The sequence below is a fragment of the Rhizobacter sp. P2_H3 genome (genome assembly GCF_056403355.1).
In genome coordinates, this window is record NZ_JBFUFQ010000023.1 from 1 (window position 1) to 48,814 (window position 48,814).

The 48,814-nt window shown below is 68.5% G+C and carries 49 protein-coding genes and 1 pseudogene; 24 read left to right on the top strand and 26 right to left on the bottom strand.

All coding sequences use genetic code 11. The annotated features are described in order from the left end of the window. Positions 1–252 precede the first annotated feature (252 nt). A complete protein-coding gene (locus AC1D1T_RS07060) occupies positions 253–951 on the bottom strand; it encodes a class I SAM-dependent methyltransferase (protein WP_477826275.1) in 699 nt (232 codons plus the stop codon). 35 nt (positions 952–986) lie between these two features. Continuing rightward, on the bottom strand, positions 987–2,495 hold the full coding sequence (gene lysS, locus AC1D1T_RS07065) for a lysine--tRNA ligase (protein WP_477826274.1): 1,509 nt from the start codon (positions 2,493–2,495) through the stop codon (positions 987–989). A 133-nt stretch (positions 2,496–2,628) separates the two neighbouring features. Here lysS and AC1D1T_RS07070 point away from each other — a divergent pair, with 133 nt between their 5' ends. The 12 genes and pseudogenes from AC1D1T_RS07070 to AC1D1T_RS07125 all read left to right on the top strand — a co-directional run bounded on the left by AC1D1T_RS07070 (position 2,629) and on the right by AC1D1T_RS07125 (position 14,091). After that, positions 2,629–3,687, top strand: a complete 1,059-nt coding sequence (locus AC1D1T_RS07070; protein WP_477826273.1) for a Gfo/Idh/MocA family protein — start codon at positions 2,629–2,631, stop codon at positions 3,685–3,687. 10 nt (positions 3,688–3,697) lie between these two features. Further along, positions 3,698–4,282 (top strand): acyltransferase, encoded by a 585-nt coding sequence (locus AC1D1T_RS07075; protein WP_047499801.1) that lies wholly within the window; start codon positions 3,698–3,700, stop codon positions 4,280–4,282. After that, on the top strand, positions 4,279–5,385 hold the full coding sequence (locus AC1D1T_RS07080; RefSeq protein ID WP_477826272.1) for a DegT/DnrJ/EryC1/StrS family aminotransferase: 1,107 nt from the start codon (positions 4,279–4,281) through the stop codon (positions 5,383–5,385). Before AC1D1T_RS07075 ends, AC1D1T_RS07080 begins: the two co-directional genes overlap by 4 nt. Further along, entirely contained in the window at positions 5,382–6,641 is a 1,260-nt protein-coding gene (locus tag AC1D1T_RS07085) for a lipopolysaccharide biosynthesis protein (protein WP_477991683.1), read from the top strand. Before AC1D1T_RS07080 ends, AC1D1T_RS07085 begins: the two co-directional genes overlap by 4 nt. Then, positions 6,638–7,387 (top strand): class I SAM-dependent methyltransferase, encoded by a 750-nt coding sequence (locus AC1D1T_RS07090; protein WP_047499804.1) that lies wholly within the window; start codon positions 6,638–6,640, stop codon positions 7,385–7,387. Before AC1D1T_RS07085 ends, AC1D1T_RS07090 begins: the two co-directional genes overlap by 4 nt. Then, on the top strand, positions 7,384–8,457 hold the full coding sequence (locus AC1D1T_RS07095; protein ID WP_477991684.1) for a glycosyltransferase: 1,074 nt from the start codon (positions 7,384–7,386) through the stop codon (positions 8,455–8,457). Before AC1D1T_RS07090 ends, AC1D1T_RS07095 begins: the two co-directional genes overlap by 4 nt. Next, positions 8,457–9,563 carry a glycosyltransferase family 4 protein gene (locus tag AC1D1T_RS07100; protein ID WP_477991685.1) on the top strand — a complete coding sequence of 369 codons (1,107 nt, stop codon included), beginning with the start codon at positions 8,457–8,459 and terminating at the stop codon, positions 9,561–9,563. Before AC1D1T_RS07095 ends, AC1D1T_RS07100 begins: the two co-directional genes overlap by 1 nt. Continuing rightward, positions 9,560–10,798 (top strand): glycosyltransferase family 4 protein, encoded by a 1,239-nt coding sequence (locus AC1D1T_RS07105; RefSeq protein WP_477991686.1) that lies wholly within the window; start codon positions 9,560–9,562, stop codon positions 10,796–10,798. The genes AC1D1T_RS07100 and AC1D1T_RS07105 overlap by 4 nt, the downstream gene beginning before the upstream one ends. Next, on the top strand, positions 10,795–11,481 hold the full coding sequence (locus tag AC1D1T_RS07110; RefSeq protein WP_477826531.1) for a class I SAM-dependent methyltransferase: 687 nt from the start codon (positions 10,795–10,797) through the stop codon (positions 11,479–11,481). The genes AC1D1T_RS07105 and AC1D1T_RS07110 overlap by 4 nt, the downstream gene beginning before the upstream one ends. A 2-nt stretch (positions 11,482–11,483) precedes the next feature. Next, complete coding sequence (locus tag AC1D1T_RS07115; protein ID WP_477826532.1) at positions 11,484–12,647, top strand: DegT/DnrJ/EryC1/StrS family aminotransferase; 1,164 nt, start codon at positions 11,484–11,486, stop codon at positions 12,645–12,647. A gap of 7 nt (positions 12,648–12,654) precedes the next feature. Continuing rightward, a pseudogene (locus tag AC1D1T_RS07120) lies at positions 12,655–13,242 on the top strand (sugar transferase); the annotation flags it as partial. A 78-nt stretch (positions 13,243–13,320) separates the two neighbouring features. Continuing rightward, positions 13,321–14,091: a nucleoside-diphosphate sugar epimerase/dehydratase gene (locus tag AC1D1T_RS07125; protein ID WP_477826535.1), complete on the top strand. Its 771-nt coding sequence runs from the start codon at positions 13,321–13,323 to the stop codon at positions 14,089–14,091. Here AC1D1T_RS07125 and AC1D1T_RS07130 read toward each other — a convergent pair whose 3' ends face one another. The 21 genes from AC1D1T_RS07130 to AC1D1T_RS07230 form a co-directional block, all read right to left on the bottom strand. Next, on the bottom strand, positions 14,092–16,002 hold the full coding sequence (locus AC1D1T_RS07130) for a polysaccharide biosynthesis protein (protein ID WP_477991687.1): 1,911 nt from the start codon (positions 16,000–16,002) through the stop codon (positions 14,092–14,094). Between the two features lie 5 nt (positions 16,003–16,007). After that, a complete protein-coding gene (locus AC1D1T_RS07135) occupies positions 16,008–16,577 on the bottom strand; it encodes a NeuD/PglB/VioB family sugar acetyltransferase (protein WP_477826534.1) in 570 nt (189 codons plus the stop codon). 2 nt (positions 16,578–16,579) lie between these two features. Continuing rightward, on the bottom strand, positions 16,580–17,599 hold the full coding sequence (locus tag AC1D1T_RS07140; protein ID WP_477991688.1) for an MraY family glycosyltransferase: 1,020 nt from the start codon (positions 17,597–17,599) through the stop codon (positions 16,580–16,582). A 39-nt stretch (positions 17,600–17,638) separates the two neighbouring features. Further along, the gene (locus AC1D1T_RS07145; RefSeq protein WP_477827863.1) at positions 17,639–18,727 is read right to left on the bottom strand and encodes a WaaS/CpsH family glycosyltransferase; all 1,089 of its coding nucleotides are present in this window, start codon (positions 18,725–18,727) and stop codon (positions 17,639–17,641) included. Then, positions 18,724–19,269 (bottom strand): serine O-acetyltransferase, encoded by a 546-nt coding sequence (locus AC1D1T_RS07150; protein WP_477827862.1) that lies wholly within the window; start codon positions 19,267–19,269, stop codon positions 18,724–18,726. Before AC1D1T_RS07150 ends, AC1D1T_RS07145 begins: the two co-directional genes overlap by 4 nt. Continuing rightward, positions 19,266–20,390 carry an NAD-dependent epimerase/dehydratase family protein gene (locus tag AC1D1T_RS07155; RefSeq protein WP_477991689.1) on the bottom strand — a complete coding sequence of 375 codons (1,125 nt, stop codon included), beginning with the start codon at positions 20,388–20,390 and terminating at the stop codon, positions 19,266–19,268. The genes AC1D1T_RS07150 and AC1D1T_RS07155 overlap by 4 nt, the downstream gene beginning before the upstream one ends. Positions 20,391–20,420: 30 nt before the next feature. Then, positions 20,421–21,176 (bottom strand): glycosyltransferase family 2 protein, encoded by a 756-nt coding sequence (locus AC1D1T_RS07160; protein ID WP_477825215.1) that lies wholly within the window; start codon positions 21,174–21,176, stop codon positions 20,421–20,423. After that, positions 21,169–22,335 (bottom strand): hypothetical protein, encoded by a 1,167-nt coding sequence (locus tag AC1D1T_RS07165; protein WP_477825216.1) that lies wholly within the window; start codon positions 22,333–22,335, stop codon positions 21,169–21,171. The genes AC1D1T_RS07160 and AC1D1T_RS07165 overlap by 8 nt, the downstream gene beginning before the upstream one ends. A gap of 87 nt (positions 22,336–22,422) precedes the next feature. Beyond that, positions 22,423–23,682: a glycosyl transferase gene (locus tag AC1D1T_RS07170; protein ID WP_477825217.1), complete on the bottom strand. Its 1,260-nt coding sequence runs from the start codon at positions 23,680–23,682 to the stop codon at positions 22,423–22,425. Beyond that, positions 23,679–24,794 carry a glycosyltransferase family 4 protein gene (locus AC1D1T_RS07175; protein WP_477825218.1) on the bottom strand — a complete coding sequence of 372 codons (1,116 nt, stop codon included), beginning with the start codon at positions 24,792–24,794 and terminating at the stop codon, positions 23,679–23,681. The genes AC1D1T_RS07170 and AC1D1T_RS07175 overlap by 4 nt, the downstream gene beginning before the upstream one ends. Before the next feature lie 62 nt (positions 24,795–24,856). Further along, positions 24,857–25,837: a GDP-mannose 4,6-dehydratase gene (locus tag AC1D1T_RS07180; protein WP_477825219.1), complete on the bottom strand. Its 981-nt coding sequence runs from the start codon at positions 25,835–25,837 to the stop codon at positions 24,857–24,859. A gap of 30 nt (positions 25,838–25,867) precedes the next feature. Beyond that, the gene (locus tag AC1D1T_RS07185) at positions 25,868–26,863 is read right to left on the bottom strand and encodes a glycosyltransferase family 2 protein (RefSeq protein WP_477825220.1); all 996 of its coding nucleotides are present in this window, start codon (positions 26,861–26,863) and stop codon (positions 25,868–25,870) included. Between the two features lie 20 nt (positions 26,864–26,883). Then, positions 26,884–28,239 (bottom strand): hypothetical protein, encoded by a 1,356-nt coding sequence (locus tag AC1D1T_RS07190; RefSeq protein ID WP_477825221.1) that lies wholly within the window; start codon positions 28,237–28,239, stop codon positions 26,884–26,886. After that, the gene (locus tag AC1D1T_RS07195; protein WP_477825222.1) at positions 28,164–29,069 is read right to left on the bottom strand and encodes an NAD-dependent epimerase/dehydratase family protein; all 906 of its coding nucleotides are present in this window, start codon (positions 29,067–29,069) and stop codon (positions 28,164–28,166) included. Before AC1D1T_RS07195 ends, AC1D1T_RS07190 begins: the two co-directional genes overlap by 76 nt. A 3-nt stretch (positions 29,070–29,072) precedes the next feature. Beyond that, entirely contained in the window at positions 29,073–30,431 is a 1,359-nt protein-coding gene (gene rfbH / locus AC1D1T_RS07200) for a lipopolysaccharide biosynthesis protein RfbH (RefSeq protein WP_477825223.1), read from the bottom strand. Beyond that, entirely contained in the window at positions 30,428–31,537 is a 1,110-nt protein-coding gene (gene rfbG, locus AC1D1T_RS07205) for a CDP-glucose 4,6-dehydratase (RefSeq protein ID WP_477839209.1), read from the bottom strand. Before rfbG ends, rfbH begins: the two co-directional genes overlap by 4 nt. Further along, positions 31,534–32,307, bottom strand: coding sequence for a glucose-1-phosphate cytidylyltransferase (gene rfbF / locus AC1D1T_RS07210; protein ID WP_477825224.1), 774 nt, complete (start codon positions 32,305–32,307; stop codon positions 31,534–31,536). The genes rfbG and rfbF overlap by 4 nt, the downstream gene beginning before the upstream one ends. A 13-nt stretch (positions 32,308–32,320) precedes the next feature. Continuing rightward, positions 32,321–33,361 carry an FAD-binding oxidoreductase gene (locus AC1D1T_RS07215; protein ID WP_477991690.1) on the bottom strand — a complete coding sequence of 347 codons (1,041 nt, stop codon included), beginning with the start codon at positions 33,359–33,361 and terminating at the stop codon, positions 32,321–32,323. Beyond that, positions 33,358–34,491 (bottom strand): GDP-mannose 4,6-dehydratase, encoded by a 1,134-nt coding sequence (gene gmd, locus AC1D1T_RS07220; RefSeq protein ID WP_477825226.1) that lies wholly within the window; start codon positions 34,489–34,491, stop codon positions 33,358–33,360. Before gmd ends, AC1D1T_RS07215 begins: the two co-directional genes overlap by 4 nt. 36 nt (positions 34,492–34,527) lie before the next feature. Next, the gene (locus AC1D1T_RS07225) at positions 34,528–35,457 is read right to left on the bottom strand and encodes a GDP-L-fucose synthase family protein (protein ID WP_477839201.1); all 930 of its coding nucleotides are present in this window, start codon (positions 35,455–35,457) and stop codon (positions 34,528–34,530) included. Then, positions 35,454–35,828 carry a MarR family EPS-associated transcriptional regulator gene (locus tag AC1D1T_RS07230; protein ID WP_477829333.1) on the bottom strand — a complete coding sequence of 125 codons (375 nt, stop codon included), beginning with the start codon at positions 35,826–35,828 and terminating at the stop codon, positions 35,454–35,456. The genes AC1D1T_RS07225 and AC1D1T_RS07230 overlap by 4 nt, the downstream gene beginning before the upstream one ends. A gap of 203 nt (positions 35,829–36,031) precedes the next feature. Here AC1D1T_RS07230 and AC1D1T_RS07235 point away from each other — a divergent pair, with 203 nt between their 5' ends. The 3 genes from AC1D1T_RS07235 to AC1D1T_RS07245 are packed head-to-tail and all read left to right on the top strand — an operon-like array spanning position 36,032 to position 38,903. Further along, positions 36,032–36,208: a hypothetical protein gene (locus AC1D1T_RS07235; protein ID WP_477991691.1), complete on the top strand. Its 177-nt coding sequence runs from the start codon at positions 36,032–36,034 to the stop codon at positions 36,206–36,208. Then, positions 36,205–37,536 (top strand): class I SAM-dependent methyltransferase, encoded by a 1,332-nt coding sequence (locus AC1D1T_RS07240; protein ID WP_477839197.1) that lies wholly within the window; start codon positions 36,205–36,207, stop codon positions 37,534–37,536. The genes AC1D1T_RS07235 and AC1D1T_RS07240 overlap by 4 nt, the downstream gene beginning before the upstream one ends. Beyond that, positions 37,536–38,903, top strand: a complete 1,368-nt coding sequence (locus AC1D1T_RS07245; RefSeq protein ID WP_477991692.1) for a hypothetical protein — start codon at positions 37,536–37,538, stop codon at positions 38,901–38,903. The genes AC1D1T_RS07240 and AC1D1T_RS07245 overlap by 1 nt, the downstream gene beginning before the upstream one ends. Here AC1D1T_RS07245 and AC1D1T_RS07250 read toward each other — a convergent pair. Beyond that, entirely contained in the window at positions 38,818–39,984 is a 1,167-nt protein-coding gene (locus AC1D1T_RS07250) for an FAD-binding oxidoreductase (protein ID WP_477828269.1), read from the bottom strand. The genes AC1D1T_RS07245 and AC1D1T_RS07250 overlap by 86 nt on opposite strands. Positions 39,985–40,127: 143 nt before the next feature. On the opposite strand from AC1D1T_RS07250, the gene AC1D1T_RS07255 reads away from it, so the two are divergent. Further along, positions 40,128–41,660 carry a DEAD/DEAH box helicase gene (locus AC1D1T_RS07255; protein WP_477991693.1) on the top strand — a complete coding sequence of 511 codons (1,533 nt, stop codon included), beginning with the start codon at positions 40,128–40,130 and terminating at the stop codon, positions 41,658–41,660. A gap of 26 nt (positions 41,661–41,686) precedes the next feature. Here the strand turns inward: AC1D1T_RS07255 and AC1D1T_RS07260 are convergent, their stop codons facing one another. Continuing rightward, a complete protein-coding gene (locus AC1D1T_RS07260; protein WP_477826031.1) occupies positions 41,687–42,448 on the bottom strand; it encodes an SAM-dependent methyltransferase in 762 nt (253 codons plus the stop codon). A gap of 3 nt (positions 42,449–42,451) precedes the next feature. Then, complete coding sequence (locus tag AC1D1T_RS07265; protein WP_477826032.1) at positions 42,452–43,045, bottom strand: Maf family nucleotide pyrophosphatase; 594 nt, start codon at positions 43,043–43,045, stop codon at positions 42,452–42,454. On the opposite strand from AC1D1T_RS07265, the gene AC1D1T_RS07270 reads away from it, so the two are divergent. From AC1D1T_RS07270 to AC1D1T_RS07305, 8 genes are all read left to right on the top strand, one after another. After that, on the top strand, positions 43,044–43,634 hold the full coding sequence (locus tag AC1D1T_RS07270) for a YceD family protein (RefSeq protein WP_477839189.1): 591 nt from the start codon (positions 43,044–43,046) through the stop codon (positions 43,632–43,634). The genes AC1D1T_RS07265 and AC1D1T_RS07270 overlap by 2 nt on opposite strands. A gap of 132 nt (positions 43,635–43,766) precedes the next feature. Next, positions 43,767–43,949 (top strand): 50S ribosomal protein L32, encoded by a 183-nt coding sequence (gene rpmF, locus AC1D1T_RS07275; RefSeq protein ID WP_047499872.1) that lies wholly within the window; start codon positions 43,767–43,769, stop codon positions 43,947–43,949. A 190-nt stretch (positions 43,950–44,139) separates the two neighbouring features. Next, the gene (gene plsX, locus AC1D1T_RS07280) at positions 44,140–45,243 is read left to right on the top strand and encodes a phosphate acyltransferase PlsX (protein WP_465114170.1); all 1,104 of its coding nucleotides are present in this window, start codon (positions 44,140–44,142) and stop codon (positions 45,241–45,243) included. Continuing rightward, positions 45,240–46,232 (top strand): beta-ketoacyl-ACP synthase III, encoded by a 993-nt coding sequence (locus AC1D1T_RS07285; protein ID WP_047499876.1) that lies wholly within the window; start codon positions 45,240–45,242, stop codon positions 46,230–46,232. The genes plsX and AC1D1T_RS07285 overlap by 4 nt, the downstream gene beginning before the upstream one ends. Before the next feature lie 68 nt (positions 46,233–46,300). After that, complete coding sequence (gene fabD, locus AC1D1T_RS07290) at positions 46,301–47,239, top strand: ACP S-malonyltransferase (RefSeq protein WP_465114066.1); 939 nt, start codon at positions 46,301–46,303, stop codon at positions 47,237–47,239. Next, positions 47,236–47,997 (top strand): 3-oxoacyl-ACP reductase FabG, encoded by a 762-nt coding sequence (fabG, locus tag AC1D1T_RS07295; RefSeq protein ID WP_477826034.1) that lies wholly within the window; start codon positions 47,236–47,238, stop codon positions 47,995–47,997. The genes fabD and fabG overlap by 4 nt, the downstream gene beginning before the upstream one ends. Positions 47,998–48,150: 153 nt before the next feature. Beyond that, positions 48,151–48,390, top strand: a complete 240-nt coding sequence (gene acpP / locus AC1D1T_RS07300; protein ID WP_009552529.1) for an acyl carrier protein — start codon at positions 48,151–48,153, stop codon at positions 48,388–48,390. Positions 48,391–48,418: 28 nt separating this feature from the next. Continuing rightward, the coding region (locus tag AC1D1T_RS07305; RefSeq protein ID WP_477991694.1) for a beta-ketoacyl synthase N-terminal-like domain-containing protein at positions 48,419–48,814 on the top strand (396 nt) is incomplete at its 3' end.

Here is a 48,814-nt window from a genome sequence, read left to right on the forward strand (position 1 = left end):
AGACTCCCCTGCGCTGACTGGTTTCATGGCCCGTCGCCCAAACTCCCGCCACTCACTTCGTTCGTTGTGGTCAAACAGTGGGCGACAGTCAGTTCACGATCGCGCTTCGCGCGGGGCCATGAAACCAGCCAGCTCCGGCGCCCCCTCCTTATTGGCGCACCACAGCCTCCCCGCACCCGCCTTCTGCCACCGCCCTGCCTTGTGTGGGATGACAAGCGAACAAGTGGGGGTTGGGTTCCGGGCTGCACCCGGTCAGTGGTTGCTGTAGACCAGCAGCCGGCCCTTGTACGCCGCGTGGGTGGCATCCGCCACCTGCTGCAGCCGTTCCTCCTGCAGCGAGAACCCCATCCCCGCCATCTGGCGCGTGAAGGCTGCGCGGTTGCCGCGGTTCGGGTCGACGATCCAGACCTCGGCGCGCGCGCCGACGTGGCGGCCGATGAAGCCGGCCAGCAGGCCGCCGTCGTCGCGCTCGTAGAGGATGTCGCTGCCGATCACCAGGTCGAAGCGGCCGCTGATCGTCTGCTCGTCCTGCGGCACCGGCGGCAGCAGGTCGTCGGCGGATTCGGACCACTGCCCGTGCCGGTAGGCCATCGGCAGCAGGCCATTGAGCCGCAGGTTCTCGGCGAGGAAGCCGGCGGTGAGCGGATGGCAGTCGCTCGCGGTCACGTCGCTGCCGCGGCGGTGGCTGACCAGGCTCGCGAGCGCGAGGCCGCAGCCGATCTCGAGGATGCGCTCCTGCGGCACCATCGCACGCACCGCCATGCGCGCGGCAAGCTGCAGGCCCGACGGCCACAGCAGCCCGAACAGCGGCCAGGCCGCCGACGAGATGCCCTGCTGGAGCGCGAGGTGGTGGGGGTCGGAGAACTGCTGGCGGTCCAGCAACGAGCGAATCTGCAGGTCGGCAACGCCGTCGATGGCGATGTGCTCGTGTTTGACCAGATATCCAGGCATCGCGCAGTGTAGGCGCGATGCCTGGGACGCGCTTGTCAGCCCTCTTTCCGCAGCGACGGGAACAGGATCACGTCGCGGATGCTCGGGCTGTCGGTGATCAGCATCATCAGCCGGTCGATGCCGATGCCGCAGCCGCCGGTCGGCGGCATGCCGTACTCGAGTGCGCGGATGAAGTCGGCGTCGTAGAACATCGCCTCCTCGTCGCCGGCATCCTTGTTGGCCGCCTGCGCATGGAAGCGCGCCGCCTGGTCCTCGGCGTCGTTCAGCTCCGAGAAGCCGTTCGCGTACTCGCGGCCGGTCATGAAGAGCTCGAAGCGCTCGGTGATGCCGGGGTTGGCATCCGACGCACGCGCCAGCGGCGACACCTCGACCGGGTAGTCGATGATGAAGGTCGGGTGCCACAGCTTCTCCTCGACCACGGCCTCGAACAGCCCGAACTGCAGCTCCGGCAGCTTCCAGTGCGCCGGCGCTTCCTCGCCCGCCGCCTTCAGCTTCGCGCGCAGCACCTCGGCGTCGCCGGCCTCGGCCTCGCTCAGCCCGGCGTGCACCACCAGCGAATCGCGCACCGACAGGCGCGTGAACGGCTTGTCCAGGTCGACCGGCTTGCCGGCGTAGGTGATGCTGGCCGAGCCGGTGGCCTGCCGCGCCGCATGGCGCAGCACCTGCTCGGTGAAGTCCATCACGTCGTGGTGGTTCCACCAGGCCGCGTAGAACTCCATCATCGTGAACTCGGGGTTGTGCCGCACCGAGATGCCTTCGTTGCGGAAGTTGCGGTTCACCTCGAACACCCGCTCGAAGCCGCCGACGATCAGCCGCTTCAGGTACAGCTCGGGCGCGATGCGCAGGAACATCTGCTGGTCGAGCGCGTTGTGGTGCGTGGTGAACGGCTTGGCGTTCGCACCGCCCGGGATCGGGTGCAGCATCGGCGTCTCGACCTCCATGAAGCCGTGCTCGATCATGTAGTGCCGGATCGAGCCCAGCGCCTTGCTGCGGGCGACGAAGCGCGCACGCGCCTCCTCGTCGGTGATCAGGTCGACATAGCGCTGGCGGTACTTCTGCTCCTGGTCGGCCATGCCGTGGAACTTGTCCGGCAGCGGCCGCAGGCTCTTGGTCAGCAGGCGCAGCGTGGTCACGCGCACCGACAGCTCGCCGGTCTTGGTGCGGAACAGCGTGCCCTCGGCACCGAGGATGTCGCCCAGGTCCCAGTGCTTGAACGCGGCGTACACCTCGTCGCCCAGCGCGTCCTTCGTGACGAACAGCTGCAGGCGGCCGGTCGAGTCCTGCAAGGTCGCGAAGCTCGCCTTGCCCATCATCCGCTTGAGCATCATCCGCCCGCCCAGGCTCACGACGATGCCCTGCGGCTCCAGCTCCTCGTTCGGGATCTCGCCGTACTTGCGGACCAGGTCGAGCGCATGGTGCTTCGGCTTGAAGTCGTTCGGGAATGCGACGCGGCCCTGCTGGCGGATCGCGGACAGCTTCTCGCGGCGTTCGGCGATCAGCTTGTTTTCGTCTTCGGGCGGCTGGGGAGGAGGGGTATGGGTCATGTGGGGCTCGGAAAATGCGCCGCAATTTTAGGCGGGCCGCCCGGGATTCCCCGGCCCGGGTCGTCCAGGCCGAATAAAATCGCCCGTTTGCCTCGCGGGTGCCCCGCGTAGCGCCTGCCTTTCGAGAGCCCCCATGCCGACTCCCTCCATCATCCGTGACCGCAAGCTGCGCCTGGCGCTGGTGGGCTGCGGCCGCATCGCGCAGAACCACATCGCGGCGCTGAAGCAGCATGCCGACCGGGCCGAATGGGTCGCGGTCTGCGACAACCAGCCCGAACTGCTGGCCAAGGCCGTCGAGCTGACCGGCGCCCCGGGTTTCGCATCGCTCGATGCCTTGCTGGCGGGCAGTGACGCCGATCTCGTCGTGCTGGCCACGCCGAGCGGGCTGCACCCGCGCCAGGCGATCAAGGTCGCGCAGGCCGGCCGCCATGTGCTCAGCGAGAAGCCGATGGCCACCAAGTGGGACGAGGGTGTCGCGATGGTGCGGGCCTGCCGCGATGCCGGCGTCAAGCTGTTCGTCGTCAAGCAGAACCGGCTGAACGCCACGCTGCAGCTCGTCAAGCGCGCGGTCGACCAGGGCCGCTTCGGCAAGCTGGCGATGGTGGCGGTCAACGTGTTCTGGACCCGCCCGCAGGCCTACTACGACGCGGCGCCGTGGCGTGGCCGCTGGGACATGGACGGCGGCGCCTTCATGAACCAGGCGAGCCACTATGTCGACATGGTCGACTGGCTGGTCGGCCCGGTCGACAACGTGCACGCCTACACCGCGACGCTGTCGCGCAACATCGAGGCCGAGGACACCGGGGTGATGAGCCTGCGGCTGCGCAACGGCGCGCTGGCCTCGATCAACGTGACGATGCTGACGCACAACAAGAACTTCGAGGGCAGCATCACGATCCTCGGCGAGCGCGGCACGGTGCGCGTCGGCGGCGTCGCGGTCAACAAGATCGAGCACTGGGAGTTCGACACGCCGCACGAGGACGATGCCAAGGTCGCCGACGCGAGCTATGGCGTCAGCTCGGTCTACGGCCCCGGCCACCCGCTCTACTACGACAACGTGATCAAGACGCTGCGCGGCGAGGCGCATGCCGAGGTCGATGGCTACGAAGGCCTGCGCTCGCTCGAGGTGCTGATCGCCGGCTACCGCTCGGCACGCGACGGCGTGCGCGTCGGCCTGCCCTTGGTTTTTTGAACGGGACATTCTGATGATCCACGCCTCCGCCATCGTCGACGAAGGCGCGCAGCTCGGCGCCGGCACCCGGGTCTGGCATTTCGCGCATGTGTGCGCCGGCGCCCGCATCGGCGACGGCTGCTCGCTCGGGCAGGGTGTCTACGTCGGCAACGACGTCAACATCGGCCACAACGTGAAGATCCAGAACAACGTGTCGGTCTACGACGCGGTGACGCTCGAGGACGACGTGTTCTGCGGCCCGAGCATGGTCTTCACGAACGTCTACAACCCGCGCTCGGCCGTCACCCGCAAGAACGAGTACCGCCGCACGCTGGTGCGCCGCGGCGCGACGCTGGGCGCCAACTGCACGATCGTCTGCGGGCACACGGTCGGCCGCTATGCCTTCGTCGGTGCCGGTGCCGTCATCAACCGCGACGTGCCGGATTTCGCGCTGATGGTCGGCGTGCCGGCCCGCCAGGCCGGGTGGATGAGCCGGCACGGCGAGCGGCTCGAGCTGCCGCTCACCGGCGACGGCGAGGCCGCCTGCCCGGCGACCGGCGAGCGCTACGTGCTGCGCAATTCGGTGTGCCAACCTGCAGAGGAAGTATCCGCATGAGCTCGAAGCTCGAATTCGTCGACCTGAAGACGCAGTACGCCGCGCTGAAGGGCAGCATTGCCGAGCGCATGCAGCGCGTGCTCGACCACGGCCAGTACATCATGGGCCCGGAGGTCAAGGAGCTCGAGGTGCAGCTCGCCGCGTACACCGGCGCGCGCCACTGCATCACGGTCGCGAGCGGCACCGAGGCGCTGCTGATCGCGCTGATGGCGCTCGACCTGAAGCCCGGCGACGAGGTCGTCACGACGCCGTTCACCTTCGCCGCCACCGCCGAGATGATCGTGCTGCTGGGCGGCGTGCCGGTGTTCGCCGACATCGAACCCGACACCTGCAACATCGACGCCGCGCTGATCGAGGCGCGGATCACGCCGCGCACGCGGGCCATCATGCCGGTGAGCCTGTACGGCCAGGCCGCCGACATGGACGCGATCAACGCGATCGCGCAGCGCCACGGGCTGCCGGTGATCGAGGATGCGGCGCAGAGCTTCGGGGCGGACTACGCAGGCCTGGATGACGTCAAGCGCAAGAGCTGCAACCTGAGCACCTTCGGCTGCACCAGCTTCTTCCCGAGCAAGCCGCTCGGCTGCTACGGCGACGGCGGCGCGATCTTCACCAGCGACGACCGCCTCGCGCAGGCCTGCCGCGAGATCCGCGTGCACGGCCAGAGCGCGCGCTACACGCACACCCGCGTCGGTGTCGGCGGGCGCATGGACACGCTGCAGTGCGCGATCGTGCTGGCCAAGCTCGAGCGCTTCGAATGGGAAGTGCAGCAGCGCCTGGCGATCGGCGCGCGCTACAACGAGATGCTGGCCGGCAAGCTGCCGGTGGTGGCACAGCGCGCCGGCCGCACCAGCGTGTTCGCGCAGTACACGGTGTTCGTCGAGGACCGCGCCGCGGTGCAGGCGAAGCTGACGGCGCAGGGCATCCCGACCGCCGTGCACTACCCGCTGCCGATCAACCAGCAACCGGCCTACCGCGCCTGGCAGGTGCCGGGCGGCACGCCGCACGCCGAACGCGCCGCCGCGCGCGTGATGAGCCTGCCGATGAGCGCCGACCTGACCCCCGCCGACCAGGAGCGGGTGGTGCACGCCTTGCTCGCATGACGACAGCGGGCGCGGCCGGCGCAGGCTCGGCGCGGCATGTGCTGACGCTGCTGACGGGCACCGGCCTGGCACAGCTGATCGCGCTCGCCGCGAGCCCGCTGCTGTCGCGCCTGTTCGCGCCGGAAGACTTCGGCGTGTTCGCGCTGTTCCAGAGCGTGGTCGCGCTGCTGGCGATCCTCGCGACCGGCCGCTACGAGCTGGCCATCGTGCTGCCGGAGTCGGACGACGACGGCTGGCAACTGCTGCTGCTCGCGCTGGCGATCACGCTCGCGGTGACCGGGCTGTCGTTGCTCGTTGTTGCGCTCGGTGGCGGATGGATCGCGCAAGCCTCCGGTCACGCCGCGCTCGCGCCGTGGCTCTACCTGCTGCCGCTGAGCGTCGCGCTGACCGCCGTCGTCAACACGCTGGGCTGCTGGTCGAACCGCCGCCGGCAGTACACGCAACTGGCCGGCAACCGCGTCGTGCAAAGCGCGGGCGGCGTCGCGGCCACGGTCGGCCTGGGAGCAGCCGGCTGGGCCGCGCCGGGGCTGCTGCTGGGCGGCGCGCTCGGCCAGGCGATCGCGGCGGCGCTGCTGGGCTGGCAGGCGCGCGGCGATGCCCGGCCGGCGGATCGCCCGCGCCTGAAGGAACTCGCGAACCGGTACCGGAACTTCCCGCGCATCAACCTGCCGCATGCGCTGCTCGATGCGGTGCAGGCGAGCGCGTTGCTCGCGGTGATGGGCGCGGCGTTCGGCAGCCAGGTGCTCGGCTGGTATGCCTTCGCGCTGCGCATCGCGCGCACGCCGCTGGCGATGCTCGGTGCCTCGGTCGGGCAGGTCTTCCAGCAGCGCGCGGCGCAGTTGTGGAACGAGGGCGGCGACCTGGCGGGCCTGGCGCGCCGCACGACGTCGAAGCTCGCGCTGTTCGCGCTGCCGTTCATCGCGCTGATGCTGTTCGCGCCCGACCTGTTCGCGTGGGCCTTCGGCGCCGAATGGCGCGAGGCCGGCGCGCAGGCCCGGCTGCTGACGCCGTGGATGGTGCTGAGCTTCCTGACCTCGCCGCTGTCGCAGCTGCCGCTGGTGGTCGGGCAGCAGGGGCGGGCGCTCGCGTTCGGCGTGGCCTACCAGGTGTCGATGCTGCTGCCCTACGTGCTGGCCTGGGCATGGAAGTGGGACATCACGACAGCGCTCGCGCTGCAGTCCGGCGCGTCATCGGTGGTGCTGCTGGCGTACGGCGTGTGGCTGCACCGGCTCGCGGCGATGAGGCAAACCCCATGAGCAGTGCAGCCTTCTGGAGCCAGCGCGTGCGGCGCTACGGGCACACCGGCTGGTCCGATGCCGCCACCTACGCCTACGACCAGCGGCTGCGGCTGAAGGCCGTGAGCTGGCTGCTGAAGCCGATGGCCGCTGCGCTCGACTACGGCTGCGGTGTCGGCGATTTCTGCGCGCTGCTCGCCACCCGCGCGCAACGCGTCGTCGGGCACGACCTGTCGCGCGACGCACTGCTGCGCGCGGCGCGGCAGCATCCGTCGACCGCCATCCGCTACGAGCCGATCGCGCAGGCGGTGTGGTCGCAGCGCTACGACCTGATCCTCAGCATCACGGTGCTGCAGCACGTGGTCGACGACGGCGAACTGCAGGCCCTGTTGGAGCGCTGTGCCGACGCGCTGCAGCCGGACGGCCGGATGATCGTGCTGGAGACGCTGGCCGACGAGACGCGCGATGGCGGCTACCTGAAGCGCCGCACGCGCGCGGCGCTGGTCGACGCGTTCGCGCGGGCCGGGCTGACGCTGCAGTCGCGCCGCGGCTTCTACCACCCGACCGAGTGCCCGACCCCGGCCTTCGCCGCGTACCGCAAGCGTTTCGTGGTGCGCCTGCTGTCGCGGCTGGCGGGGTGGAAGCTGCCCGGTGCGCAGGCGATGCTGACGCGCATCGCGAATGCCGCGGCCGATGCCGACACCGAGTTCCTCGCGCAGCCGGCGTCGCCGACGCAGCTGTTCGTCTTCGTGCGGAGCGGTGCATGACGGCGCCGGTGCTGCTGGTCGGCAGCGCATCGATCCACGTCGCGCGGATGGCGCGCGGGCTGCTCGCCGCCGGCCAGCCGGTGGTGCTCGCGACGCACGGCGAGTTGAAGATCGACCCGCATCCGCTGCTGCTGGCGCGTGAACAGATCGACCTGTCGATCAAGCGGCTGGACGCGCCGTACCGCCTGCGCCGGCTGATCAAGCGCTGGGCGCCGCGCGTGTTGCACGCGCACCAGGCCAACAGCGTCGGTTGGCACGCCGCCCGTGCGGCACGCGGCACCGGCGTGCCGCTGGTGCTGACGCTGTGGGGCTCCGACGTGCTGACGCTGCCGTCGCGCAGCGCCTTCCACCGCTGGCTGGTGCGCAGCGCGCTGCGCGGTGCGCAGGCCTGGACGGCCGATGCGCAGGTGCTGCTCGCGGCCGCAGCTGCGCTGGCGCCCGAGGCCGCGGCGACGCTGCGCGAATGGATCCCGCTCGGCATCGACGAGCCGCCGGCGCTGCCGGGCGTGCAGGCCGAGCGGCGCCTCCTGTCGTGCCGGCTGCACAAGCCGCTGTACCGCATCGACGCGATCCTGCAGGCCTTTGCGCGGCTGCCGCAGCGTTGTGCCGGCTGGCAGCTGGAGGTCGCGGCCGCCGGCCCGCAGACCGACGAATTGCGCCGCATGGCCGACACGCTGGGCATCGCGGCGCGCGTCGAATTCACCGGCATGCTCGATGCGCAGTCGCTCGCGCGCAGCTACCGCCGTGCAGCCGTCTTCGTCAGCGTGCCGGAATCCGATGGCACCTCGGTGAGCCTGCTGGAGTCGCTGGCCGCCGGCTGCCTGCCGGTGCTGAGCGACCTGCCGGCCAACCGCGAATGGGTGACCGACGGCCACAACGGTTTGCTGGTGGTCGATCTCGCGCGCCTCGATGACGTGCTGCTGCGCGCGATCGACACCTGGGACACCGGCAGCTGGGCGCGCGGCGGGCAGCCGTTCAACCGCCAGCTGATCCGCGACAAGGCGATGTTCGAAGGCAACATCCGTCAATTCATCGCGCTGCATGCGCGCCTGGAAGGCCGAGCTCCATGATGCCGCGCATCGTTCACCTGACCACCGTGCACCCGCGCGACGACATCCGCATCTTCCACAAGGAATGCCGCTCGCTCGCGCGTGCCGGCTACGAGGTGATCCAGGTCGTCGGCGACGGACTCGGCGATGCACAGGTCGACGGCGTGCGCATCGTCGACATCGGCACGCCGCCGGCCGGCCGCCTCGCGCGCATGCGCCGCCAGCCGAAGCTCGCGTTGCAACGCGTGCTCGCCCTGCAGCCGGCGCTGGTGCACTTCCACGACCCGGAGCTGCTGCCGGTCGGCGCCGCGCTGGCACGCCGCGGCATCGTCGCGGTCTACGACGCGCACGAAGACGTGCCGCGCCAGATCCTGACCAAGCAATGGATTCCCGCGGCGCTGCGTGCGCCCTTGTCGTGGGCCTTCGAGCGCTACGAGAACTGGCGGGTACGGCAGCTGTCGGGCGTGGTCGGCGCCACGCCGCACATCACCGCGCGCTTCGCGCTGCTGGCGCGGCGCGCGGCCAACGTCAGCAACTTCCCGTTCCTCGACGAGCTCGCGGTGGCGGCTGCACCGCAGCCGCGCGGAAACATCGTCTGCTACGTCGGCGGCATCACGCGCACGCGCGGTGCGCGCGAGATGGTGCTGGCCTTGCCGCAGGTGCCGGGCGTGACGCTGCTGCTGTGCGGCCGCTTCGAGGATGCGGCGCTCGAGGCCGAGCTGCGCGCGCTGCCCGGTTGGGCGCAGGTGGACTACCGCGGCCAGGTCGGCCGGGCGCAGGTGCGCGACGTGATGGCGCGTTCGTTCGCCGGGCTGGTCACGCTGCAGCCGATGCCGAGCTACCTGGATTCGCTGCCGATCAAGATGTTCGAGTACATGTCGGCGCAGCTGCCGGTGATCGCGTCGAACTTTCCGCAGTGGCGCGAGATCGTCGAGGTGCACGGCTGCGGGCTGTGCGTGAACCCGCTCGACCCGAACGCGATCGCCGACGCGATCCGGCTGCTGCGCGATGCGCCGGACCGGGTGCGCGCGATGGGCGAATCGGGCCGGCGCGCGGTCGACGAGGTGTTCAACTGGCCGCAGGCCGAGCGGGCGCTGCTGGCCTTCTACGACGAGTTGCTGCGTTGAACATCCTGTTGATCAACCACTACGCGGGCTCGCCGCGCCACGGCATGGAGTTCCGGCCGTACTACCTGGCGCGCGAATGGGTGCGCGCCGGGCACCGGGTGCAGATCGTCGCGGCGTCGCAGTCGCACGTGCGCAGCCGGCAGCCGGAGGTCGGCGACACGCCCCTCGACGAGACGATCGATGGCATCGCCTACCGCTGGCTGCCGGCGCCGCGCTACGGCGGCAACGGCATCGGCCGGGTGCGCAACATTGCGGCCTTTCTGATGCGGCTGTGGCGCGAGACGCCGGCGCTGGTCGAGCGCTTCCGGCCCGACGTGGTGATCGCCTCCAGCACCTACCCGATGGACATGTGGGTGGCACGGCGCATCGCGCGGCGTGCGAAGGCGACGCTGGTGTTCGAGGTGCATGACCTGTGGCCGCTGTCGCCGATCGAGCTGTCGGGCATGTCGCCGCGGCATCCGTTCGCGCTGCTGTGCCAGAAGGCCGAGGACGATGCGTACCGCGATGCCGACGTCGTGGTCTCGATGCTGCCGAAGGTGGCCGGCCACATGGGTGCGCACGGGCTGGACCTGCGCAAGCTGCACATCGTGCCGAACGGCATCTCGCCGGACGACTGGGCCGGCGAGCCGGCGCCGCTGGATGCGGCCATCGCTTCGCACATCGCCGCGCAGAAGGCGCAGGGCCGCACCGTCGTCGGCTACGCGGGCTCGCACGGGCTGCCGAACGCACTCGACGTGATGCTCGATGCGGCGGCGCTGCTGCGCGACGAGCCGGTCTCGTTCGTGCTGGTCGGCGACGGCATGGAGAAGCCGCGCCTTGCGCAGCGCGTCGCGGACGAATCGCTGCGCCACGTCGCGCTGTTCCCGCCGGTGCCGAAGGCGCAGATCCCGGCGCTGCTGCGCGAGGTCGACATCGCCTACATCGGCTGGCAACGCACGCCGATCTACCGCTTCGGCATCGCGCCGAACAAGCTGATGGACTACATGATGGCCGGTTGTGCGGTGCTGCATTCGGTGGAAGCCGGCAACGACCCGGTGGCGGAGGCCGGCTGCGGCGTCACGGTGGCGCCGGAAGACGCCGCGGCGGTGGCGCAGGGCCTGCGCACGCTGGTGTCGGCGGGGGGTGCCGCGCGGCGCGAGATGGGCGGGCGCGGACGGCAGTTCGTCGTCGAGAACCACAGCTATCCGGTGCTGGCGCGGCGCTTCATCGACGCGCTGCCGGGGGGGCCGGCATGACGCACGAACCTGACCGTGTCGCGCAGCGCTACGCGCGCCGCCAGGTCGGCGACCGCTACAGCCTGCTGCGGTCCGAGGTGTGGCAGATGGTGCAGGAGCGGCAGCGCGCGATGCTGGGGCTGTTCGCGCGGCATGGTGTCACCGACCTGTCGGCGTTGCGGCTGCTGGAGGTCGGTTGCGGGCAGGGCGGCAACCTGCTGGAGCTGCTGCGGCTCGGCTTCGCGCCCGACCGGCTGAGCGGCATCGAACTGCTGCCCGAACGCCTCGCGCAGGCGCGGGCATGCCTGCCGTCGGCGGTGGCGCTGCACGAAGGCGATGCGGTGCAGGCACCGATCACCGATGCATCGCAGGACATCGTGTTCGCCGCGACGGTGTTCTCGTCGCTGCTCGACGACGCGTTCCAGCAGCAACTGGCCGCGGCGATGTGGCGCTGGGTGCGGCCGGGCGGCGCGGTGCTGTGGTACGACTTCACGGTCGACAACCCGCGCAACCCGGACGTGCGCGGCGTGCCGCTCGCCAGGCTGCGCGCGCTGTTCCCGCATGGGCGCATCGACCGGCGCCGCGTGACGCTTGCGCCGCCGATCGCGCGCGCGGTCGCACCGGTGCACCCCGCGCTCTACACTCTCTTCAACACCTTGCCGGCGCTGCGCACCCACGTGCTCGCCTGGATCGCCAAGCCTTGACCATGTCTGCCAACCTGCCGTTCCTCCCCTTCGCCCTGCCCGAGATCGGCGACGAAGAAATCGCCGAAGTCGTCGACACGCTGAAATCCGGCTGGGTCACGACCGGCCCGAAGACCCGGCGCTTCGAGGAAGACTTCACCGCCTTCCTCGGCGACCCGGACCTGCACTCGATGGCCGTCAACTCGGCCACCGCCGGCCTGCACCTCGCGCTCGAGGCGTTGGGCATCGGCCCGGGCGACGAGGTGATCACCACCACGCACACCTTCACCGCCACCGCCGAGGTGGTGCGCTACCTCGGCGCCGATGTCGTGCTGGTCGACATCGATCCGGCCACGCTGTGCATCGACGCGGCCGCGGTGGAAGCGGCGATCACGCCGCGCACCAAGGCCGTCATCCCGGTGCACTACGCCGGCCTGGGCGCCGACATGCCGGCGCTGCTGGCCGTCGCGAAGCGGCATGGCCTGAAGGTGGTCGAGGACGCGGCTCATGCATTGCCGACCACCGTGGGCGGGCAGCTCGTGGGCACGCTGGACTCCGACGTCACGGTGTTCAGCTTCTACGCCAACAAGACCATCACCACCGGCGAGGGTGGCATGGTCGTCACGCGCGATCCGGAGCTCGCGAAGCGCATCAAGGTGATGCGCCTGCACGGCATGAGCCGCGATGCGTTCGATCGCTTCACGGCCAAGGTGCCGAGCTGGTACTACGAGATCGTCGCGCCGGGCTTCAAGTACAACCTGACCGACATCGCGTCGGCGCTCGGCATCCACCAGCTGAAGCGGGCGCGCGACTTCCGCCGCCGCCGCGCCGAGATCGCGGCGCTCTACCACGCCGGCTTGGCGGGCCTGCCGTTGCGGCTCCCACCCGATGCGCAGGCCGGCGACGCCCACGCCTGGCACCTGTACGTGGTGCAGCTCGCCGACGGCGCGCGCATCGGCCGCGACGCGCTGATCGAGCGCCTGTACGCCGCCGGCATCGGCTGCAGCGTGCACTACATCCCGCTGCACTTGCAGCCGTACTGGCGCGACCGCTACCAGCTGTCCGCAGCGCAGTTCCCGCACAGCCAGAAGGCATTCGAGACCCTGGTCAGCCTGCCGATCTACACGCGAATGAACGATGCCGATGTCCAGCGGGTGGTGGATGCGGTGCATGCCGCGCTGAGCTGACAAGGTCGTGCTGAAGCGGACCATCGACATCGCGGCGTCGGCGCTGGGGCTGGCGCTTCTCGTGCCGGCCTTCGCGGTGATGGCGTTGCTGATCAAGCTCGATTCGCCGGGGCCGGTGTTCTTCCGGCAGGTGCGCGTCGGCCGGTTCGGCCGGCCGTTCCGCATCTTCAAGTTCCGCACGATGACCGTCGCCCCGCCGTCAGGCGCCGGTCCCGAGTTGACGGTGGCGGGCGATGCGCGCATCACCCGCGTCGGCCAGGTGCTGCGCAAGTACAAGCTCGATGAGTTGCCGCAGCTGATCGACGTGCTGCGCGGCACGATGAGCCTCGTGGGCCCGCGGCCCGAGGTGCCGCGCTACGTGGAGCACTACCCCGACGCATCGCGCGAGCGCGTGCTGAGCGTGCGCCCGGGCATCACCGATGCGGCATCGCTGCACTACCGCGACGAGAACGACCTGCTCGCGAAGGCGGCCGATCCCGAACGCGAGTACATCGAGGTCATCCTTCCTTCCAAGCTGCAGTACGCGCTCGAGTATGTCGACACCGCGACGGTCGGGACTGACCTGCGCGTGCTCGGCCTCACGCTGCGGACGGTGTTCGCACCGCCGCTGCGCTCAACCCGGAGTCTCCTGCTCATGAACGACAGCAAAGTGTGGGGCTGGCTGGACCGCCAGATGTCCGGCCTGGATCCGTGGCGCAAGTGGCTGGCGACGGCCGCGGACGGCATCGTGATCCTCGCCTGCTGGCATTTCACCTACCTGTTCCGGCTCGGCTTCGAGCGCTGGCAGCCGGGACGGCCTGTGTATGACGACTGGGTGGCCGCGGGCGTGGTGCTGGCTTACCTGGCCGGCCTGCAGCTGACGGGTGTGCGGCGCGGCCTGTGGCGCTTCTATGGCTTCGACGACTTCAAGCGCATTGCCGCCGCCTGCCTGCTGGCCGGCCTCGGCAGCGCCGTCGTCGTCATGATGGCGCAGCTGGTCGGCGTGCCGCGGGCGGTGCTGCTGTTGCATCCGCTCTTTGCGCTGCTGGCGCTCAGCCTGCTGCGCATGAGCTACCGGATGCTGGGCGAGCATGCGCAGGCACGCGTCAATGGCGCCGGAGGCGAGCCGCGCCACGCCATCGTGCTGGGTGCCGGCAATGCGGCGCGGCGCCTCATTGCCGGCATCCACTTGCGCGACGGCTGGAACGTGATCGGCCTGCTCGACGACGATCCGAACAAGCGGGGTCATCGTGTGGCGGGACTGCGCGTCCTCGGCAGCCTGGACGACCTCGCCCGTCCCCACATCCGTGCCAGTGCCACGCATGTGATCGTCGCGATGCCGGGTGCCACGGCGCAACAGCGGGAGCGGGCCATCGAGCTGGCACGGCGTACGGGATTGCAGGTCCTGACCGTGCCCAGCCACCATGAATTGCAACCCGAGCCGGTGGCGGGGCCGCAAACCTGATCAGCGCTGCTGCAGGGCAGCCGCCACTTCGCTGTTCACTTCGTCGGCCGAGCGGAATTCCGGAACCAGGTTGGTGATCTGGCGCAGCATGCCGTCGTGGTCATCGGCGTCGCATGCCGTGCGCAGCGAGTCGAGCATCTTGTCGAGCAGCGGCGAGTCGATGTAGCGCTCGCGTGCGCACAGGATGCGTGGGTGGCCGCTCGGCACGGTTTCGTTGCCGATCAGCAGTTCCTCGTACAGCTTCTCGCCGGGGCGCAGCCCGACGAACTTGATCTCGATGTCGCCGTCCGGTTGTTCGGCGGTGCGTTCGGTCCGGCCCGACAGCCGGATCATCGAACGGGCCAGGTCGGCGATGCGCACCGGTTCGCCCATGTCGAGCACGAACACCTCTCCGCCCCGGGCCATGGCACCCGCCTGGATCACCAGCTGCGCGGCTTCCGGGATCAGCATGAAGTAGCGAATGATGTCCGGGTGCGTGATCGTGACCGGGCCGCCAGCGTGGATCTGCCGCTTGAACAACGGCACGACCGAACCCGATGAGCCCAGCACGTTGCCGAAGCGGACCATCGAGAACACGGTGCGGCCGCCGCGCTGGGCGCCCGCCTGGAAGATCAGCTCGGCGGCGCGCTTGGAGGCTCCCATCACGTTGGTCGGCCGCACTGCCTTGTCGGTGGAGATCAGCACGCAGGTCTCGACCTCGGCCGCCAGCGCCGCCTTGCACACCATCCTCGTGCCGAAGACGTTGTTGCGCAAGCCCTGCTGGACGTTGCTCTCGACCAGCGGAACGTGCTTGTACGCTGCAGCGTGGTAGACCGTCTGCACGCCGTGGCGGCGCATGGTGGCGAGCATCAGCGATTCGTCGAGCACCGAGCCCAGGCAGGGGATGATTTCCACGCCACCGGTGGACGCCGAATGGCGCAACTCGTGCTCGATCGAATAGAGCGCGAACTCGGAATGGTCCAGCAGGACCAGTCGCGCGGGCTTCTGCGAGAGGATCTGGCGGCACAGCTCGCTGCCGATGGAGCCGCCGGCGCCGGTGACCAGCACGGTCTTGCCGGCGATGTTGCGGGCGAACAGGTCGGGTTGTGGCGGAACGGGGTCGCGCCCGAGCAGGTCGGCCACGTCGAGTTCGCGAATGTCCGAGACCTCGGCCTGGCCGTTGACCAGCTCGACCAGCCCCGGCAGCATCTTGATCGGCAGGCCGACCCTTTCCAGGCCCTTGATCATGTCGCGCTTGCGCGACGAGGTGACCGAGGGCATCGCCAGCACGATCAATGCAGCGTCGTGGCGCTCCACGGCACGGTCCAGCGCCGAGGGGGCATAGACGCGCAGTCCCGCGACCGTCTTGTGGTGCAGGTCGATGCGGTCGTCCAGGAAGCAGACGGCGCGGTATTCGGTGCTGAACTGCATCGCCTGCGCGAGCTGCACGCCGGCGTCGCCGGCGCCGTAGATGATGGTGTGCAGGCGCGGGCGCCCCGGGTTCTTCAGCCCCTGCCGAAGCAGCTGGCGGGCAATGAAGCGTGATGTGATCACGTAGGTGAACGCCACGAACCAGTAGATCAGCAGCGCCGAGCGGGGCAGCACGTGCACGTTCATCAGCAGCGCCAGGCTGAACACCCCGAGCACGACGAGGGCCAGCGAGCCGCTGGCCGCTGCCACGACGCGAAGGTCGATGTAGCGAACCACCGTGCGGTACAGGCCTGCGACGCCCAGCACCGGCAAGGTCAGCAGCCCCAGCACGATCTGGATTGCTGGCACGGTATCCAGCGCCGAGGACACCGAGCCGAGCCGGAAGGACACCGACGCGAGCACGCACAGCGGCAGGAAGACGGCGTCGCTGCCAATCATCATCGCCAGCTTGGCGCGCGGCGGGAGTTTGGCGAGCCAGAGGCCCAGTCGGCTTCGGATCATGCGATTCAACCCCGCTGGGATCTGTCGGCTGCGACGGTGATGCCGGCCGGCACCTTCTGGCCCGGGCCCAGCGTGCAGCCTTCCTGGAGCCAGGCTTCGTCGCCGAGTTCGGCTCCGCCTGCCATGCAGGCGCCGATGCCCACATGAGCAAAGTCACCGAGCCGTGCGTCGTGGTCGATGATGGCTCCGGCGTTGACGATGACGCCGTCGCCGACATGTGCATCGCATCCGATGACGGCATTGGCCATGATGGTCACACCGGCGCCGATGAAGGCGCGCGGCGACACCACGGCACGCGGGTGGATCACGCCGGCGGCCGTGAATCCGGCGGCCAGCGCCTGCTGGAACGCCCGGCGCCGGGCGGCGTTATTGCCGATGGCGATCACGACCGCATCCGCCTGCTCGCGCAGACGGATCAGATCGGCGAGCCTGCCAAGCACCGGCTCATCCCACACCTGCTGCAGGTCGGGCCAGCGGTCGTCGAGAAAGCCGACCGGCCGCTGCTGCGCGCACAGCAGCGCGTCCGCGACCGAGCGGCCATATCCCCCTGCGCCCACGATCAACACACGAGCCATGGTCAGACGTCCTGTTCGGCGCGCACGCCGGCCTTGTAGCGAAAGGCCAGCCACACCAGCGGTGCATAGGCCACGATGGTGGCAGCGACGCCGTCCACCAGCCGCCAGGCGACCAGCAGCGCAATCGGCAGCAGCCACAACAGATTCACGGCAGCGAAGGCCAGCGTCACTCGCTGATGCGAACGGTGCTTGCGCGATGCATATTGATAGGCATGGCTGCGATGGGCTTCGGAGAATCGCTCGCCGCGCCGCACCCGTCGCACCAGCGTCGTCGTGGCGTCGACCATGAAGCCCCCCAGCAGGATGAACCAGCACCAGAACACCTGCGTGGCCTGCTGCGCCGTCCAGAGGGAGAGCAGGGCCAGCACCAGGCCGATGAAGCCGCTGCCCGAGTCGCCCATGAAGATCTTCGCCGGCGGGTAGTTCCAGGCGAGGAAGCCTGCAACGCAGGCGGCGAACGCGACGGGAACGAACCAGTGGGGCGTTGCGGTGGCAATCCACCAGCATGCAGCACCACCGAGCGAGACGGTGATGGCTTCGACGCTCGCGATGCCGTCGATGCCGTCCATGAAGTTGCAGAGGTTGATCATCCAGACCACGTAGGTGACCGCCAGGGCGAGGCCGAACCATCCGAGGTTCACCGACAGGCCGAAGATGGGCACGGGCGGTATGCCTCTCAGCACAATCAGGACCCAGGTGCCCGCCGCCGCATGGATGAGGAAGCGCCAGCGCGCGGGGATCGACTTGCGGTCGTCGATGAAGCCCACGATGGCGACGGCGAGGCCGCTGCCCAGCGCCGCGGCGGCAAAGTCCGCCGGAACGTGTCCGGCGAGCCAGAGGAGGGCCACCAGCGCGAGAAAGGACCCGACGATGGCGACCCCGCCCCCACGCGGCGTGGGGATGGTGTGGGAACTGCGGGCATTCGGATGGTCGAGCAGGTCGGCATCCAGGGCGTACTTGCGCGCACGCTCGGTGGTGACCCAGGAGGCGACCAGGCCCAGCAGCAGACACAGGATGATCATGGAATTGAGGAGGGGGAGGCTTGCGCGTAGCGCAGGAGTTTAGTGGCTTGTGCCGCGGGTGCCATCCGACATGGCGGGAGGTCGGGTGTCGGGTCGCCGCGCTCGCGCCTGTTCCTGTGCGGCAAGCAACTGAAGTGCCCAACCCTCGCACGAGTACGACTGCCGAAGCGAATCCTCGACGGGCTCGAACGGCACGCCGAGGAACGCGTCGTCGATCGCCGGCGCGGATCGCGAGATCAGCAGCACGCGCGAGGGATGGAACAGGTCGCTCTCGAGAATATGGCGATTGGTGGTGATGAGCTTCTTGCCGGCGAGCAAGGTCTCGATGGTGCGCATGGTGAGGCCGCGCTGGCGGGGATGTTCGACGTCGAGCACGGCACACGACTGCGCGACGACGGAGCGCACCTGCGCCGGCGCCATCGCCCGGGTCGACAGCTCGCCGCGCGCCGCACGCCACATGGCCGGGGAGCGAAGCCGCGCCACGACGGACTGGAGCGTGCTGGGAAAGAAGCCGAAGACGAACGCGCGCGCGGCGTCCTTCATGGACTGACGCACCCGGTTGACGACCCGGTAGCGATCGGAATGCAGTGTGCCGATGAAGCACCAGTCGAAGAGGTAGCCGGAAGCGGGTGTGGCGATCGGTGCCGTGTTCTTCGCGAACAGCGGGCGGTGATTCCAGCCGTGGCGCTGCGCGTCCTGCGGGTCGAACGTGGCAACGCTGTCGAAGCTGCCCAGCAAGGCCGGGGCTCCCGGGACGTTCTCCAGGCCATCCCACAGGTAGAAACCCATCGAGGCGCCGGGAAACCGTTGCCGCATCTGCTGCACGACGTGCGTCGTCAGGCCCTCGCCCTTGATGACCAGCACATGGGAGATCGACCGCGGATCGAGCGCATCGAGGCGGCGCAGGAAGTGCCGCTGGGACACCTTGCGGGTCCAGCCCGGCAGCAGCCGCAACAGGATCTTGTGGAGCGTGCCGTCGCTTGCGCGCTCGTTCCACCAGGTCACCTCATAGCCCAGGCCGCGCAGCGTGTCGCAGATGATCTGGTGGTAGTTGAATGTCAGCGGCGATACGAGCAGCACATGCCCTCGACGCGGGCTTGCTGCCGGCACGTTGGCGGTCTGGTTCATGGTTCGGCAGGGCCTTTCGGTCCGACGATGCGCGCCGGCACGCCGACCGCCAGTGCGCCTGCCGGAACGTCGGCCAGGACCACGGCGTTGGCGCCCACTGTGCAACCCTGCCCCAGGGTCACCGGGCCGAGCACTTTCGCGCCCGCCGCCAGCGTGACGTCGTCCTCGACGAGCGGGCGCTTGGCGGCATCGAAATGGAAATCGGCCTCGCGCGCGCCCAGCGTCACTTGTTGGAAGATGGTGACGCGGTCGCCGATGCGTGCAGCGCCGAGGACGGTGCCGTAGGTGTGGGCGATCACCAGCCCGGGGCCGATCGGCAGGCGTGCCGGGACCTCGAGCCCGAACAGCACGGCGTTCAGCAGGCCGGGCAGCTTGGCCAGGCGGGGCCAGCCGCCGGCCCACAAGGCCTGGCCGGTGCGCAGCAGCCAGACGGGGGCGAAGCGCGGCGAGAAGGCACTCGACCAGCGCCGCGCGCGGCCGGGCTGGCCGCTCAGGGCACACAGACGTGCCCAGTCGGCATCGAGCAGCTCGTTGCGTGTCATGGATTGCTGAGTCCCTTTTCGCGCAGCACTGCGGTGGCGGCCTCCAGCTGATCGACGTGCACGGGCTGCGTGCGGGCCCAGTTGCAGAAGCGGGTCAGGCCTTCGTCCAGACTGACCGTGGGCCGCAGGCCGAGCAGGGATTCCAGCCGGGTCAGGTCGGCATAGCAGTGGCGGATGTCGCCGACGCGGTACTGGCCGGTGATCCGCGTGCGCGCGTCGAAGCCGGAAACCCTGCGCAGCGTCTCGCTGAGGGCCAGCACCGAGGTCGGCACGCCGGCGCCCACGTTGATGACGGCGTTGTTCGGCAGGTCGGCCTCGATCGAACGATGCAGTGCGTGCACCACGTCGTCGACGTGCACGAAGTCGCGCGACTCGTGGCCGTCTTCGTAGATCGGGATGTCCAGGCCCTGGCGGATGCGGTTGAAGAAGATGGAGATGATGCCGGTGTACGGATTGCGCAGAGACTGGCCTTCGCCGTAGACGTTCTGGAAGCGCAGGATCGTGGTCTTCAGGCCGACGGACAGCGAGGCGGTGCGCACGAGCATCTCCTGCGCCATCTTGGTGGCCGCGTACACCGAGCCGGGGGCCGGCGGCAGCGTCTCCGGCGTGGGGATCGCGTGCAGTGCGCGGCCTGCATCGTCGGTGAGTTCCCAGCGCGCCTGGGCGAGTTGCTCCTTGCCGCGCGTCTCGGGCTGCAGCACGACGCCGGGCTGCGCATCGCTGCGGTAGGCCCCTTCGCCGTAGATGCTGCGGCTGGAAGCCAACACCAGGCGCGTCGGCCGGCGCGTGCACTTGGCGATGGCCTCGAACAGGGCTGCCGTCCCCAGCTCGTTCACGCCGACGTAGTGGCGGATCTGGTACATCGACTGCGCGGTACCGGTTTCGGCGGCGAGGTGGTAGACGCTGTCCACGCCTTCCAGCAGCTGTGCATTCTCGGCAATGTCGCGCACGTCGAGACGGACGAAGCGGGCGCCGTCCGGGACCTGCACGTTGGGCAGGTCGCCGTGGATCTGCGTCGACAGCGGGTCGAGCAGCGTGACGTCATGGCCCGCGGACAGCAGCCGGCGCGCGAGGGTGGTGCCGATGAAGCCGAGGCCGCCGGTGATGAGGATCTTTTGCATGGGTCGTGGTCGTGTGGGTTGGCTCGCAGGTCAGAGCTTGTCGCGCGGCATGAAGCGCTTTTCGGGCGCCCCGAGCAGCAGGTCGATCAGGAGCTGCTTTGCCCGGACCAGCCAGCCCCAGGGCTTGCCGTAGGCGGCGGCGACGATGGCGGGAAAATCCTTGCGGAACACCAGGTCGGGGCGCACCGAGGAGATGCCGCCGGCGGAGAAGTACGCGACCATCTCCTGCGACACCCCGAAGCGCAGCGCGCGATTGGAGACGATGTCGATGTTCAGCTTGTGGTCCGCCTGCATGCGGTAGCGGACCTCGTAGCGGTGCTCGAGCAGGTGGCTGCACCGATAGAAGATGCCCTGGTGGCACCAGTTGGCAAGGATGAGCGAGGTCCGCCGCGTCGACGGGCGCTGCACGCCGGTGGCCTGCATGTAGCAGGTGGCGGCGTAGAGGTGGTAGGGCTCGGGCGCTGCCGCGAGGTGGGCGATGACGCTGTCCATGCCGGGCAGCGCGATGTCGTCCACGCCGAAGAAGAGCAGGTAGGTTCCGTCCGCTGCGCCGATGCCGGCGTTGTAGGCGGCATAGACGCCTTCGGCCGGCACCTGCAGGCGCTTCACGTCGGCGAAGGCGGCGAGGGATGCGGGTTCGAGCCTGGCCGGTTCGCCACTCTCGACGAGGACGATCTGAATGCGGTGCGCGTGCGCCAAGGCCGAGAAGGAAGCGAGGCACAGCGCGAACGGTGCGGCGGGCGGGTCCTTGGCGGCAATGACGAGTGATAGAAGGTACTTATCCAAGTTGTCGCCTGGGGGTGGCTCCGTAGAGCGGGATGGTGGTGAGCAGCAGCAGGATGTAGATGGTGATGTCCTGCATGATCAGATTGAAGTCCTGGGACGCGCCGGCCAGGGACACCAGGAAGAACGGGTAGAAGATGGCGAGGTGCGTTGGCCGCGACAGCGTGCGTCGGAACACTGCAAGCAGCAGGCCGAGGTAGGCAACCACCACAATGGCGCAAAGCAAGATGCGCTCGTCGGGGAAATTGCACAACGCATAGGCGGACAGCCGGGCATTCGGGCCGGTGAAGGTGTTGATCCCGACCGTCTCGATCATCAGGGCGAATCCGAACAGCGTGTCGATGTTGTTCGCCGATGCGTCCCCGGCGAGCCGCGCCCAGCCGCGGTGCATGCTGGCGAAGGTCGAGACGTTCTCGCAGGCGGCGGTCGGCCGCTCTGAGAAGTAGGTCATGATCGTCGCTTCGCCGAAGAGGAAGAAGCGGTCCGAGACGTCGCCGGCCGACACGTCCAGCCGCGTCAGGGCCAGTGCCACCATCGCGCCCACGAAGACCGACAGCTTGAGTTTGTCGGCTCCGCGGATCTGCATGCGCGGGGCGATGGACAGGTCACGCAGCGCGAGGAAGGCGGTGAACAGACTGAACGCGAACGAGGCCTTGGACCCGGTCAGGACATTGCCGATGACGGCGGTGACCAGCAGCAGGTAGCCCAGGCCGCGCCGTCGCGGGTTCAGCAGCAGGATGAACACGCCGAGGTAGGACAGGGGCGTGGCCAGCTGGATGAATGGCTTGAGCAGCGAGAACCAGGCGCCGGTCATGTACTGGATGCGCGAGCTGCCGTCCGTGGGCGTCGCCACGTAGTTGAAGATCGCGATCAGCACCATGAAGGCGACGAACGGTCGCGCAAACGGGCCGTCGAAGAAGCGATTCAGCGCGTCGATCACCCGCACCCGGTTGCGGATGAGGCGGCCGTAGACGGCATACATCGCGGCCAGGAAGGCGAACTCGACGGCGAAGAAGTGGATGCCGCGCTCCACCGGGATCGCGTCCGTGCTCAGCCCGGCGATGACGGTCGTGGCGTTGAAGAAGAGCGTGATCTGCGAGAACAGCAGGCCGTTGAGCAGCTTCACACCGAACAGCTTCGGCGTGACGATGATCCCCACCACCGTGATCGCCAGCAGGGCCCAGGCGAAGACGGTGTCGAAGACGATCAGCTCAAGCAGGTCTTTCATGGCGTGCGATCGGCCCTCAGGTCACTTGCGGAGCAAGTCGCCCTGGTTCAGCAGCGACGAGTAGTGCGCCAGGTAGCGCATGAGGTTGAAATACCGGTCCGGGCCCAGCAGGCGCAAGGTCCAGCGGAACGCGCCGGTGATGATGCGCTGCTGGCGCGAGTAGTCGGCCTGGACCTTGAAGTTGGCATGCGTCGTGGACGCTGGCCGTGCCGAGGTCAGGCCGTGCTCGCGCGCGTAGCGGTGGACCGCACCGTTCGCCGCGAACGGGTTCGTCTCGCCCTGCACCTCCGGGCGGTCGCAGACGGCGTAGAACCGACGCAGCGCGGGCGCGACCGTGTCGCCGTTGTCGAAGCGCCCGTAGCTGTAGGCCGGGTCGGTGACCTGCACCAAGGCCTTCGCCTTGTGCAGGTAGTCACGGTAGACCGCCGCTGCCTGCGCGAAGTCGGGGCGGGATCCAGCGACATGGCGGGTCTGCTTGTCGGCGACGGCCTGCGCGTCCGATTCCACGAAGGAACTGAAGTGCACGAAGCCGAGTGCCGCACTGCCGTTGACGCGCCACCCGCGGTCGGTGCGCGACAGCTGCCGCTCGTGGAGGTTCCAGAAGGCCACGTTCAGGCCCGGGTCCTTGAGGAGACCGAGGTCGTCGAAGAAGGCGAATGCCAGGTCGATCCATTTCTGGTCGACGCCGAGCCCCAGCTGAGGCTCGTAGTAGCAGTCGCGGTGACAACGCGCATGCCACCAGCGCAGCATCTGCTCGGCCGAAGCCGAGCGTCGCACCGCGAAGAAGCCCAGGTTGTTGCTGCCGAAACGCAGCAGGTCGCGGTCGCTCGGCCGGCCTTCACCATCGTAGGGTGTGAGCGCATGCGGCGTGAACACGGCGGCGTGCCTGTCCAGGCCGGCGTACACCGTGTCGAGCGGCGAGAAGACGCAGACGTCAGGATCGAGGTAGATGACCCGCTCGTGCGAGGCCAGCAAGTGCAGCGCGGCGCATGGCTTGAGTGCGGTGTTGAACTCGATGATGTTGTACTTGAATGCGCACTTCAGGTAGTCGGGGAAGCCGAGGTCCTCCGCCCACAGGATGCGTACGCGCGGATCCGACAGGCCGATGTCGCGCTTGCCGTCGGCGAGCAGGATCACCAGCGAGGCCTGCGGCTCGTGATCCAGTGCCGATAGGCACATTGCCATGGCCTTCGGCAGGTAGTTCACCGAGCAGGCCGTGAAGATGGCCGTCGAGGCCGCGCGCCCGGCGGGGCCGCCGGTGGCGTGCAGGGCGGCGGTCATGCGCCCACCACCCGGCGGTAGGCGTCGACGGTTTCCCGGGCACAGCGGTCCCAGGTGAACTCGCGCACGCGTGCCGCGCCGCGCGCCAGCAGGTCCGTGCGCCTGCTCTCGTCGAAGCATGCCACCTCCAGAGCCTGGCGGGTCGCGTCGACGTCGCTCGGATCGAACAGCATCGCCGCATCGCCGACGACCTCGGGAATGGAACTCGTGTCGGAGCAGACGACGACGCAGCCGGAACTCATCGCCTCCAGCGGCGGGATCCCGAAGCCCTCGTACAGCGAGGGGTAGACGAAGGCACGGGCATGGCGGTAGGTCCGCGCGAGGTCATCGTCGGAACCGCCGAGCCGCACGACGCTGCCCGGTCGCAACGGCAGGCTGGTGATGAGGGCCTGCTCGTCGGGGGTGAACGTCGGGCGCCCGCCGAAGGTGACGAGGTCGAAGTCCGCCGCAAGGCGCGCTGAGGCCGCATAGGCGCGCAAGGCCATGTCGAAGTTCTTGTAGCCGCCCCGGTGACCCACGTAGAGGAGATAGGGCCGATTGTGCGGAGACGTTTCGCCGGTTGGCGCGGGCGCGGCGAACAGGTCGGAACACGCGAGGTAGGTCACCGAGATTTTCTCGCGCGGAATGTTGAACAGGCGCACCAGGTCGTTCGCCGTGGAGTGCGAGATGCACAGCACGTGGTCCGCGGCCGCCACGCAGGCGGGCTTGCATCGAACGATGGGATCGGTGGGCGGAAAGTTGTCCGGGAACAGTTCGTGGATCATGTCGAACACCGTCAGCACCACCGGAACGCGAGAGCGTCGGACCGGCGGCGGGGAATAGTACGTGCGATGGATCAGCGACGGCGAACTGGCCCACGTCAGGGGTGGCGCGAGCACCGCATCGACCGCCCGGTATACGCGAGATTCACCGCGAAAACGCAGCGACACGCGCAGGGCCGTCTGCGGTACCGGACAGTCAGGCAGGTAGCCGTTGTAGTGCAGCGGCGCGATGACCCGCGCTCTGTAGCCCTCGGTGCGGTGGACGCGGGCCGCCAGCTCGCAGAAGTAGCGCGAGATGCCACCGAACTCCTGGGCGATGAAGGTCTGGTGGTCGTAAACGATGGTGTGCATGCAGATTTGCCTTGGTGCTCCGCGCGGATGGCCTGAAGGGGCGTCGAGTGAATGGCGTCAAGTCACCGGTCGTGGCCCGATTCGGCAGCACGGCACATCCGTGCCACGCACTCTTCGAGCGTGACGCTGGCCTGCCAGCCGAGCTTGTCGCGCGCCAGGCTGGGATCGGCAGCGCCGAAGCGGATGTCCGACGGCCGCAACAGCGTTGCATCATGGCGCACGTGATGGCGCCAATCCAGCCCGAAGTGGCTGAAGGCCAGGGCGACGAACTCCTCGAGCGACACGGTTCGGCCCGTGGCGATCACGCAATCGCCCGGCTCGGGTTGCTGCAGCATGCGCCACATGGCCTCCACGTATTCCGGGGCCCATCCCCAGTCGCGGTGGATATCCAGGTTGCCGATCGTCAGCGCATCCGCGGTGCCCTGCGCGATGCGGGCCGCTGAGCGCACGATCTTCTGGGTGACGAAGCGTTCCGGTCGCAGCGGCGACTCGTGGTTGAACAGGATGCCGGTGCTTGCATGCATGCCGTAGGCCTCGCGGTAGTTGGCCACGAGGTTGTGCGCACAGGCCTTGGCCACCGCGTACGGGCTGCGCGGCCGGAACGGCGTGGTCTCGCTGGCGCGCTGGGTACCTGTGTCGCCGAAGCACTCGCTGGAGCCGGCGCTGTAGAGCCGGATCGGCCGGTCGGCGAAGCGGATGGCTTCGAGCAGGTTCAGCGTTCCCATGGAGATGCTTTCGATCGTCTCCACGGGTTGCTCGAAGGACAGCCCGACCGAGGACTGTCCGGCCAGGTTGTAGATCTCGTCGGGTGCACTGAGCCGCAGCGTCTGCAGGACGCTGCGGAAGTCGTTCGGCGCCATCGACAGCAGTCGCACGCGCCCGGTCAGACCGAGCGATGCCAGGCCCGCGAAGCGTTGTGCGTTGGCGTCCCGCGAGGTGCCGAAGACCTGGTAGCCTTTGTCGAGCAGCAGCTGCGCAAGGTAGGCGCCGTCCTGTCCGCCCACGCCGCAGATCAGTGCTCGTCGTTCAGTGTGTTGCGTCATGGTTCCTGACGATTCGTGGAAGGGGCCGGTTCAGGCTGTCGGCGTCGGCTTCAGGCGCCGCCGCAGTTCGAGCGCGTGTTGCATCAGCGAGGCCGGCATCAGCAGCACGGGCACGAAGACACCCCAGAAGCGCGCCTCCCGCCAGCAGACGGGAAACGCGGCCAGAAAGCTTTTGAAGTAGACACCGCGCACCCGGCCCAGCTTGAAGCCGATGACACGGTTCACAAGCAGGTTGCGCAGCACCTTGCGCATCAGCAGCCGGTAGACCGGGCTCGCGCGGCCGAACACATCGCCGGCGGCATCGGAGAAGCCGATGATGTCGATCTGGAAGCGCTTGAAATGACCGGCGCTCAGGAAGGAGTCGTTGTCACTGCGGCAGCGCACGAGGGGCGCGGCCACCGCACCCCAGGTGCCGGCGTCGCGGATCATCGCGTACAGCACATACAGGTGCACGAGGCCGTTGTAGTACTTCTCGATGCCCGGTGCCTGCGCATGGCGGCTCCAGGCCTCCTTCCGGAAGACCTGGCCGGAGATGAAGCTCAGGTAGATGCCGAGGTCGTCGCATGCGTCCAGGGCCGAGCGGTGGACATGGACCCGCTCCGTGCGCGGCGTGAAGAGATCCATGTCGGGCAGGGCGCGTGTCATGCTCAGGTCGTACATCTGCCGGTTGACGCTGAAGCCGGGAAGTTCGGGGTGGCTCGCGATGGCCTGCAGAACCTCGGCCACTCCCCCCGGCGCCACCAGGTCGTCGCTCCCCATGAGCCAGGCGTAGCGGCCGGCCGCCAGCTCGACCGCCTTCAGGAAGTTGCGGTCGGCGCCGACGTTCGTGGCCGACCGCACGTAGCGGATCTGCGGGTGCCGCTGCGCCAGCTCCTGCATCAGCGCATCCGTGCCGTCGGTCGAGGCGTTGTCGCTCACGACGATCTCGACGCCGTCGACACCCTGGCCCAGGATGCTGTCGATCGTGTGGCGCAGCATATCGGCGCGGTTGTAGGTCGGGATGCAGATCGACAGGAGGTAGGGCATGGCGGGGCGAGGCGGGCGTATCAACGGGGTGTCCACATCCGGACCACGTGGCGCGGCAGCACCCACGAGACCGTCAGCAGGAAGGCGGTGATGAGCGCGATCACCATGCCGGCGACGCCGTAGCGTGGCGCGAGGACGACCTGCAGCGTCACGTTGATGGCGGCCTGGACGGGCACCCACTTCAGCAGCGGGCCGATGCGGCTCATGCTGGACAGCACGGTCGAAAAGGTGTCGGTCCAGATGCGCACCGAGAAATAGAGGCCCAGCAGCACGATCACCAGCGGACCCGCGGAGAGGGTGGTCCTGGGTGCCAGCAGGTCGAAGATCTGCCGTTCGAAGCACAGCACGCCGAGCGTGACCGCGAGCATGAAGCACGCTCCGCGTGCGAGGATCGCCTTCACCCGTGCGCGCACGGCCTGCCAGTCGTTTCGGGCGATGAGTTCGGTGAGAACGGGCCAGAACGCCAGCAGCACCGAGAAGTAGACGAAGAAGGCGGTGCCGAAGACCTTCATCGAGACGTTGTAGACCACGATGTCGGACGCTGGCAGGACCTGCGAGAGGACGATGTAGTCGACCTGCAGGACCACGGCCGCCATCACCGCCAGCCCGGTGAACTGCGCGGCGCGGCTCATCAGGATCCGGGTGTGGCCGCGGGTGAGGCGGCCGCCGCGCAGCCAGGCCCGGATGCCATGGGCCACGGCGAACGGCAGCGGCAGCAGCGCGGTGGGCGCGACGATGGCCACCAGGCACCACAGCAGCTGGTCGGCGGGCGCGGCGGCCGGCACGTGCTTCACGGCGATGAGTCCGATCACGGCGGCCAGCGCGGGCAGCACGTTGGCGAGATAGCCTTTCTGCACGGCGTACCAGACCTTGTAAACCAGCCCCCCGGCCACTGCCAGCAGCGAGAGCTGGCCGAACACGCGGAAGGACGCGGCCCGCGCCGCGTCGTCCAGGCCGGGGATGTTCTTGAGCAGCAGCGGCCCGAGGATGGGGCTGATGAGCGACTGCAGCACCATCAGGCCCAGCAGCAGCGCGAGCGCCAGCAGCAGGCCGGTCCAGACCAGGCCGTCCGAGGACTCGGACCTGGCGCGACGCTCGGCGATGTGGTTCTGCAGGCTGTTGCCGATGCCGCCGTCCGCCAGCGCATACCACCCCGCAAGGCCGGTCAGCAGCGCCATGCCGGCATAGAGATCGATGCCGATGCGGTCGATGATGACGCGGATGACGGCAATCTGGATCACGGCCGTGACCACCTTGCCGGCCCAGGCCGACAGGACCACCCAGTGATGCGGACGCAGCTTCATTGCGACGTCCCCGACAGACTGGCGGCCGCCGTGCGCAGCAGCCCGTCCTCCAGCGCCGTGGCTGGCTGCCATCCGAGTGCGGCGAGCCGGCGGGTGTCGGCGGCCGAGGCCATGATCTCGCCCGGGCGATGGGGCAGGGCACCGAAGTTCAGGTGCGAGGATGAGGCCGTCAGCCGATGCGCGGTTTCCACGAACCGGCGCAGCGGGATGGCGCTGCCGGTGCCGACCTGGTACTCGGTGACACCGGCCGGCAGGCGCAGCCCTTCGCCCAGCACGCAGGCATAGGCGCGGGCGACGTCCTCGACGTGGATGAAGTCGCGCAGCTGGTCGCCCGCGGTCAGCTCGATCTGCGGCTGCCCGCGTTGCAGCCTGGCGATGAGGTCGGGCACGAACTTGCGCGGACCGTCGCCTTCGCCGTAGACGTGCTCGAGTCGCAGGCTGGAATAGCGCAGCTGCGGATCGGTGGCGCAGGCGAGTTGTGCCCACTCGAGCAGCTCGCGCTTGGATCGGATGTAGGCCTGCAGGTGCGGGTAGCTGAACTGCGGTTTGCCGAAGAAGGTGTCGGTGCTGATGAACTGCGTGCAGCCCGCGGTGCGGCACAGGTCGAGCAGGCGGGCAGGCAGGAACAGATTGCTCTCCACGACCTCGGCCAGCCGGCCGTCGTGTCCATAGGCCGTCGCAAGATGGACCACCGCCTGCAGCGGGCCGGCACCGGTCGCGCCGGCGAGTTCGGAGGGCCGCAGCCAGAACTCGCACGCATCGCCTGCCGCGGGCCGCTCGGCGCTTTCGCGCAACAGCCCGGCGACGCGATGCCCCCCGTCGCGCAGGCAGCGCGCGACGTGCCGCCCGACAAAGCCGGCAGCACCCGTCAGCAGGATCCACGGGGACGCGTGATCACCCATGCGTCAGAAGCCGATGCCCAAGAACTCTTCGAGCCGCGCCACCACGTGGTCCAGGTGCTCGGTCGTCAGCCCGGGATACACGCCGAGCCAGAAGGTCTGGTGCATCACGATGTCGGTGTTGACCAGTTCGCCGCTGACGCGGAAGTTGCGCCCCAGCATGTACGGCTGGCGCGTCAGGTTGCCGGCGAACAGTAGCCGCGTGCCGATCTTGTGCTGGTCCAGGTAGGCCAGCAGGTCGACCCGCTTGATGCCGGACTCCGGCCGCAACACGAGCGGAAAGCCGAACCACGACGGATTCGCCTTCGGCGTCGCCTGCGGCATGTGGAAGAACTCGGCGCAGGACTGCAGCTTCTCGTGAAGGTAGGCGAAGTTTTCGCGGCGCGCGCGGATGAAGTCGTCCAGCCGGTCCATCTGCGCCAGTGCGCAGGCAGCCTGCATGTCGGAGATCTTCAGGTTGTAGCCGAGGTGCGAGTAGATGTACTTGTGGTCGTAGCCTTCCGGCAACTCGCCGAGCTTCCAGCAGAAGCGCTTGTTGCAGGTGTTGTCCTTGCCCGGGGCGCAATAGCAGTCGCGGCCCCAGTCACGGAACGACTCGGCGATGAGTTTCAGTTCGGCGTTGTTGGTGAACACCGCGCCGCCCTCGCCCATGGTGATGTGGTGCGCCGGGTAGAAACTGAGGGTCCCGATGTCGCCGAAGGTGCCGACCAGGCGCCCGTCGTAGGTGGCCCCCAGCGCGTCGCAGCAGTCTTCCACCAGCCAGAGGCCGTGCTTCTTGCTCAGCGCCGTCACCGCGTCCAGGTTGAACGGGTTGCCCAGCGAGTGGGCGAGCATGATGGCCTTCGTCTTCGGGGTGATCGCCGCCTCGATCTTGTCGGCATCGATGTTGTGGGTGGCCAGGTCCACGTCCACGAACACCGGCACGGCGCCGAACTGCAGGATCGGGTTGACGGTGGTCGGAAAGCCCGCGGCGACGCCGATAACTTCGTCGCCCGGGCGGATGGCCCGTTCGCCCAGGCGCGACGAGGTGAGCGTCGAGAACGCGACCAGGTTGGCTGAGGAGCCCGAGTTGACGGTGATCAGGTGCTTGACGCCCAGGAACCGCGCGAGCCGCTCCTCGAATGCCGCGTTGAAGCGTCCGGTGGTCAGCCAGCCGTCGAGGGAGGCCTCGACCATCAACTGCAACTCCTTCGCGCCGATGACCTTGCCCGATACCGGAACAGGCGACTGGCCCGGCACGAAGGGCCGGGGCGCCAGCGCCAGATCGGCGTACTGCTGGACCAGCTCGGCGATCTGCGCGCGCAGGGCCGCACCCGGCTGAGCCGGGGCCGGGACGACGGCGGGGATGATGGGGATGCTGCTCATGCGGATTCCTTGTCGGTCGAAGTCGTGTGCTGCCGGATCTGTGCGAGGCAGAGCGCCTGCATGTCCTGGTGATCGCGCCAGGCGTGGTGCCATTGCGTGATGCGCGTGAGCGCTGTGTCCAGGGGCCAGCGCGGCCGCCAGCCCAGGCGGCTGCGAGCCTTGGAGATGTCGAGCTTGAGGTAGTGCGCCTCGTGCGGGTGCGAGCCGCCATCGAGGCGCCAGCCGGCGCCCTGTCCCCATTCGCGGGCCATGCGCTCGACGATCCACTGCACCGGACGCGCGTCCTCGTCGCGCGGGCCGAAGTTCCATGCCTCGGCGAACGACTGGCCGTCGTGCCAGAGTCGCTCGGCCAGCACCAGGTAGCCCGACAGCGGCTCCAGCACATGCTGCCAGGGGCGGATCGAATGCGGGTTGCGAATGACGACCGGTTCGTTGCGTTCGAAGGCGCGCAGGATGTCGGGCACCAGCCGGTCGGCGGCCCAGTCGCCGCCGCCGATCACGTTGCCGGCGCGGGCGGATGCGAGCGCGATGCCGCCATCGCGGAAGAACGAGCGGCGATAGGCTGAGGTCACGAGCTCGGCGCAGCCCTTGCTGTTGCTGTACGGATCGTGACCCCCCATGGGCTCGTCCTCCCGGTACCCCCAGGGCCACTCTCGGTTTTCGTAGCACTTGTCAGTGGTCACGCTGACGACCGCGCGCACGGTGCCGACGTGACGTGCCGCCTCCAGCACGTGCACGGTGCCCATCACGTTCGTCGCGTAGGTTGCCACCGGGTCGGTGTACGAATGGCGCACCAGCGGCTGCGCCGCCATGTGGATGACGATCTCCGGCCTGGAGGCTGCCATGCAGGCGCGCACTGCGTCGGCGTTGCGAATGTCCGCGAGCGTGCTTTCCATGCCGGCGCCGATGCCGGCTTCGGCGTAGAGGTTGGGTGTCGTCGGCGCTTCCAGAGCCAAGCCGTGCAGCTGCGCGCCCAGCGATTGCAACCACAGGCTCAGCCAGCCGCCCTTGAAGCCGGTGTGCCCCGTGAGCAGCACACGTTTGCCCTGCCAGAAGGCGGGTGTGACGCCGGCGTCCGGCACAGCGGCCGCGTACGTGCCGCTCATTCCCACGCCTTCCACGGCGCGCAGCCCGAGGCCCACAGCTCTTCCAGGTGGTGCTTGTCACGCAGCGTGTCCATTGGCTGCCAGAACCCGGTGTGCTCGTAGGCCATCAGCTGCTGGTCGGCGGCCAGCCGCATCAGCGGCTCCTGCTCCCAGATCGTCGTGTCATCCTTGACGTAGTCGAGCACCGACGGCTTCAACACGAAGAATCCGCCGTTGATCATGGCGCCGTCGCCCTGGGGCTTCTCCTTGAAATTGAGCACCTGCCGGTCACGGATCTCGAGCGCACCGAAACGGCCCGGCGGGTAGGTGGCCGTCAGCGTGGCAGCCTTGCCGTGGGCCTGGTGAAAAGCGATGCTGGCACGGATGTCGATGTCGCCGACACCGTCGCCATACGTGAAGCAGAAGGCCTCCTCGTCGCGCACGAAGCGGGCGACGCGTAGCAGCCGCCCGCCGGTCATCGAGTCGTCGCCGGTGTCCACCAGCGTCACCTTCCAGGGCTCGGCGCGCTTCTGGTGTACTTCCATCGTGTTGCTGCGCATGTCGAAGGTGACGTCGGACATGTGCAGGAAGTAGTTCGCGAAGTACTCCTTGATGACGTAGCCCTTGTAGCCGCAGCAGATCACGAAGTCGTTGACGCCGTGGTGGGCATACATCTTCAGGATGTGCCACAGGATCGGCTTGCCGCCGATCTCGACCATGGGCTTGGGCCGCGTGGCGGTTTCTTCGCTGAGGCGGGTGCCGAGGCCTCCGGCCAGGATCACAGCTTTCATGTCTTTCCTCTGATCAGGCCGACGCGGAACAGACGAACGCGTCGGAATGGAAGTGGTGTTCGGCCAGGCCCGCAGCGAGCAGCTCGTGCCGGGCGCCGTGGATCATGGCCTCGGAGCCGCAGGCGTACACGACGGTGCGGCTCCAGTCATGGGGTTGTCCCAGCAGCGCCTGCTGGACATGGCCACGCGTGCCGGTCCAGCCGGAATCGGCGCGCGACAGCACCGGCGTGAACACCGGTGCCGAGGGATGCGCGGCGACATCCCAGTAGAGATCGTGCGGGATCCGTCCACCCCACAGCACCGAAATGGACCGTGCACGGGCGCCGTCGGCACGGGCATCGCGAGCCAGGTCATCGAGCATGGCCTTCACCGGCGCAATGCCTGTCCCGGTGGCGAGGAAGACGATGTCGACGCCGTCGATCTCTCGCAGGAAGAATGTGCCAAGCGGGCCATGCAGGCGCAGCAGGTCGTTCGGCTTCGCCTGGCCGAACCAGTAGGCGCTCATCGTGCCGCCGGGCACTTCCCGGATGTGCAGCTCGAGTTGCTTCTCGGGTCCGGGCAGGTTGGCGATGGAGTAGCTGCGGCGGATGCCGCCGTGCCCGATCACGTCGACGTACTGGCCCGGCAGGAAATCGAACGCCGTGGTGGGTGGCAGGCGCAGCATCACCTTGAGGACATCCGGCGCCAGGCGGTCGAGGGACTGGATGCGGCACGGTACGGTCCGAGCCTGCGGCAAGTGGATGTTGCCTAGATCCTCGATCTCCAGCCGGACATCGGTCTCGGCGGTCCGGACGCAGGTCAGGATCCAGCCGGCATCGCGCTCCTGCGCACTCAGCCCCAGCTCGTCGTGCAACGCGATGGTGCGGCCGGCGCTGACCCGGCTCCTGCACGAGCTGCAGCGTCCGGTGCGACAGCTGTAGGCCATCGCCACGTCGGCGCGCAGCGCTGCACCCAGCAGCGATTCGCCGGGATCCGCCCGAAAGGTCTTGCCGCTGGATGTGTGGACGAGAGACATGGCGCACTGAAGGAAAGCCGGGGGAGAAACCGCGGTCACTCGTGGTGGTCGTAGGCCTGGAAGCCCGCAAGCTTGACGAGGCTGTCGCGGCGCGCGCTGGCGTAGTCGGCCTCGACCATTTCCTTGACCAGCTCGGGCAGCGTCGTGCGGGGAACCCAGCCGAGCTTCGCCTTGGCCTTGCTGGGGTCGCCGAGCAAGGTTTCGACCTCGGTGGGTCGGTAGTACCGCGGGTCGACGCGCACGATCACGTCGCCGGGCTTGCACTTGACGGGCTCCTTGCCGGTGGCCGGCAGGACCTCGGCCACGACTCCGACCTCCTTCTCGCCCTCCCCTTCGAAGCGGATCCGGATGCCCAGCTCGCGCGCAGAAAACTCGACGAACTGTCGCACGCTGTACTGGACACCGGTCGCGATGACGAAGTCTTCCGGTTGTGCCTGCTGCAGCATCAGCCACTGCATCTCGACGTAGTCACGCGCGTGTCCCCAGTCACGCAGTGCGCTCATGTTGCCGAGATACAGGCAGTCCTGCAGGCCCAGCGCGATGCGGGCCATTGCTCGGGTGATCTTGCGCGTCACGAATGTCTCGCCGCGCAGCGGGCTCTCGTGGTTGAACAGCACGCCGTTGCAGGCATACATGCCGTAGGCCTCACGGTAGTTGACGGTGATCCAGTAGGCGTACAGCTTGGCCACCGCGTACGGGCTGCGCGGGTAGAACGGCGTGGTTTCCTTTTGTGGAATCTCCTGCACCAGGCCGTACAGCTCACTCGTGCTCGCCTGGTAGAAACGGGTCTTCTTCTCGAGGCCGAGGATGCGAATCGCCTCGAGGATGCGCAGCGTGCCGATGCCATCGGCGTTCGCGGTGTATTCGGGCGTTTCGAACGACACCGCGACATGGCTCATCGCAGCGAGGTTGTAGATCTCGTCCGGCTGTACTTGCTGGATGATGCGGATGAGATTGGTCGAATCGGTCAGATCGCCGTAGTGAAGCTTGAAGCGCTGGTGGTCGACGTGCGGATCCTGGTACAGGTGATCGATGCGGTCGGTGTTGAACAGCGAGGCGCGGCGCTTGATGCCATGGACCTCGTATCCCTTGGCGAGCAGCAGCTCGCTGAGGTAGGCGCCGTCCTGGCCGGTGACGCCGGTGATGAGGGCAACTTTGGGCTGGGTCATGGAAGGTCTTCTTTCAACAATGCGAGGGGGATGGGCTCAGGCGCGGCGGAATGGAGCACTGTCATAGGCCGCCCGGATGCCGTCGCGCAAGGAAGTGCTTGCGCGCCAGCCCAGTGCCGCCAGGCGACTGACGTCCAGCAGCTTGCGCGGGGTTCCGTCCGGCTTGCTGCTGTCGAAAACGATGCGGCCGTCGAACCCCACGATCTGCATCACGGTCTCGGCCAGCTCGCGAATGGTCACGTCCGTGCCGGTGCCGATGTTGACCATCGGGCCGTCGTAGCCGAGCTCCATCAGGTGCACGCAGGCGTCTGCCAGGTCGTCGACGTAGAGGAATTCGCGCCGCGGCGTTCCGGTTCCCCAGACGGTGTATTCCAGATCGCCGCGCAGTCGTGCTTCGTGAGCCTTGCGGATCAAGGCCGGCAGCACATGGCTGCTGGCCAGGTCGTAGTTGTCGTTCGGGCCATAGAGATTGGTCGGCATCGCGCAGACGTACTGGCGACCGTACTGCCGGTTGTAGCTCTCGGCGAGCTTGATCCCGGCGATCTTGGCGATCGCGTACGGCTCGTTCGTCGACTCCAGCGGTCCGGTCAGCAGGTATTCTTCGCGAATGGGCTGCGGGCAGTCGCGCGGGTAGATGCAGCTGGAGCCGAGGAACATCAGCCGCTGCACGCCGGCGCGGTGGGCGCCGTGGATCAGATTGGCTTCGATCTGCAGGTTCTCGTAGAGGAAGTCGGCACCGTACAGGGCATTCGCCTGGATGCCGCCGACCTTCGCCGCGGCGACGAACAGGTAGTCCGGCCGCGTCTGCTCCAGATAGGCGAAGACGGCACGCTGGTCCAGCAGGTCGACCTGCTGGCGCCCGACGGCCAGCACGTCGGTGTGACCGCGCGCCTGCAGCCGGCGCACGAGTGCCGAGCCGACCATGCCCGAGGCACCAGCGACAAGGATCTTGGTATTCAAGTTCATTTGGGAGGTTGCTCTGGGTTCTCTGCCGCGGGAGCGGGTGTGGCGAGCTCACGCCGCAAGGCCTGCAGTTCCGCGTGCAGCGCCTCGAACTCCTGCTCCTTGCGGCGCAGGAAGGCGGCCGTGAGCTGCAGCTTGGCCGCCATGCCGCGAGGGGTCAGGTAGTAGGCGTAGGCAAGTTTGTGATCATTGCGCCGGAAATTGTTGGCCTTCACCCAGCCCCGGTCGACCAGCGCGCGAAGGCAGTAGTTCAACTTGCCCAGGCTGACACCCAGCCGAGCCGCCAGGCTGCGCTGGCTGGCGGCAGGCTCGGCGTTGAGCTGGCGCAAGAGTTCGAGGTCGAAATCTTCCTGCGGCATGAACAGCTTGTTCAAGTGTTGAACGGGCCGCCATCATACCCGCAAGGGGCGCGACGCCCGGTGCTGCCTGGGTGGCGGCGCAGCCGGGTGTCACAGCCGTGCCACAATCAAAAGCTGAGTCGCAAATCATGCCTGCCCGTTCGGGGCCAACTTCACGCGGATCCAGTCGGGCTGCGCCACACGAGGTCTCCATGCCTTTACTTCCCGTGCTCGCAGCCTTGGCCTTGCTGGCGCCGGCCCCGGCGTGGGCCTATGTCGACCCCGGTACCGGGCTGGTGCTCTGGCAAGGCCTGATCGCGCTGGTCGGTGCCGGCCTGCTTTTCATCCGCCATCCGATCCAAGGGTTCAGGAGGCTGTGGGCCTATCTGGCCCGCCTGGCCAAGACGAAGCGATGAGGGATCCGGAAGGGGCGATCCGCTTCGAGGCAGCACAACTCGTCCGGACCGTGAACAGGCCGCTCGACGCGGGCCATTTCCTGCACTCGCCGTTGGCGCGCCGATGGTGTGACGATGGACGGCTCGTGGCCTACCAGGTGACGCAGCCCGATACGGTCGTCTCGCCGAGGCTGCCCTTCGTTTCCCACCCTCATGAATGGTGTGACGCGCAACTTCACGGCGCCGCGCAGCTCACCTTGCAGCTTCAGAAGGAAGCGGTCGACGCGGGCTTCGATCTGAAGGATGCCTCGGCGTGGAACGTTCTGTATTCGGGCACGCAGCCGGTGTTCTGCGACCTGTTGTCCTTCACGCCCTTGCGTGAGAGGAACTGGTGGGCCCTCGGCCAGTACGCGCGTCATTTCGTGTTGCCCTTGCTCCTGTCCCGACACCGGGGCTTGAAGGCGCACCGCGCATTCGCGGCCTGGCGCGATGGCGTGCCACCCGATGCGGCACGCGACATGATGGGCTGGACTCGCTACCTCGGTCGACATTGGCTTCTGATGGCACGGGCACCGGCTCCTGGAGCGGCTGCCGATGGCCCGGGACGCATCGCGGAGCCGGCTGATCCTGCGGCCATTGCAAGGTTCCGGAGATCGCTGCATGCGACCGTTGAATGGTGGCTCGGCGGGGTGGCCCCGCCCGAACCGCGGCGGCGCAAGGGAGCCTGGGGCGACTACACGCAGGACCGCGGGCACTACGGGGGCGACAGCCTGCAACGCAAGCGTTCGCAGCTTGCGCAATGGCTGGCGGAGATCCGGCCGGGCTGGGTGGCCGATCTCGGCTGCAACACCGGCGAGTTTTCTCGCATGGCGCTGGCGCAGGGTGCCCAGGTGATCGCCATCGATGGGGACCACGATTGCGTGCAGGCGCTGTTCCGGTCGCCCTCGGGACCGGGCCTGCACCCCGTGGTTGCGGCGCTGGACGACATGAAAGGCGGATCGGGATGGCTGGGGGAGGAACACTCGGGCCTGGCCGCGCGCCTGGAGCAATCCGCAGACCTGGTGCTGATGCTGGCACTCGTGCATCACTTGGCGGTCGCGGCGTCCATCCCGATCGAGGTCGTGGCGCAGATGGCACGGCGCCTGTCGCGTCGCTGGCTGGTTGTCGAATGGATCGGGCCCGAGGACCCGCAGATGAAATTGCTTTGCGCCCAGCGCCAGCGTGACCCGCATGAGTTCAGCATCGACAGGCAGAAGGCGGCTTTCCTGAAGGCCGGCTTTCAGCTGTGCGCCGAGGTCAACCTCGGTCCCGCCCACCGCACGCTGGCCCTGATGAGGACGCCGGCCTGATGCACCCTTGGAGCAGCCGGCCGGGCGCCAACCTGCTGGCCGCGGCAGCGCTTCTCGGTGCGGCTGGGCTGGAGCTCGGCATGCGCGAGCACTTCCACCAACTGTCGGCTGAAGCGCTGCGCATTGCGGGCCTGATGGGCTGCAGCGTGGCGCTGGCTTGCCTGTGGGTGTCGATGCGCTTCGCGCTGCCGGCCCGCTGGCTCGAACGTGGGCAGCGCCTGGTGGTGGTGGGCGCGGCCTGTGTCTCGCTCTATTTCCTGGCCTGGTCCGATGTACGCAGCGCATTCGGAGACGCAACGCTCGCGCGGACCGTCCTGGGGCAGGGCGTCGGAGTGGCTTGCGTCGTGTCGCTGCTGCTCCTGTCTGGACTTCCCCAGACGTCCTGGAGCCGCTGCCGCTGGGCCCTGGTGCTGGGTTGCATGCTGTTCGTGGCGAGTCAGCAGATGGTGGGCCAGTTCGTCGCCCGACCCCACGCCTGGCCGCCCGTTGCCGAAGCCAGGGCCGAAAAGCCGGGTCGGTCAGCGCAGATCTACCTGCTGCTCGACGAACTCAATGCGGGGGCGGCCGCCCCTTTTGTCGAGGTCTTGCGCGAGGCAGGCCTGCCGGTGAAATTCAAGTCCGTGCAGCCGGTCGCCCACGCGACGGCGCAGGTCGTCCCGCAGTTGTTCGCCGGACAGCCCTTCGGGCAGGCCAAGCCTTGCGGCTGGACCACGGTCTGCAGCGATTCCGCGGCGCTGGATTTCTCGATGATCTCCGCCACCCGCCCGGACGTCGACGTGATCGGCTTCTACATGCCCTACTGCGCCATGCGGGGGCTGCGCTACTGTGCCCGGCTGTCACCCGTCTCTGCCGTCTTGGACCCGGCTCGGTGGCGCTGCGGTTTCGCACGCCGGCTGGGCCTGGGCAGCGATGCCGCCCAGGCGCAATGCGCAACCTTGCACGTCGACCGCTGGCAGGGCTTCGTGTCGGAACTCGAGCAGGCGATCTGGCGGGCTCCGCTGTGGAGCCGCGGCGGAATGATGTATGCGCACGTGCCCCTGCCCCATCCACCCGGTTCGACGGTTGGTGGCCCCCTCGCGGTGCACTACCGCGAGAACGTCGGGCGGGCTGTCAAGCTGGTGCGGGGCATGGTGGACCGCGCCCGTCGGTCAGGGTTCGACCGGCTGACCATCGTCATCTTCTCAGACCACCCGCTGCGGCCCTGGGTCTGGTGTTCCAACGCGCTCTACGCCACGAACGGATGTCCGCCTCCGCGGGACCTGCTCGACGAGCGGGTTCCGGTCATCGTGGCAGGGGACTCCCTGCCCTCGCTGGACGGGATGGAGAACAACGGCGGGATCTTTTCGCTGCTGGTGAACCCGCCCTGAACCGAGCCATTCTCACCAGGAGGCTGAGCAGGCAGCCTGGGTTCTCGGGGCGGACCTGCCTCTCAGGCCTCCACACGCAGGCGCCGCGCGGCCGCCAGCCGCACCGCATGCCACCGCATGGTCCGCTCGATCGCCGTCTCCACATCGATGACCACCCGGGTGCCGAGCGCCTTCGCCGTGTGGCCGAGGTCGGGGAAGAAGTCGTGGCTGCGGCCGTCGTCCTTCTGGTGGCTGCGCAGCAGGATCTGCGGCGACGGGGTCGTGCGTGCGCCGACCCGACCCGCGCCGCGGCATCGGCATGGCTCAGCGGCTCGTCGCCGCCCAGGTTGTAGGCGGCTCCGTCCTGGCCCGACAGGCAGGCCTGCAGCAGCCAGGCCGCGACGTCGCTGCCGTACAGGTAGCTGCGTCGGCTGGTGCCTTCGCCATGGACGCGGATCTCGCGGCCCGACAGCGCGTCGCGGATGAAATTGTTCATCGCCCAGGGCTCGAGCATGGCCTTGACCGGTGCGATGCCGGTGCCGGTGGCCAGGAAGACCAGGCGCATCCCCTCGGTCTCGCGGACGAAGAAGGTGCCCAGCGGGCCATGCAGGCGCAGCAGGTCGTTGGTGCAGGCCTGCCCGAACCAGTACTCGCTCATCACGCCGCCCGGGACCTGGCGGACGTGCAGTTCGAGCGGCATGGCCTCGGCCCGGGCCGAGGCGAGCGAGTAGCTGCGCCGCACGCCGCCGTGGCCGATCACGTCGATGTACTGGCCGGCGACGAACGTGAAGGTGCTGGCAGGCGGCAGGCGCAATGTCGCCCGCACCACGTCGGGCGACACGCGCTGGATCGACTGCAACCGGCACGGCCAGGTGCGGGCTGCCGCGAGGTGGACATCGCCCAGGTCTTCGACCGCCAGTGCGATGTCGCTGGTGGCGGTGCGCACGCAGGTGAGGATGCTTCCGGCCGCGCGCTCTTCGTCGCTCAACTCCATCTCGGCATGCAGCAGCGAGGTGTCGCCCGACACGAGGCCGGCATCGAGCACGGACTCGCCGCCATGCGTTTCGAAGGTCTTGCCGGTGGAGAGGTGGACAACGGGCATCGGGTAGCCGACGGCGTTGCGGGATGTGGATGGGCCTGACAGTCTACGATCGGGAAACCGCTGATCAGCCCTGAAATCGCCCTGATCTGGCACCAAAACCATTGGACGCAGGCGGTCCGAACGGCACGGAGGATAATCCGGGGATGATCTCTTCCCCCACGGACATGTCCGTCACCGAATCCTCCCCCGGCTCTACCGACGCTTCGGTCCCCCCGCCCGTGGTGGAATTCGCTTCCCTCGGCCTGGCGCCCGTGCTGCAAAAAGCCGTCGCCGAGTCCGGCTACACGCAGTGCACGCCGATCCAGGCCAAGGCGATCCCGATCGTGCTGGCCGGCCGTGACGTGATGGGCGCCGCGCAGACCGGCACCGGCAAGACGGCCGCCTTCTCGCTGCCGCTGCTGCACAAGATGCTGCGCCACGAGAACGCCAGCATGTCGCCGGCTCGCCACCCGGTGCGGGCACTCGTGCTGGCCCCCACGCGCGAACTGGCCGACCAGGTCGCGAAGAACATCAAGACCTATTCCAAGCACACCAAGCTGCGCGCGGCCGTCGTCTTCGGCGGCATCGACATGAAGCCGCAGACGCTCGAGCTGAAGGCCGGGGTCGAGGTGCTGATCGCCACCCCGGGCCGCCTGCTCGACCACATCGAGGCGAAGAACGCGGTGCTGAACCAGGTCGAGTACGTCGTGCTCGACGAGGCCGATCGCATGCTGGACATCGGCTTCCTGCCCGACCTGCAGCGCATCCTGAGCTACCTGCCGAAGCAGCGCCAGACGCTGCTGTTCTCGGCCACCTTCTCGACCGAGATCAAGAAGCTGGCCGAAAGCTACCTGCAGGATCCGATCCTTGTCGAAGTGGCGCGGCCGAACGCGACGGCGACGAACGTGGAGCAGCGCTTCTACAGCGTGTCGTCAGACGACAAGCGCGCCGCCATCCGCAAGATCCTGATCGAGCGCGCGCTGAAGCAGGCCATCGTGTTCGTCAACTCCAAGCTCGGCTGTGCCCGCCTCGCTCGCTCGCTCGAGCGCGAAGGCCTCAAGACCAACGCGTTGCATGGCGACAAGTCGCAGGACGAGCGCCTGAAGGCCCTCGAAGCGTTCAAGCGCGGCGAGGTCGACGTGCTGGTCTGCACCGACGTGGCCGCGCGCGGCCTGGACATCGCCGACCTGCCGGCGGTCTTCAATTTCGACGTGCCGTTCAATGCCGAGGACTATGTCCACCGCATCGGCCGCACCGGGCGCGCTGGGGCCTCGGGCCTGGCGGTCACGCTGGTCACCCGCGACGATGCCCGGCTGGTGTCCGACATCGAGAAGCTGATCAAGAAGAAGATCGAGCTCGAGCCGCTCGAACTGGACGAGGCGCGACCGCGCATGTCGGACCGCACCGAGCGGCCGCGCCGCAGCTGGGACGATGCGCCGGCGGAATCCCGCGAGGCACGCGAACCCCGCGAGCCACGCGAACCCGGCGAGTCCCGCCCGCAACGCAGCTACGCCCCGCCGCGGCCGCCGGCCGATCCGTTCTTCGACAAGCCCTACGAGCCGAGCGCCACCACCGAGGCGGCCTGGGAAAGCAAGGCCGCAGCCGCTCCGTCGACGAGCCGCCTGTCGCCCAACATCAAGCCGAAGAAGAAGATCGCGGCGCTGTTCGGCGCCAAGGTCACGCCGCCGCAGGCCTGACAGCTCGGCAGGCCTGACGGGGCCGCTCAGCCCGCCAGCAGCGAGAACACGGCCGGCACGTCGTTCGGCAGCTCGGCCGGCTGGCTGCGCCAGCGGGCCACCGTGTCGCAGCGGGTCCAGGCGCCTGCGAGCGTCAGCCCGCAGCTCACCGACAAGCGGGTGTCCGGGTTCAGCGTGGCGAGCAGCGCCGCCAGCAGCGATGCGTTCCGATACGGCGTCTCGATCATCAGCTGGGTCTGCCGGAACTTGCGCGACAGCGATTCCAGCTCACGCAGGCGGCCTGCACGCTGCGCTGCATCGACCGGCACGTAACCGACGAACGCGAAGCTTTGCCCGTTCAGGCCGCTGGCGCCCAGCGCCATCAGCAGCGAGCTGGGGCCGGACAGCGGCACGACCCGGATCGACATCGCATGCGCGGCGCGCACCAGGTCCGAGCCCGGATCCGCAATCGCCGGCAAACCGGCCTCGGAGATCAGCCCGATGTCGTGCCCGGCCGATACCGGCGCCAGCAGGGGCTTGAGGTCGGGCGGCGCGCCGGCCTCGCGGCCCTTCGGCGGCCGGGGCAGCTCGACGATCGAGATCTCCTGCAGCGGCCGCGCAAGCGGCTGGACGGCGTCGACCCGCTTCAGGAATGCGCGCGTCGTCTTCGCGTTCTCGGCGACCCAGTGGCCCAGGCCCGCGGCGGTGCGCAAGACGCCGGCGGGCAGCACCTCGCGCAGGTCGCTGTCGGTCGAGACGCCGAAATCCAGCGTGTTCGGCACCAGGAAGAGCTGGCCGGAGGTCGTCATCGATCAGGGGGCGAGCGGGTCGATGCCGGCCTGCCGCAGCAGTTCGGCGGTGCGGATCAGCGGCAGGCCGATCAGCGCGGTCGGGTCATCGGATTCGATTGCGGTCAACAGAATGATGCCCAGGCCTTCCGATTTGGCGCTGCCGGCGCAGTCGTAAGGCTGCTCGGCGCGCAGGTAGCGTTCGATCTCGTTGTCGGACAGGTCCCGAAAGCGCACCCGCACCGGCACCAGCACCGAGGCTTCGAAGCCGGCCTGCCGGTGCACGACGGCGACGGCGGTCTGGAACACGACGGCCTTGCCGCGCATCGAGCGCAGCTGCGCGACGGCGCGCGCGTGGTCTCCGGGCTTGCCGACCGGCGTGCCTTCCAGGTCGGCCACCTGGTCGGAGCCGATCACCACCGCGTCCGGTGCGTGGGCTGCGACGGCGCGGGCCTTGGCCAGGGCCAGCCGCAGGGCCAGTGCGGCGGGTGTTTCGCCCGCCAGCGGCGTTTCATCGACCTCGGGCGAGCGAACCTCGAACGGCAGGCGCAGGCGCTCAAGGAGCTCTCGCCGGTAGCGCGAGGTCGAGCCGAGGATCAGCGGGGGGCGTGGGGTCATGCCGCGGATTCTCCCATCGCGCGCGCGCCCGTACACTGGAAGGATGAAGTCCCGAGTCACTGATCCCCGCCACCTGGATGCCGATGCGTTCGCCCAGGAATCCGTCCGGCTCGAAGGCCGCTGGTCGCAGGACGACCTGCTGCGCCTGAAGCAAAGCACCCTGCCTGAAAGTGGTGCCGAAATCGCCTGGACAGCCGAGGGCGAGCGCCGCGAAGGGCGCGCCGGCAGCGCCGAGACCTGGCTGCATCTGACAGCCGAGACCAGCGTGACCCTGCAATGCCAGCGCTGCCTGTCGCCGATGGCCGTGCCGTTGTCGATCGACAGTTCGATCCAGTTCGTGGCCGGTGAAGATGCAGCCGCGGCGCTGGACGCCGACAGCGAACACGACGTGCTGGCGTTGAGCCGCGACCTGGACCTGCTGACGCTCGTCGAGGATGAATTGCTGCTGGCGCTGCCCATCGTGCCGCGCCACGAGCAGTGCCCGCAGCCGCTGGCCGTGCCGGTCTCGCCGGAAGAGGAGGAGGCCGGGAAGGAGGCTCACCCGTTCGCGGCCCTGGCCGCCCTGAAGCGCGGCCACCTCCCCAATTGATCCGGGGCTGGGAGGCCATGCTAGAATCGCAGGCTTTTTCGTCAAAGCGTTGATTGCGTCCCCGGAGCCCTGGGGATTTCAGCGCACCCCGCCTGGCTCCTGCGAGTGTCAGGAGGCTCAAGGAGAATTTTCATGGCCGTTCAGCAAAACAAGAAGTCGCCTTCCAAGCGCGGCATGCACCGTTCGCACAATGCCCTGGTCACCCCGGGCACCGCGATCGAGCCGACCACGGGCGAATCGCACCTGCGTCACCACATCAGCCCCAACGGTTTCTACCGTGGGCGCAAGGTCCTGAAGACCAAGGCTGACGCCTGAGTCGGTTGTCGCGCACTTTCGCCGGACCCGCGCATTGCCGCGGCCAAGGCATGATGCGTGAACCCTGCGAGACCTTGCATCGACCCGGCCTGCGGACCGTCGCAGTGCCGGGTGTTTGTCTTTTGGGTGGCGATCGCTCCGGCGTTCGTTGCCTGAGTTCGCTGCTTCTGCTGCTGCACCCATGAACCCGATGTCGCCGCCCGCCGCGACCGATGTCATTCGCCTGTCCGTCGACTGCATGGGCGGCGATCACGGTCCCTCCGTCACGCTGCCGGCCTGCCGTGCCTTCCTGGCCGCCCACCCGCTGGCCGAGGTCGTGCTCGTCGGCCGCGCCGAGGCGCTTGCGCCGGCCACCGGCTGGGATCGCTGCCACGTGGTCGCGGCCACCGAGGTCGTCGAGATGGACGACGCGGTCGAGGTGGCGCTGCGCCGCAAGAAGGACTCTTCGCTGCGCGTGGCGTTGATGCAGCTGAAGTCCGGCGCCGACGGCCAGCCGCCGCGTGCACACGCCTGCGTGTCCGCCGGCAACACCGGCGCGTTGATGGCCGTCGCGCGCTACCTGCTGAAGACGCTCGAGGGCATCGATCGCCCGGCCATCGCCGCGGTGATGCCCAACCAGAAGGATGGCTACACGACCGTGCTCGATCTCGGCGCGAACGTGGACTGCAGCGCCGAGCACCTGCTGCAGTTCGCCGTGATGGGCAGCGCGCTGGTCGCGGCGGTCGACGGCAAGGAGAACCCGAGCGTCGGCCTGCTGAACATCGGCGAGGAAGTCATCAAGGGCAACGAGACGATCAAGCGCGCCGGCGAGCTGCTGCGCGCCGCGGCCGAAGGCGGCCACGTCAACTTCCACGGCAACGTCGAAGGCAACGACATCTTCAAGGGCACGACCGACATCGTCGTCTGCGACGGCTTCGTCGGCAACGTCGCGCTGAAGACCGCCGAAGGCCTCGCGTCGATGCTGTCGAGCTTCATCAAGCAGGAATTCACCCGCAACATCTTCACGAAGATGGCCGCGCTGGTGGCGCTGCCGGTGCTGAACCACTTCAAGCACCGTGTCGACCACCGCCGCTACAGCGGCGGCGCGCTGCTCGGCCTGCGTGGCCTGGTGTTCAAGGCGCACGGCTCGTCCGATGCCTATGCGTTCGAGCAGGCCTTGAATCGGGCTTATGATGCGGCCCGCAATCACTTGCTGGATCGGGTGCACGACCGGATTCGCGATTCGCTGCATGCCTTGCCCACCCCTGCAAGTGCAAGCGGTGCGTCGTCCGACGGTGCCGCCCTCGCTGCATGACCCAACCCTCTGCGACCCGCTATTCGCGCATCACCGGCACCGGCAGCTACCTGCCGCCGAAGCGCCTGACCAACGAAGCCCTGGCCGCCGAACTGGCTGCCAAGGGTGTCGAGACCTCCGATGAGTGGATCGTCGCGCGCACCGGCATCCGTGCCCGCCATTTCGCCGAAGCCGACGTGCCGTGCAGCGACCTGGCCCTGCCGGCCGCGCAGCGTGCGCTCGAGGCGGCCGGCGTCGCCGCATCGCAGATCGACCTGATCATCGTCGCGACCTCGACGCCCGACATGGTCTTCCCATCGACCGCCACCATCCTGCAGCGCAAGCTCGGCATTGCCGGCTGTCCCGCCTTCGACGTGCAGGCGGTGTGCTCCGGCTTCGTCTATGCGCTGACGGTGGCCGATTCGATGATTCGCACCGGCGCGGCCAGCAAAGCGCTGGTGGTCGGTGCCGAGATCTTCTCGCGCCTGCTCGACTTCAACGACCGCACCACCTGCGTGCTGTTCGGCGACGGCGCCGGCGCCGTGGTGCTGGAGGCGAGCGACACGCCCGGCATCCTCGCGAGCGAACTGCATGCGGATGGCCGCCATGTCGACATCCTCTGCACGCCCGGCTCGGTGTCTGGCGGCAAGATCACCGGCGACCCGCTGCTGAAGATGGACGGACCGGCGGTCTTCAAGCTCGCCGTCGGCGTGCTCGAGGACGTCGCGCGCTCGGTGCTCGCGAAGGCCGGTCGCACCGATGCCGACATCGACTGGCTGATCCCGCACCAGGCCAACATCCGCATCATGCAGGGCACGGCCAGGAAGCTGAAGCTGCCGCTGGACAAGCTGATCGCGACGGTGGACGAACACGGCAACACGTCCGCCGCCTCGATCCCGCTGGCACTCGATGTCGCGGTGCGCGCCGGCACGGTGAAGCGCGGCGACACCGTGATGCTCGAGGGCGTCGGTGGCGGGTTCACCTGGGGCGCGGTGCTGTTCGACTACTGAGCACACGCTCGGCAGCCCGTCCGCGATCTCTCTCTTCATCTGCGTTGCCGCGACTACAAGGCGCTGACATGACTCCGTTCGCATTCGTCTTTCCTGGCCAGGGCTCGCAAGCCGTCGGCATGCTGGACGCCTGGGGCGGCCACGCGGCCGTGCGTGACACGCTGGCCGAAGCCTCGGCCGCGCTCGGCGTTGACGTGGGTCAGCTGATCCATGCCGGCCCGAAGGAAGCGCTCGACCTGACCGAGAACACCCAGCCGGTGATGCTGACCGCCGGCGTCGCCTGCCTGCGTGCGTGGCTCGCCGAAACCGGGCTGCAGCCCGCGGCCGTGGCCGGCCACTCGCTCGGCGAGTACGCCGCGCTGGTGGCGGCCGGCGTCATCAGCCTGTCCGATGCGTTGCCGCTGGTGCGCTTCCGGGCGCAGGCCATGCAGCAGGCGGTGCCGGTCGGTGCGGGCGGCATGGCTGCCATCCTCGGGCTCGATGCCGATGTCGTGCGCGCCGGTTGCGCCGAGGCTGCGGCGGCGTCCGGCGAGGTCGTCGAAGCGGCCAACTTCAACGACCCGAAGCAGACCGTGATCGCCGGCACCAAGGCCGGCGTCGAATTCGCGTGCAGCCTGCTGAAGGACAAGGGCGCCAAGCGCGCGTTGCAGCTGTCGGTGTCGGCGCCTTTCCATTCGAGCCTGATGCGCCCGGCCGCCGAGCAATTGAAGGCGAAGCTGGCCGGCGTCACGCTGAACGCGCCGCGCATCCCGCTCGTCAACAACATCGATGTCGCGGTGCAGGACGATCCGGCCGCCATCCGCGATGCGCTGGTGCGCCAGGCCTTCGGGCCGGTGCGCTGGGTCGAGGTGGTGCAGGCGATCCGCGCGCGCGGCATCCGCCACATCTTCGAGTGCGGGCCCGGCAAGGTGCTGGCCAGCACGATCCGCCGCATCGATGCCGATGCGGTCACGGCCGCGATCCATGATCCGGCCACGCTGCTGGAAGCGAAAGGTCTGTTGGCATGAGTGATCCAAAGAACGAGTCCTCGCTGGCAGGCCAGGTGGCGCTGGTGACCGGCGCCTCGCGCGGCATCGGCCGCGCCATCGCGCTGGCGCTGGCGGCGCAGGGCGCCAAGGTGATCGGCACCGCGACGACGCCGGCCGGTGCCGACGCGATCGGCGAGGCCCTGTCGGCCTTCGCCGGCAGCCGCGGCCTGTGCCTGAACGTCAACGACGGCCCCGGCGTCGAGGCGGCGGTCGATGCCATCGTCAAGGAGCACGGCGGCCTGCAGGTCCTCGTCAACAACGCCGGCATCACGCGCGACACCTTGTCGATGCGCATGAAGGACGACGACTGGGATGCGGTGATCGACACCAACCTGAAGGCGGTGTTCCGCATCAGCCGCGCCGTCATCCGCCCGATGATGAAGCAGCGTTTCGGCCGCATCATCAACATCACGTCGGTCGTCGGCTCGAGCGGCAACGCCGGCCAGGCCAACTACGCGGCATCGAAGGCCGGCGTCGCCGGCATGACGCGCGCGCTGGCACGCGAGCTCGGCAGCCGCGGCATCACCGTCAACTGCGTCGCGCCGGGCTTCATCCAGACCGACATGACGAGCGAGCTCTCCGAGCAGCAGACCGCCGGGCTGTTGGCACAGATCCCGCTGGGCCGGCTCGGCCAGGCCAGCGACATCGCGCATGCGGTGGCCTTCCTGGCGTCGGCCCAGGCCGGCTACATCACCGGCACGGAGTTGCATGTCAATGGCGGCATGTTCATGAATTGACGCCAACGACGCCGAACTGCGTCGAACGTGTCACCCCACAGACCGGAAGGCCCCGACCGGAACCTGGTTTGCAGCGTGTAGACCTGACTTAGAGTCGACACCCTGCAAGCCTTAGAATCTCGGGCTGTTTCAGCAAACCCTCCTGGAGGAGTCATGAGCGATATCGAAGCACGTGTGAAGAAAATCATCGCGGAACAACTGGGCGTTCCGGAAGCCGATGTGTCCAACGAGAAGGCTTTCGTGGCAGACCTGGGCGCTGATTCGCTCGACACCGTGGAACTGGTGATGGCCCTCGAAGACGAGTTCGGCATCGAGATCCCCGACGAGGAAGCCGAGAAGATCACCACCGTGCAGCTGGCGATCGACTACGCCGTCAAGCACCAGAAGGCCTGAGCCTTCGTTCCCAACTGAGCAGCATCGCATGAGCCGTCGCCGCGTCGTCATCACCGGGCTCGGCCTCATCAGTCCCGTGGGCAACACGGTGGCCGAGGGGTGGGCCAACATCGTGGCCGGGCGTTCCGGCATCGCGACCATCACCAAGTTCGATGCGTCGCCCTTTGCCTGTCATTTCGCAGGCGAGGTGAAGGGCTTCAAGGTGGAGGAGTACTTCCCCGCCAAGGAAGCCCGGCACATGGACACCTTCATCCACTACGGCCTAGCCGCGTCGATGCAGGCGGTGCGAGACGCCGGCCTGCCCACCGGCGACGCGCTGAGCGAGGAAGAGGCCGAGCGCATCGGCTGCCTCGTGGGCTCGGGCATCGGCGGCCTGCCGATGATCGAGGAAACCCATGCCGAGCTGGTCGACCGCGGTCCGCGC

Coding starts and splice junctions, on each gene's coding strand:
- AC1D1T_RS07060 (WP_477826275.1), bottom strand. CDS start 951: ATGCCTGGATATCTGGTCAAACACGAGCACATCGCCATCGACGGCGTT.
- lysS (WP_477826274.1), bottom strand. CDS start 2,495: ATGACCCATACCCCTCCTCCCCAGCCGCCCGAAGACGAAAACAAGCTG.
- AC1D1T_RS07070 (WP_477826273.1), top strand. CDS start 2,629: ATGCCGACTCCCTCCATCATCCGTGACCGCAAGCTGCGCCTGGCGCTG.
- AC1D1T_RS07080 (WP_477826272.1), top strand. CDS start 4,279: ATGAGCTCGAAGCTCGAATTCGTCGACCTGAAGACGCAGTACGCCGCG.
- AC1D1T_RS07085 (WP_477991683.1), top strand. CDS start 5,382: ATGACGACAGCGGGCGCGGCCGGCGCAGGCTCGGCGCGGCATGTGCTG.
- AC1D1T_RS07090 (WP_047499804.1), top strand. CDS start 6,638: ATGAGCAGTGCAGCCTTCTGGAGCCAGCGCGTGCGGCGCTACGGGCAC.
- AC1D1T_RS07095 (WP_477991684.1), top strand. CDS start 7,384: ATGACGGCGCCGGTGCTGCTGGTCGGCAGCGCATCGATCCACGTCGCG.
- AC1D1T_RS07100 (WP_477991685.1), top strand. CDS start 8,457: ATGCCGCGCATCGTTCACCTGACCACCGTGCACCCGCGCGACGACATC.
- AC1D1T_RS07110 (WP_477826531.1), top strand. CDS start 10,795: ATGACGCACGAACCTGACCGTGTCGCGCAGCGCTACGCGCGCCGCCAG.
- AC1D1T_RS07115 (WP_477826532.1), top strand. CDS start 11,484: ATGTCTGCCAACCTGCCGTTCCTCCCCTTCGCCCTGCCCGAGATCGGC.
- AC1D1T_RS07125 (WP_477826535.1), top strand. CDS start 13,321: ATGTCCGGCCTGGATCCGTGGCGCAAGTGGCTGGCGACGGCCGCGGAC.
- AC1D1T_RS07130 (WP_477991687.1), bottom strand. CDS start 16,002: ATGATCCGAAGCCGACTGGGCCTCTGGCTCGCCAAACTCCCGCCGCGC.
- AC1D1T_RS07135 (WP_477826534.1), bottom strand. CDS start 16,577: ATGGCTCGTGTGTTGATCGTGGGCGCAGGGGGATATGGCCGCTCGGTC.
- AC1D1T_RS07140 (WP_477991688.1), bottom strand. CDS start 17,599: ATGATCATCCTGTGTCTGCTGCTGGGCCTGGTCGCCTCCTGGGTCACC.
- AC1D1T_RS07145 (WP_477827863.1), bottom strand. CDS start 18,727: ATGAACCAGACCGCCAACGTGCCGGCAGCAAGCCCGCGTCGAGGGCAT.
- AC1D1T_RS07150 (WP_477827862.1), bottom strand. CDS start 19,269: ATGACACGCAACGAGCTGCTCGATGCCGACTGGGCACGTCTGTGTGCC.
- AC1D1T_RS07155 (WP_477991689.1), bottom strand. CDS start 20,390: ATGCAAAAGATCCTCATCACCGGCGGCCTCGGCTTCATCGGCACCACC.
- AC1D1T_RS07170 (WP_477825217.1), bottom strand. CDS start 23,682: ATGACCGCCGCCCTGCACGCCACCGGCGGCCCCGCCGGGCGCGCGGCC.
- AC1D1T_RS07175 (WP_477825218.1), bottom strand. CDS start 24,794: ATGCACACCATCGTTTACGACCACCAGACCTTCATCGCCCAGGAGTTC.
- AC1D1T_RS07180 (WP_477825219.1), bottom strand. CDS start 25,837: ATGACGCAACACACTGAACGACGAGCACTGATCTGCGGCGTGGGCGGA.
- AC1D1T_RS07185 (WP_477825220.1), bottom strand. CDS start 26,863: ATGCCCTACCTCCTGTCGATCTGCATCCCGACCTACAACCGCGCCGAT.
- AC1D1T_RS07190 (WP_477825221.1), bottom strand. CDS start 28,239: ATGGCAGCCAGCCACGGCGCTGGAGGACGGGCTGCTGCGCACGGCGGC.
- AC1D1T_RS07195 (WP_477825222.1), bottom strand. CDS start 29,069: ATGGGTGATCACGCGTCCCCGTGGATCCTGCTGACGGGTGCTGCCGGC.
- rfbH (WP_477825223.1), bottom strand. CDS start 30,431: ATGAGCAGCATCCCCATCATCCCCGCCGTCGTCCCGGCCCCGGCTCAG.
- rfbG (WP_477839209.1), bottom strand. CDS start 31,537: ATGAGCGGCACGTACGCGGCCGCTGTGCCGGACGCCGGCGTCACACCC.
- rfbF (WP_477825224.1), bottom strand. CDS start 32,307: ATGAAAGCTGTGATCCTGGCCGGAGGCCTCGGCACCCGCCTCAGCGAA.
- gmd (WP_477825226.1), bottom strand. CDS start 34,491: ATGACCCAGCCCAAAGTTGCCCTCATCACCGGCGTCACCGGCCAGGAC.
- AC1D1T_RS07225 (WP_477839201.1), bottom strand. CDS start 35,457: ATGAACTTGAATACCAAGATCCTTGTCGCTGGTGCCTCGGGCATGGTC.
- AC1D1T_RS07240 (WP_477839197.1), top strand. CDS start 36,205: ATGAGGGATCCGGAAGGGGCGATCCGCTTCGAGGCAGCACAACTCGTC.
- AC1D1T_RS07245 (WP_477991692.1), top strand. CDS start 37,536: ATGCACCCTTGGAGCAGCCGGCCGGGCGCCAACCTGCTGGCCGCGGCA.
- AC1D1T_RS07250 (WP_477828269.1), bottom strand. CDS start 39,984: ATGCCCGTTGTCCACCTCTCCACCGGCAAGACCTTCGAAACGCATGGC.
- AC1D1T_RS07255 (WP_477991693.1), top strand. CDS start 40,128: ATGATCTCTTCCCCCACGGACATGTCCGTCACCGAATCCTCCCCCGGC.
- AC1D1T_RS07260 (WP_477826031.1), bottom strand. CDS start 42,448: ATGACGACCTCCGGCCAGCTCTTCCTGGTGCCGAACACGCTGGATTTC.
- AC1D1T_RS07270 (WP_477839189.1), top strand. CDS start 43,044: ATGCCGCGGATTCTCCCATCGCGCGCGCGCCCGTACACTGGAAGGATG.
- AC1D1T_RS07265 (WP_477826032.1), bottom strand. CDS start 43,045: ATGACCCCACGCCCCCCGCTGATCCTCGGCTCGACCTCGCGCTACCGG.
- rpmF (WP_047499872.1), top strand. CDS start 43,767: ATGGCCGTTCAGCAAAACAAGAAGTCGCCTTCCAAGCGCGGCATGCAC.
- plsX (WP_465114170.1), top strand. CDS start 44,140: ATGTCGCCGCCCGCCGCGACCGATGTCATTCGCCTGTCCGTCGACTGC.
- AC1D1T_RS07285 (WP_047499876.1), top strand. CDS start 45,240: ATGACCCAACCCTCTGCGACCCGCTATTCGCGCATCACCGGCACCGGC.
- fabD (WP_465114066.1), top strand. CDS start 46,301: ATGACTCCGTTCGCATTCGTCTTTCCTGGCCAGGGCTCGCAAGCCGTC.
- fabG (WP_477826034.1), top strand. CDS start 47,236: ATGAGTGATCCAAAGAACGAGTCCTCGCTGGCAGGCCAGGTGGCGCTG.
- acpP (WP_009552529.1), top strand. CDS start 48,151: ATGAGCGATATCGAAGCACGTGTGAAGAAAATCATCGCGGAACAACTG.